53 protein-coding genes (2 of these 53 only partly in view) are annotated in these 57,671 nt (G+C 59.7%); 34 read left to right on the top strand and 19 right to left on the bottom strand.

What is annotated here, in order from left to right; all coding sequences use genetic code 11:
* The 3 genes from AC1DPR_RS09190 to fhuB all read left to right on the top strand — a co-directional run.
* Window positions 1–1,245, top strand: the 3' portion of a protein-coding gene (locus AC1DPR_RS09190) for a TonB-dependent siderophore receptor (RefSeq protein WP_477816177.1). 915 nt of this gene lie to the left of the window's left edge; the window shows 1,245 of its 2,160 coding nt (coding positions 916–2,160); its start codon lies beyond the left edge, outside the window; its stop codon occupies window positions 1,243–1,245.
* Between the two features lie 61 nt (window positions 1,246–1,306).
* Complete coding sequence (locus AC1DPR_RS09185) at window positions 1,307–2,194, top strand: ABC transporter substrate-binding protein (protein ID WP_477816176.1); 888 nt, start codon at window positions 1,307–1,309, stop codon at window positions 2,192–2,194.
* Window positions 2,121–4,184, top strand: coding sequence for a Fe(3+)-hydroxamate ABC transporter permease FhuB (gene fhuB, locus AC1DPR_RS09180; RefSeq protein WP_477816175.1), 2,064 nt, complete (start codon window positions 2,121–2,123; stop codon window positions 4,182–4,184). Before AC1DPR_RS09185 ends, fhuB begins: the two co-directional genes overlap by 74 nt.
* A gap of 132 nt (window positions 4,185–4,316) precedes the next feature.
* Here fhuB and AC1DPR_RS09175 read toward each other — a convergent pair whose 3' ends face one another.
* From AC1DPR_RS09175 to AC1DPR_RS09165, 3 genes are all read right to left on the bottom strand, one after another.
* Window positions 4,317–4,601, bottom strand: coding sequence for a DUF1236 domain-containing protein (locus tag AC1DPR_RS09175; protein ID WP_018856096.1), 285 nt, complete (start codon window positions 4,599–4,601; stop codon window positions 4,317–4,319).
* Window positions 4,602–4,677: 76 nt separating this feature from the next.
* Entirely contained in the window at window positions 4,678–5,985 is a 1,308-nt protein-coding gene (locus tag AC1DPR_RS09170; protein ID WP_018856095.1) for a hemolysin family protein, read from the bottom strand.
* A 286-nt stretch (window positions 5,986–6,271) separates the two neighbouring features.
* A complete protein-coding gene (locus AC1DPR_RS09165) occupies window positions 6,272–6,862 on the bottom strand; it encodes a DedA family protein (protein ID WP_018856093.1) in 591 nt (196 codons plus the stop codon).
* Between the two features lie 222 nt (window positions 6,863–7,084).
* Between AC1DPR_RS09165 and AC1DPR_RS09160 the strand changes: the two genes are divergently transcribed.
* The 6 genes from AC1DPR_RS09160 (at window position 7,085) to AC1DPR_RS09135 (ending at window position 14,801) form a co-directional block, all read left to right on the top strand.
* Window positions 7,085–10,156, top strand: coding sequence for an AAA family ATPase (locus tag AC1DPR_RS09160; RefSeq protein WP_477816174.1), 3,072 nt, complete (start codon window positions 7,085–7,087; stop codon window positions 10,154–10,156).
* Window positions 10,140–11,354 carry a YcaO-like family protein gene (locus AC1DPR_RS09155; RefSeq protein WP_477816173.1) on the top strand — a complete coding sequence of 405 codons (1,215 nt, stop codon included), beginning with the start codon at window positions 10,140–10,142 and terminating at the stop codon, window positions 11,352–11,354. The genes AC1DPR_RS09160 and AC1DPR_RS09155 overlap by 17 nt, the downstream gene beginning before the upstream one ends.
* Before the next feature lie 9 nt (window positions 11,355–11,363).
* Window positions 11,364–12,119 carry a TfuA-like protein gene (locus AC1DPR_RS09150; RefSeq protein WP_477816172.1) on the top strand — a complete coding sequence of 252 codons (756 nt, stop codon included), beginning with the start codon at window positions 11,364–11,366 and terminating at the stop codon, window positions 12,117–12,119.
* A gap of 40 nt (window positions 12,120–12,159) precedes the next feature.
* On the top strand, window positions 12,160–13,338 hold the full coding sequence (locus tag AC1DPR_RS09145) for a gluzincin family metallopeptidase (RefSeq protein ID WP_018856089.1): 1,179 nt from the start codon (window positions 12,160–12,162) through the stop codon (window positions 13,336–13,338).
* Window positions 13,339–13,360: 22 nt separating this feature from the next.
* On the top strand, window positions 13,361–13,903 hold the full coding sequence (locus tag AC1DPR_RS09140) for a hypothetical protein (protein ID WP_018856088.1): 543 nt from the start codon (window positions 13,361–13,363) through the stop codon (window positions 13,901–13,903).
* 112 nt (window positions 13,904–14,015) lie between these two features.
* Window positions 14,016–14,801 carry a pyrroline-5-carboxylate reductase gene (locus AC1DPR_RS09135; RefSeq protein WP_477816171.1) on the top strand — a complete coding sequence of 262 codons (786 nt, stop codon included), beginning with the start codon at window positions 14,016–14,018 and terminating at the stop codon, window positions 14,799–14,801.
* Window positions 14,802–14,806: 5 nt separating this feature from the next.
* Here the strand turns inward: AC1DPR_RS09135 and AC1DPR_RS09130 are convergent, their stop codons facing one another.
* Complete coding sequence (locus AC1DPR_RS09130) at window positions 14,807–15,355, bottom strand: cupin domain-containing protein (RefSeq protein WP_018856086.1); 549 nt, start codon at window positions 15,353–15,355, stop codon at window positions 14,807–14,809.
* A gap of 142 nt (window positions 15,356–15,497) precedes the next feature.
* Here AC1DPR_RS09130 and aptA point away from each other — a divergent pair, with 142 nt between their 5' ends.
* From aptA to AC1DPR_RS09115, 3 genes are all read left to right on the top strand, one after another.
* Window positions 15,498–16,832: an omega-aminotransferase AptA gene (gene aptA / locus AC1DPR_RS09125; RefSeq protein ID WP_477816170.1), complete on the top strand. Its 1,335-nt coding sequence runs from the start codon at window positions 15,498–15,500 to the stop codon at window positions 16,830–16,832.
* Between the two features lie 187 nt (window positions 16,833–17,019).
* Window positions 17,020–17,697, top strand: a complete 678-nt coding sequence (locus AC1DPR_RS09120) for a dimethylsulfonioproprionate lyase family protein (protein ID WP_062369055.1) — start codon at window positions 17,020–17,022, stop codon at window positions 17,695–17,697.
* A 117-nt stretch (window positions 17,698–17,814) separates the two neighbouring features.
* Window positions 17,815–19,611 (top strand): PAS domain S-box protein, encoded by a 1,797-nt coding sequence (locus AC1DPR_RS09115; protein WP_477816169.1) that lies wholly within the window; start codon window positions 17,815–17,817, stop codon window positions 19,609–19,611.
* A 29-nt stretch (window positions 19,612–19,640) separates the two neighbouring features.
* Here the strand turns inward: AC1DPR_RS09115 and AC1DPR_RS09110 are convergent, their stop codons facing one another.
* Window positions 19,641–20,348 carry a L,D-transpeptidase gene (locus AC1DPR_RS09110; protein WP_477816230.1) on the bottom strand — a complete coding sequence of 236 codons (708 nt, stop codon included), beginning with the start codon at window positions 20,346–20,348 and terminating at the stop codon, window positions 19,641–19,643.
* Between the two features lie 214 nt (window positions 20,349–20,562).
* Window positions 20,563–20,847 (bottom strand): acylphosphatase, encoded by a 285-nt coding sequence (locus AC1DPR_RS09105; RefSeq protein ID WP_477816168.1) that lies wholly within the window; start codon window positions 20,845–20,847, stop codon window positions 20,563–20,565.
* Window positions 20,848–21,441: 594 nt separating this feature from the next.
* On the opposite strand from AC1DPR_RS09105, the gene AC1DPR_RS09100 reads away from it, so the two are divergent.
* The gene (locus AC1DPR_RS09100; protein WP_477816167.1) at window positions 21,442–22,113 is read left to right on the top strand and encodes a spermine/spermidine synthase domain-containing protein; all 672 of its coding nucleotides are present in this window, start codon (window positions 21,442–21,444) and stop codon (window positions 22,111–22,113) included.
* A 1-nt stretch (window position 22,114) separates the two neighbouring features.
* Here the strand turns inward: AC1DPR_RS09100 and AC1DPR_RS09095 are convergent, their stop codons facing one another.
* The 3 genes from AC1DPR_RS09095 to AC1DPR_RS09085 are packed head-to-tail and all read right to left on the bottom strand — an operon-like array spanning window position 22,115 to window position 25,193.
* Window positions 22,115–22,909 (bottom strand): HpcH/HpaI aldolase family protein, encoded by a 795-nt coding sequence (locus AC1DPR_RS09095; RefSeq protein WP_477816166.1) that lies wholly within the window; start codon window positions 22,907–22,909, stop codon window positions 22,115–22,117.
* Window positions 22,910–22,928: 19 nt separating this feature from the next.
* Entirely contained in the window at window positions 22,929–23,792 is an 864-nt protein-coding gene (locus AC1DPR_RS09090) for a sugar phosphate isomerase/epimerase family protein (RefSeq protein WP_477816165.1), read from the bottom strand.
* Window positions 23,793–23,822: 30 nt separating this feature from the next.
* Window positions 23,823–25,193 (bottom strand): amidase, encoded by a 1,371-nt coding sequence (locus AC1DPR_RS09085; protein WP_477816164.1) that lies wholly within the window; start codon window positions 25,191–25,193, stop codon window positions 23,823–23,825.
* Between the two features lie 225 nt (window positions 25,194–25,418).
* Here AC1DPR_RS09085 and AC1DPR_RS09080 point away from each other — a divergent pair, with 225 nt between their 5' ends.
* Together AC1DPR_RS09080 and AC1DPR_RS09075 are read left to right on the top strand one after the other, a co-directional pair.
* Complete coding sequence (locus AC1DPR_RS09080; protein WP_018856075.1) at window positions 25,419–25,727, top strand: hypothetical protein; 309 nt, start codon at window positions 25,419–25,421, stop codon at window positions 25,725–25,727.
* A 70-nt stretch (window positions 25,728–25,797) separates the two neighbouring features.
* Window positions 25,798–26,235, top strand: a complete 438-nt coding sequence (locus AC1DPR_RS09075; RefSeq protein WP_018856074.1) for a DUF1810 domain-containing protein — start codon at window positions 25,798–25,800, stop codon at window positions 26,233–26,235.
* Window positions 26,236–26,242: 7 nt separating this feature from the next.
* Here AC1DPR_RS09075 and AC1DPR_RS09070 read toward each other — a convergent pair whose 3' ends face one another.
* A complete protein-coding gene (locus tag AC1DPR_RS09070; RefSeq protein WP_025661584.1) occupies window positions 26,243–26,431 on the bottom strand; it encodes a hypothetical protein in 189 nt (62 codons plus the stop codon).
* Window positions 26,432–26,499: 68 nt separating this feature from the next.
* Window positions 26,500–27,123 carry a TetR/AcrR family transcriptional regulator gene (locus tag AC1DPR_RS09065; RefSeq protein ID WP_026371638.1) on the bottom strand — a complete coding sequence of 208 codons (624 nt, stop codon included), beginning with the start codon at window positions 27,121–27,123 and terminating at the stop codon, window positions 26,500–26,502.
* A gap of 128 nt (window positions 27,124–27,251) precedes the next feature.
* Here AC1DPR_RS09065 and AC1DPR_RS09060 point away from each other — a divergent pair, with 128 nt between their 5' ends.
* Window positions 27,252–27,461, top strand: coding sequence for a hypothetical protein (locus AC1DPR_RS09060; RefSeq protein WP_018856071.1), 210 nt, complete (start codon window positions 27,252–27,254; stop codon window positions 27,459–27,461).
* Window positions 27,462–27,537: 76 nt separating this feature from the next.
* On the opposite strand, the gene AC1DPR_RS09055 is transcribed toward AC1DPR_RS09060, so the two are convergent.
* Entirely contained in the window at window positions 27,538–28,410 is an 873-nt protein-coding gene (locus AC1DPR_RS09055) for a sigma-70 family RNA polymerase sigma factor (RefSeq protein WP_477816163.1), read from the bottom strand.
* A gap of 109 nt (window positions 28,411–28,519) precedes the next feature.
* Between AC1DPR_RS09055 and AC1DPR_RS09050 the strand changes: the two genes are divergently transcribed.
* Window positions 28,520–28,978: a carboxymuconolactone decarboxylase family protein gene (locus AC1DPR_RS09050; protein WP_026371637.1), complete on the top strand. Its 459-nt coding sequence runs from the start codon at window positions 28,520–28,522 to the stop codon at window positions 28,976–28,978.
* 62 nt (window positions 28,979–29,040) lie between these two features.
* On the opposite strand, the gene rhaI is transcribed toward AC1DPR_RS09050, so the two are convergent.
* Window positions 29,041–30,333 (bottom strand): L-rhamnose catabolism isomerase, encoded by a 1,293-nt coding sequence (gene rhaI, locus AC1DPR_RS09045; protein WP_477816162.1) that lies wholly within the window; start codon window positions 30,331–30,333, stop codon window positions 29,041–29,043.
* Window positions 30,334–30,395: 62 nt separating this feature from the next.
* On the bottom strand, window positions 30,396–32,492 hold the full coding sequence (locus AC1DPR_RS09040; protein WP_477816161.1) for a bifunctional rhamnulose-1-phosphate aldolase/short-chain dehydrogenase: 2,097 nt from the start codon (window positions 32,490–32,492) through the stop codon (window positions 30,396–30,398).
* A gap of 200 nt (window positions 32,493–32,692) precedes the next feature.
* On the opposite strand from AC1DPR_RS09040, the gene AC1DPR_RS09035 reads away from it, so the two are divergent.
* The 11 genes from AC1DPR_RS09035 to AC1DPR_RS08985 all read left to right on the top strand — a co-directional run bounded on the left by AC1DPR_RS09035 (window position 32,693) and on the right by AC1DPR_RS08985 (window position 46,526).
* Complete coding sequence (locus tag AC1DPR_RS09035; RefSeq protein WP_018856066.1) at window positions 32,693–33,502, top strand: DeoR/GlpR family DNA-binding transcription regulator; 810 nt, start codon at window positions 32,693–32,695, stop codon at window positions 33,500–33,502.
* Between the two features lie 50 nt (window positions 33,503–33,552).
* Window positions 33,553–34,548: a rhamnose ABC transporter substrate-binding protein gene (gene rhaS / locus AC1DPR_RS09030; protein WP_025661576.1), complete on the top strand. Its 996-nt coding sequence runs from the start codon at window positions 33,553–33,555 to the stop codon at window positions 34,546–34,548.
* A 73-nt stretch (window positions 34,549–34,621) separates the two neighbouring features.
* Window positions 34,622–36,157, top strand: coding sequence for a sugar ABC transporter ATP-binding protein (locus tag AC1DPR_RS09025; protein WP_477816160.1), 1,536 nt, complete (start codon window positions 34,622–34,624; stop codon window positions 36,155–36,157).
* 10 nt (window positions 36,158–36,167) lie between these two features.
* Window positions 36,168–37,169 (top strand): ABC transporter permease, encoded by a 1,002-nt coding sequence (locus tag AC1DPR_RS09020; RefSeq protein ID WP_026371636.1) that lies wholly within the window; start codon window positions 36,168–36,170, stop codon window positions 37,167–37,169.
* Entirely contained in the window at window positions 37,166–38,179 is a 1,014-nt protein-coding gene (locus AC1DPR_RS09015; RefSeq protein WP_018856062.1) for an ABC transporter permease, read from the top strand. The genes AC1DPR_RS09020 and AC1DPR_RS09015 overlap by 4 nt, the downstream gene beginning before the upstream one ends.
* Window positions 38,176–38,496 carry an L-rhamnose mutarotase gene (gene rhaM / locus AC1DPR_RS09010; RefSeq protein WP_477816159.1) on the top strand — a complete coding sequence of 107 codons (321 nt, stop codon included), beginning with the start codon at window positions 38,176–38,178 and terminating at the stop codon, window positions 38,494–38,496. Before AC1DPR_RS09015 ends, rhaM begins: the two co-directional genes overlap by 4 nt.
* Entirely contained in the window at window positions 38,493–39,869 is a 1,377-nt protein-coding gene (locus AC1DPR_RS09005; RefSeq protein ID WP_477816158.1) for an FGGY-family carbohydrate kinase, read from the top strand. Before rhaM ends, AC1DPR_RS09005 begins: the two co-directional genes overlap by 4 nt.
* A gap of 79 nt (window positions 39,870–39,948) precedes the next feature.
* Window positions 39,949–40,716, top strand: coding sequence for a fumarylacetoacetate hydrolase family protein (locus AC1DPR_RS09000; protein WP_477816157.1), 768 nt, complete (start codon window positions 39,949–39,951; stop codon window positions 40,714–40,716).
* Window positions 40,717–41,429: 713 nt separating this feature from the next.
* A complete protein-coding gene (locus AC1DPR_RS08995) occupies window positions 41,430–44,843 on the top strand; it encodes a TM0106 family RecB-like putative nuclease (RefSeq protein ID WP_477816156.1) in 3,414 nt (1,137 codons plus the stop codon).
* 409 nt (window positions 44,844–45,252) lie between these two features.
* Complete coding sequence (locus AC1DPR_RS08990) at window positions 45,253–45,945, top strand: hypothetical protein (protein ID WP_477816155.1); 693 nt, start codon at window positions 45,253–45,255, stop codon at window positions 45,943–45,945.
* 20 nt (window positions 45,946–45,965) lie between these two features.
* A complete protein-coding gene (locus AC1DPR_RS08985; RefSeq protein WP_477816154.1) occupies window positions 45,966–46,526 on the top strand; it encodes a hypothetical protein in 561 nt (186 codons plus the stop codon).
* Window positions 46,527–47,047: 521 nt separating this feature from the next.
* Here the strand turns inward: AC1DPR_RS08985 and AC1DPR_RS08980 are convergent.
* From AC1DPR_RS08980 to AC1DPR_RS08965, 4 genes are all read right to left on the bottom strand, one after another.
* Complete coding sequence (locus AC1DPR_RS08980; protein WP_477816153.1) at window positions 47,048–47,965, bottom strand: MBL fold metallo-hydrolase; 918 nt, start codon at window positions 47,963–47,965, stop codon at window positions 47,048–47,050.
* Window positions 47,966–48,518: 553 nt separating this feature from the next.
* Window positions 48,519–49,286, bottom strand: a complete 768-nt coding sequence (locus AC1DPR_RS08975) for an SDR family oxidoreductase (RefSeq protein WP_477816152.1) — start codon at window positions 49,284–49,286, stop codon at window positions 48,519–48,521.
* Window positions 49,287–49,484: 198 nt separating this feature from the next.
* Window positions 49,485–50,939 (bottom strand): GntP family permease, encoded by a 1,455-nt coding sequence (locus AC1DPR_RS08970; protein WP_477816151.1) that lies wholly within the window; start codon window positions 50,937–50,939, stop codon window positions 49,485–49,487.
* A 23-nt stretch (window positions 50,940–50,962) separates the two neighbouring features.
* The gene (locus AC1DPR_RS08965) at window positions 50,963–52,048 is read right to left on the bottom strand and encodes a patatin-like phospholipase family protein (RefSeq protein ID WP_477816150.1); all 1,086 of its coding nucleotides are present in this window, start codon (window positions 52,046–52,048) and stop codon (window positions 50,963–50,965) included.
* Window positions 52,049–52,272: 224 nt separating this feature from the next.
* On the opposite strand from AC1DPR_RS08965, the gene AC1DPR_RS08960 reads away from it, so the two are divergent.
* The 4 genes from AC1DPR_RS08960 (at window position 52,273) to AC1DPR_RS08945 (ending at window position 54,663) form a co-directional block, all read left to right on the top strand.
* Window positions 52,273–52,779 (top strand): hypothetical protein, encoded by a 507-nt coding sequence (locus tag AC1DPR_RS08960; protein ID WP_062369021.1) that lies wholly within the window; start codon window positions 52,273–52,275, stop codon window positions 52,777–52,779.
* 96 nt (window positions 52,780–52,875) lie between these two features.
* Window positions 52,876–53,790, top strand: coding sequence for a DnaJ C-terminal domain-containing protein (locus AC1DPR_RS08955; RefSeq protein WP_025660666.1), 915 nt, complete (start codon window positions 52,876–52,878; stop codon window positions 53,788–53,790).
* Between the two features lie 2 nt (window positions 53,791–53,792).
* Window positions 53,793–54,125 (top strand): chaperone modulator CbpM, encoded by a 333-nt coding sequence (locus tag AC1DPR_RS08950; RefSeq protein WP_018856034.1) that lies wholly within the window; start codon window positions 53,793–53,795, stop codon window positions 54,123–54,125.
* Window positions 54,126–54,177: 52 nt separating this feature from the next.
* On the top strand, window positions 54,178–54,663 hold the full coding sequence (locus AC1DPR_RS08945) for a cupin domain-containing protein (RefSeq protein WP_018856033.1): 486 nt from the start codon (window positions 54,178–54,180) through the stop codon (window positions 54,661–54,663).
* 6 nt (window positions 54,664–54,669) lie between these two features.
* On the opposite strand, the gene AC1DPR_RS08940 is transcribed toward AC1DPR_RS08945, so the two are convergent.
* Window positions 54,670–55,875 (bottom strand): ROK family transcriptional regulator, encoded by a 1,206-nt coding sequence (locus tag AC1DPR_RS08940; protein WP_477816149.1) that lies wholly within the window; start codon window positions 55,873–55,875, stop codon window positions 54,670–54,672.
* 223 nt (window positions 55,876–56,098) lie between these two features.
* Between AC1DPR_RS08940 and AC1DPR_RS08935 the strand changes: the two genes are divergently transcribed.
* Both AC1DPR_RS08935 and AC1DPR_RS08930 read left to right on the top strand, forming a co-directional pair.
* The gene (locus AC1DPR_RS08935; RefSeq protein ID WP_018856031.1) at window positions 56,099–57,334 is read left to right on the top strand and encodes an extracellular solute-binding protein; all 1,236 of its coding nucleotides are present in this window, start codon (window positions 56,099–56,101) and stop codon (window positions 57,332–57,334) included.
* Between the two features lie 75 nt (window positions 57,335–57,409).
* Window positions 57,410–57,671, top strand: partial view of a carbohydrate ABC transporter permease gene (locus AC1DPR_RS08930; protein ID WP_018856030.1) — the beginning only. It continues 623 nt past the right edge of the window; only the first 262 of its 885 coding nucleotides appear in the window; its start codon is at window positions 57,410–57,412; the stop codon falls past the right edge of the window.

The raw sequence follows: 57,671 nt of genomic DNA, 5'->3' as shown, positions 1-57,671 counted from the left end.
TACGAGTTTGAACACGAGTTCGACAGCGGCATCAAGTTCTCATCGAATGCCCGCTATGGCCACCTCCAGAAATACGAGGTGGGACCCTACGCCTATGGCTATGTCAATACAACGGACCCTCTCGATCCGGGCTATTTCCAGCTCAATCGTCTCGGCTTCGAAGGGCATTCCGAGGTCGACACGTTCGCAATCGACAACCATCTGGAAGGCGACTTTCAGACTGGCGCCCTCGATCACGAGGTCATGGTCGGCCTCGACTACAAGTACTATCAGCTCGACAACGTGCAGGCATCGACGCTCGCCACGTCCATTGACCCGGTCAACCCCGTCTATGGTGCCCCGCAGCCGATCAACCGGATTTACAGCAACCAGCTGATCACCCAGCAACAGCTCGGCATCTACGCCCAGGACCAGATCCGCTTCGACGACGGCTGGCTCGTTACGCTCAACGGGCGCTACGATTTCGTCAAAACCGACACCGACAACCGCCCGACGGCCTACAGTTCGACCTATAGCAGCTATAGCTACGACAACTCGGCGGCCAGCGGTCGCATCGGCATCGCCTACGAATTCGACAATGGTCTCACGCCTTACGCCAGCGTGGGCACCTTCTTCAATCCAACGGTCGCTCCGAGCGCCACCCCGAACAATGAACCGGAAGAAGGCGAGCAGTACGAAATTGGCCTGAAGTACGACCCGACCTTTATCGACGGCACATTCACGGCCTCGCTCTTCCAGTTGAACCGTCGCAACGTCGTCGTGACTGACCCGGCGACTTTCCTTGCCAATCAGATCGGCAAAGTCGAATCCCGCGGTATCGAGCTGGAGGCCAAGGTCAACCTCAACGACAATTGGAAGCTTCTCGGCTCGTTCTCCTACACCGATCTCGAAGTGAAGGAGGACATTGTCGCAGCCTATGTTGGCAAGAAGCCCTATCTAGTACCCGATATGACCGCCGGACTGTGGGTCGACTATACCGTAACGCAGGGCGCATTGGAGGGTGTCAGCGTCGGAGGCGGCGTGCGTTACCAGGGCGAAAGCTGGGCAGATCGGCTGAACACGTTGAAGGTTCCTGATGCAACCGTGTTTGACGCGGCGATCCGCTACAAGAAGGAAGGCTGGGAAGGCTCCGTCAACGTCACCAACCTCTTCGACAAGGAATATGTGAAGGGCTGCGGCGGCGAATTCACCTGCGGCTACGGCGACGCGCGCACCGTATGGTTCAAGTTGAGCAAGACCTGGTAACCCGTTGTTCTAATGATTGCTTTCAGGGAGGCATGGCTTCGGCCTCCCTTACTGACTGGAGATGAAATTGAGCGCAGCACGGCTCACACGCAGGACCTTTCTGGCCGGAGCAGCCACGCTTGTCGGGGGCGTAGCGCAAGGTCAGCCGTTCCAGCCGAGGGTTGCCACGCTCGACTGGGCGCTCCTGGAAACGCTGCTTGCGATCGGCGCCAATGTGGTCGCGGCAACGGAACTGCGCCAGTTCCGACAGGTCGCCGTAACGCCTGAAGTGCCTGATACGGTGGTTGACCTCGGACTTCGCGGGACGCCGAACCTGGAGGTCCTGCGCTTCGCGCGCCCCGACGTGATCTTCAATTCCAACTTCTACGCCTGGGCCGATGCGCTGATGAGCCGTATCGCCACGGTCGAAAGCCACGCGATTTACATGCCGGGAAAGAGCCCGTACAGGCTGGCCGAACAGGCAACGCTCGCGATCGGAGAGCGTCTGGCGCTCCCGGCGGCCGGAAAACTGGTGGAAGGTGTTGCGGCAAAACTCGATCGCTACAAGTCTCAATTCGCCGCCAACGGCGATGGACGTTCCGTCCTGCCGATCAATCTCGGCGATGCCCGCCACTACCGGGTGTTCGGTTCCGACAGCATGTTCGGCGAGGTATTGCAGCGCGTCGGCATTGCCAATGCCTGGGCCGGTGCCACAAGCTACTCCGCTACGGCACCTGTCGGCATCGAGACCTTGGCATCCACGCCGGACGCATGGATCATCCTCATTCCGCCGCATCCGCAAGACGCGTTCGAAGCCCTCACGGGAAGTGCATTCTGGAAGGCTCTTCCGGCCGTGCGGGAGAACCGCGTCCTGACCTTCGGTTCGGTCAACCCCTATGGCGCGCTTCCAGCCGCAAGTCGCTTCGCTGACTTTCTCGCCGAAGGATTTTCCCGTGTCCGAAACGGCTAGCCTTTCCATACCGCATATATATTCACGCAAAGCGATCATCCCGGCCTTGGCGCTTGCCTTTGCATGCGTTGCAGCTTTTGCCCTGCTTTTGATCTTGCGCCCTCAGGTGCCTGGCGATCCCGAGCAAGCCAAGGCGCTTGATGCCATCCTTTTCTGGAGCAGCCTCATGCCGCGGGCTGCGATCGCGCTGGTGTCGGGCGCAGCACTCGGCCTTGCAGGCGCACTTCTGCAGCGCATTCTGCGCAACCCGATAGCCGACGCCTCGACGCTCGGTATCGCTTCTGGCGCACAACTGGCGCTGACGCTTGGTTTGAGCTTCTCGCCCATCCTGGCCGGCGTCTCGCGCGAACTTGTCGCCTTCGCCGGTGGCCTTTGCGCCGTTGGCCTTGTGCTCGCCTTGAGCTGGCGCCGCGGTCTCGATCCGGTCACCGTTGCAATCTGCGGCATGATCGTCAGCATGGTTGCAGCCTCGCTCAGTGTCACGCTGATACTGGCGCGGGGTGAGTATGCAATGTCGATCCATATCTGGGGCGCCGGTGCCCTCAACCAGCAGGATTGGGCCGGCGTGGCTTCGCTTGCACCCCAGCTTGCTGCTGGCATGCTCGCCGCTCTGCTTCTCTTCAGGCCGCTCAATGTGCTTGCCTTGGACGATGCCAGCGCCAAGGGTCTCGGCGTTTCGCTGCACGCCGTACGGTTCGCGGTCCTGATGATTGCCGTATGGCTTTCGGCCTCCGTTACGGCCACAGTCGGCATCATCGGTTTCCTCGGACTTGCCGCACCCGCGATTGCGCGGCTCTGCGGCGCTCGCACGACGCGTCAGGTGATGACGACCGCGCCCCTTGCCGGTGCTGCTGTGCTGTTTCTGACGGATTGTCTGACGCAGTTGCTTGGTCCCGGCTTTTCCGACCTTGCGCCGACAGGAGCTGCTACCGCCCTCATCGGTGGCCCTCTACTGTTGTTTTTGCTCCCGCGCGTGCACGGGCGGGCGGTGCCCACGTCAACGTCGAACGGGACCGCGCGACGTCTGTCGCGACGGGCATTGGCGCTTCTGCTCCTCGGCGTCGCCCTTCTGGTTGTCTTCCTGGCTGTTCTTGTCGTTGGACCGACCGATGGAGGCTGGCAAATTGCCGTCGGCTCGCTACTCTCAGATCTTTTGCCGTTCAGGCTGCCGCGGATTGTCGTGGCCGCCGGAACAGGCGCAATGCTCGGCGCGGCCGGCTTCGTCATGCAGCGCGTGACCGGCAACCCGCTCGCAAGCCCCGAAGTGCTCGGTGTCTCTTCCGGTGCCGGGGCTGGACTGACGGTGACGCTGTTCGTATTCGCCTTCCCTTCTCCGGCGATCATGATCGCCGGCATGTCGCTTGGCGCACTCGTCTCGTTCCTGGCCATGATCGCTATTGCGCGGCGCGCTGGCCTATCAGCGGACGTGCTGCTGCTTTCAGGCGTCGCCATCAGCGCTTTTTGCCTTGCAATCATCAGCGTGGTGCTTTCGCAAGGAGACATGCGAAGCTACATGCTTCTGACCTGGATTTCGGGCTCGACCAACCGTGCCGGCACGTTCGAAGCCTGGACCGCGATCATCTCACTGGCTGTTCTGGCAGCACCGCTCTTCCTGATGACGCGCTGGTTCGCCATCCTGCCGCTTGGCGCGGGGCTGGCGCGCAGTGTCGGACTTCGTGTCACATCGACACGGCTTCTGCTTGCCGCACTTGCCGCGACAATGACGGCGATCTCTTCCTTCCTCATTGGACCGCTGAGCCTGACCGGCCTGATCGCGCCCCACTTGTCGCGGCTGATCGGCTTTCACCGGAGCCGCGACCATCTGCTCGCAGCCATGCTGATCGGCGCCGGTCTGCTGGTACTGGCCGACTGGTTATCCCGCGTCATTATATACCCCTACCAGGTGCCCGTTGGCCTGTTCGCCGCGCTGATCGGAGGGCCATATCTTCTTTGGCTTCTCGGTCGAAAGGAACCGCTTGCCTCATTCTAAGTCGCTGCGGCGGTCCAACTGTGCCAAGAAGATCACTTGCACTCGGTCACACCGACCAAGGTTACATTCCGTTACAGCAAGCCGATGCACCGGGTGCAAGCGCGATATCAACCGTCCTCGCCAACCGATTGATTACCTGATGACTTCGATCACGCGATGGGTATGCGGATCAACGATCACACGTCGCTTGTTGACCACGGTGTAACCGTATGCATCGCTGCTGGGGATGGTGTGGATTTCTACCGAAGACGGCAATTCCGTCCCGACGACGATGTCGCCATCATAAACGACTGACGGAACCTCTTGTTCGGTTATGTAGGTCCTCACCTCGCCAGGCACGGTCACGACCGTTGTCTGAGCCGAAGCGGGACCGGCCAACAAAAGTCCTGTGATTGCCGCTGTCATGAGAGCTTTCATATCTACCTCCATGTGTGAAAAGGGGAACTCCCCTTTCACGTGAAGGTTCCCTCACGAAGAGCAGAGCCGATCGGCATTATTGAAGCGTTCGGCTGGCGTCTCCTGGGGGCACTTCGGCGGTCAGGAGGAGCTTGTCGATCCTGCGCCCGTCAAGATCGACGACCTCGAATCGCCAGCCGTTCATGACAAAGCTTTCGCCCACTTCCGGCAGGTGCTTCATCTCCTCAAGTACGAGTCCGGCAACCGTCTGATATTCCCGGTCGTTCTCGACCTGGAAGCTCATGAAGTCGGCAAACTCGTCGATCGGCGTCCAGCCGGATACCAGATAGCTGCCGTCATGGCGGCGAACGATGGCCTTCTCTCCAAACGCGTCCTCCTGAACGGCGCCCAAGATTGCTTCCAGAATGTCGCCAGAGGTAATCACGCCTTCGAAGTGGCCGTATTCGTCATAGACCAGCACCATATGGCAGGGTGAGCGACGAATGGCCTGGATGACATCAAGCGAGCCCGACAAGTCCGACACAATCGGCACTTCCTTGGTGAGCGTGGCGACGTCGGCATAGCCGGACGAGGCAATTGCGTCGTAGAAGTCCTTGGTCAAAAGCACCCCGATGATCTCATCGGAGCTGTTTCTTCGCACCGGCAATCGCGCCTGAACGCTCCCGCGGAGCTGATCTCGGATCTCATCGAAACCGTCCTCGACGTCGATCACCTCGACATCCCGGCGAGGCGTCATCAAGGCTCTGGCACTTCGGTCCGCCAGCCTCATGACACCGGAAATCATCGCCGACTCTTCCGTCTCAATCACACCGGCGCTCTGCGCTTCTGCCAGGACGGTCTTGATTTCCTCGTCGGTGACCATATCGGCGGACTTGCCCGATTGACCAAGAACACGAAGGATCATGCGACCGGAAGCGTCGAGGAACCAGACGAGTGGGGCGGCCAGGCGAGACAGGAACATCATTGCCGGGGCGACTTTGCTTGCCACTGTCTCCGGCGCGCGAAGCGCGATCTGCTTCGGCACCAGCTCACCGACAATCAGCGACAGGTATGTGATTGCGACAACGACCGAGCCGACCCCAAGCGCATCGGCAGCGGCCGGTGAAAGGCCGTGCGTGCCGAGCCAGCCGGCCAGTCTCGCACCAAGCGTCGCACCTGAGAACGCACCGGACAGCACGCCTACGAGGGTAATGCCGATCTGCACGGTCGACAGGAACCGCCCTGGCTCCTCGCCCAGTCGGATGGCAATGGCGGCCCCACGGCTTCCCTGGTCGGCCAGCACTTTGAGGCGTGCGGGACGCGAGGATACGACCGCGAGCTCCGACATGGCAAGGACGCCATTCAAGATGGTGAGAATGGCAACAATTGAAATTTCGAGAAGCAAAAAAGGAACCCTGTAATTTTAGAAACTACGGGAAACATAGGCATTCTCCCACAGAACACCAGCTGCAAGCCACTCGTAATGATGGTTTCTTCGCTTATTCCGGGATCGCTGGATTGGAGAATCCCCGATCGCCGGTCCGCAGGTGCGCAAAAGGTGGTTCGTTGGCCACAGAAACCTGAGGCCACCAAGGCTGGCTTTCATCTGTGGTATGAAGCATCGAAAACAGATCCGACGCCGAGACACGGTCCACGCGGCTCGACGAAGCCGAGCGTTTCGGCTGAGACCATCACCCGCGTCTCCAAGTGCCCGAGCGCGCGGAGCGTCGCGCCATTTCGCGCCTGACCGCATAAGCACTGACCCCGACGAGGATTGCAGCCAAAGCCAGCGCGATTAACACGTGAAGATGAAGTTCCAGCCGGCCGATCAATATCTCAACGGCGTGTCCGGCCAGGAATCCAATCGCCGTTATCGCGACGCCCCAGATCAGCGCTGCGATCGCATTGAGTATAATGAACTTCCGCGTCGAGACGTTCGAGACGCCGATTGCAACAGGGCTGATCGTTCGCATGCCGTAGATGAAGCGAAAGGCGAGGATAAAGCCTGTCGGATGCGCTTCGAGGAGCTTCGTCACTCTCGCGATCGGTCCCGATTCCAGCAGCTTTTGAACATAGGACCACTTGGTGGCGTAGCGACCTGACAAGAAGAAGAACTGGTCTGCAGCAAAGGATCCGAGACACGCGGCCAGAGCGACCTGCCAGTATGGAACAAGCTGCCGATGAGCGAGGACACCACCCAGAAACGCTGCCGTTTCCCCTTCGACACCGGCCCCGATAAAAACGGCCAAGACGCCGTATTCGCCAATCAGCCTCTCCAGCAATGCCTAGCCTCCGGCCGCCCAACAACCCGCAATCTGCCCTGAATTGCGTCGTGCAGCAACGTCTGCAGGCGTATGCTAGGCGTGAAGAGCGCCAAGCTGCCATTTCCCCGGTTTGTTGCGAAAGTAGTTGCCCTGAGTACAACGACACACTCACGCAACACGCCAAGAATGTGTTAGCCTCGTCAGCAGGCGGCTTTGGCCTAGCGGCTTGGGGGAAGCGCGATGCAGGACAAAGATCCGAATGGCGCCAGAAAACCACCGGCCGGAAACGTCCGGAGGAAGCCAGAGGCCGTATCCAGCGCGATCGAGCGGCGCATCGTTACGGCGCTTTGCTACGATCTGGTCGATTCAACGGAACTCTTCCACCGCATGGATCTCGAAGATTATCGCGAGTTGATATCCGCGTTTCAGGCAGCCGCCAACAAATCAATCGTCGCCCAATCGGGCGTACTTCGGGTGGAGACTGGTGATGGCGGGCTCGCCTTGTTTCCGATTGATATCGGAGCGCGGGATGCCGCTTCCCTTGCTATCCGTGCGGGCTTGCAAATCATCGAGACCTGCAGGCGCGTCGGGGAGACGGCCGGTCGTTCGGATCTGCAAGTTCGTGTCGGCATTGCCACCTCCGTTGCCCTTGTTCAGGAGCCTCAGAAGCAAAGCTGGACCCATGAGCCTGTTGTCGGAGTGGCACTTGCGCTCGCCACCCGTCTTGAGACCGTCGCTGCTCCCAATACAGTCTTCGTGTCTGACGAAACCAGCAGGCTGGCGGGCCGCTCGCATGCGTTCTCCTTCGAGGGCATCTGGAACCTCAAGGGGTTCGAGGCACCGGAACGAGCATGGCGCGCACTCGGTCATAAGAATGAAGTGGACAGGTTCTATGCCTTCGGGAGGCTCGGCAATCCTTTCGTGGGCCGCATAGAGGAGCTCAGCACGCTATCGAAAGCGTGGAAAAGCGTCGTTGCCGGAAACGGACAGACTGTCATTATCGAGGGGGACGCCGGCATTGGAAAATCACGCCTTCTGCATGAGTTCCGCAGACTGACCCGTGCAGAGCGATCGAAATCCTTCTTCTTCCAATGCGTGCCCGGCGGCTTTCACTCGACGCTGCATCCTTTGGCCAACAGCCTTACCGGCATGCCCGAGACGGGTGGACAGACGAAATTGACGGCATCCGCAGTCGCCAGCCGGTTTCGCCGCCACGGCATACGGGACAATGACATCGTCGAGCTCTTCTCCTATCTGCTCGGAGCCGAGGGGCGCAGCGAAAACCTCGCCGGCAGCAATCCCAGACTGATCCGGGAGAGAGCGCGACAAGCAATCCCGAAGGCGATGCAGGCACTCTGTGAAAACGGTCCCCTTCTCTTTGTCGTCGAGGATGTTCACTGGATAGATCCGACTTCTCGAGAGTTCTTGATTGAGGCGGCCCGCGCCATCCTGGGGCTACCGATCCTCCTGATTGCGACCACACGCCCTGAGGCGACCATGGAATGGCCCGAGGACGCCCGTCCATCGCGACTGCCTCTGAACCCTCTCGATGCAGACCAGACGAGGCTTGCAATCGAGCGCAACTGGCCACAGCACAGAGTGGCGGAGTTTGAAGACCTGGTCGAGGTAACCGAACGGATCTCGGGCGGCGTGCCGCTTTTCATCGAGCAGATATGCCAATGGATGTCCGAGACCACGATTACGGGTGTCACGATCCCGGAAAGCGGATCGTCGGCACATATCTCGACATTTGAAGAGATCCTCGAAGCACGGCTCGGCAATCTCGGCCCAATTAGAGACGTGGCACGCGCCGGAGCCGTTGCCGGCTCCCGCTTTACCTTGTCGCTCCTTCAGACTCTGCTTCCCGACTATGACAGGAAAGCGCTGGCAAACGCGGCGGATACACTGTGTAACACCGGCTTCGTAACGCATGTGCGAGCCGGCGGAGCCGTTACCTATGGCTTTCGCCATTCACTGATCCAGGAGACGATATACAAACTGCTGTTGCGGCGACAAAGCCAGGCGCTTCATCGCCGCCTCTTCGACGCACTGACCGAAGACCCCACGATCGCACCGTGGATCGATGGCGGTGCGCGTGCCGAGCATGCGGAACGTGCGGGTCTCAAGGAGACCGCCGTGGAACTGTTCATTACGGCCGGTCAGGAGGCCGCGCGTCGGTCGGCCCTGGTCGAAGCTCGCCATCATCTCGAGCATGGCCTCTCAATCTGCGACGAGCTCGGCATGAACGAGCGGGTTGATCGGCTGCGGCTATCGGCCGTCATTGCATTGGGACCAGTGCTTACCGGGACAATCGGCCTGAATTCGCCGCCAGCGCGAAAGCTTTACGAAGATGGGGTGGAAATCGCCAATCGACAACCGCTGGAAGAGAAGTCGCGATGGTTTCCAATCTACTGGGGCTGGTGGCTGACGGGTTCCGATTTTTTGACGATGCACGAACGCGCCATGGAGGTTCAGGTCATGCTGGCAGGCATCCGGGACCCGGAGGTACGCCTGCAGATGAACCATTGCATCTGGGCGATCGACTTCAACCTCGGACGTCACAGGGAAACGCAGAATGCTGTGCGGGAAGGCCTGGCTCTCTACGACACACAAAGGGCGACCGAAGCGCGAACCATCTACGGTGGGCACGATGCCTGTGCCTGTGGCCTGGGCCAACTGGCCCACTCGCTGTGGCTGACAGGCCAAACGCATGAATCAGACCGCGTACTGAAAGAGATGATCCAGTTCGTGAATGGCATTTCCCACCTGCCGAGCAAAGCACACTCTCTCGACGTGGAGGCTGTCGCGGCATTCTATCGCAATGATTACAAACGCTTGACAGCCATCTCGGAAGAGATGTCTGAATTTTCCAGACAGCATGAAATGCAATCCTTGGCCGGACTTTCGCTCCTTTTCGGCGGATGGGCCGAAGCACATCTTGGAAACGTCGCAGGCGGTTATGAGAGGTTCTGCAAGGGATTTGACCTTTTGGGAGAGCTCGGCACGGTCGTCGACCTACCGATCTATCTCTCGATGCAGGCTGCAATGCTCGGCCTTGACGGTAAGGTCGATCGCGCCATCGAGGTCGCCAGCCAGGCGATCGTCAAAGCAAGGGAAACAGGTCACGCCTATTGGCTCGCGGAGTTGTTCCGCGTTCGGGCCATGCTGCGCGCCCGCTCCGGCGCGATGCGCGAGCTCGTCATGGAAGATTTGCATCTTGCTGCAGAGATGGCCCAAACCCAGGGGGCGGCCGCACTCCAGGACAGAATAAGGCAGTCGCTCGAGGAGCTTGGCCTTGTTGTCGACCGATGAACCCAACGGCGCCATTTCAGGGGGCGACCTCCTGGACGAGTTTGCGGCAGAGGTCACCGCCAACCGGGGGGCATCGTTGGGCCGGGCCGAGGTCGATCCGCCAGGTGAGTACCTGCGAAGGCTCCTGCCAATCTGCCGGCATGCAGGAATAACACGCGTCGCAGACCTCACCGGCCTTGACCGGTTGGGGCTTCCCACGGTCCAGGCAATCCGTCCAGCAGCCCTTTCCGAGGTGACCTCGCTTGGCCGCGGCCGATCCATGGCTCTTGCTGCCATCGGCGCGATCATGGAGACACTTGAGCGCCATTACGCCGAGTTGGTTCCCGCCACCAGCGCCGTCCTTGGAAGCGCCGATGAGCTCGCCATCCCGGAGGGCCTCTTCGATCGTCAGCTTGACGACCACGCAACATCGGCCTGGCGGTCGAAACCAACCCTCTGGATCATGGGCCATGACCTTTGCCTCCGACACAGCCAAATGGTTCCTCTTGAACTCGTGCACACACGCTATACGGATCCGCCCCCGGATTTCGACGGGCTCTTCCTGCGCACCACCACCGGGCTTGCCTGCCATTCAACCTGGCATCAAGCGACTGCGCATGCGCTCTTCGAGTGTATAGAACGCGACGCAATTGCCCGGGCGTTCGACAGGCACGGCTTCTTCGACAGATACCGGCTTTCCCCCGAGAGCCTCGGTCCCGCCGTTAATCACCTGACCGGTCTTCTTGCGGAACACAATATATCGGCCGGGTTCTGGCATGCCCCCTCCCCGACTGGCGTTAGCGTCGTCTGGTGCCAGACGATCGAGCTCGGTGGCGGCCATCCCGTGCTCGCATTGCCGACGGAAGGTTATTCGGCTGGGAAAGACCTCGCCGAGGCGGCAGAAAATGCCTTGTGCGAGGCGCTGGCGGCCCGTGCCGGAGCCATCTCAGGCGCCCGCGACGATCAGACGACGCGACACTATCACAAGCGCGTCGACAGCATTGTTGCAAAGGCCCGGCAGCTCATACTCAATCCAGTTTCTTTCACGCAAATCGTTGAGGCCCCTCCTATTTCGAGCCTCCAGGATCTCCTCGACCGCGTCGAAGACACCGAGCTTGGACCCGTTCTTGCGGTTCCGTTGGGTTCGCATCCAGACGGGCCCGTTCGTTGCGTCAGGATGCTGATGCCCCGAGCCCGCCCGTTCAACGTCGTGCGCTAGGAGGTCAAAATGAGTGTGGCAGATCTAACGGGACCGATACTGGTTTTTCTGGGGCCGACACTGCGACTGCCTGAGGCTCAGGCTGCACTTGACGCCGTTTACCTGCAGCCGGTGGCACAGGGCGACATCCTGCTTGCCGCCCATGCATTTCGTCCAAGAGCGATGGTCATCATCGACGGGCAGTTCGAAGACCGCCCATCGGTCCGGCACAAGGAGATTTTATGGGCGCTGGCGCAAGGGATCGTCGTGATCGGAGCAGCAAGCATGGGAGCGCTTCGGGCTGCGGAGTTGGGTCCATACGGCATGATCGGCGTCGGATTGATCTTCCGGTGGTACAGGCGCTGGGTGCTGACCCCAGACGATGCCGTCGCCGTTCAGTCGGGGCCGGCCGAATTGGGGTTCCCGCCGGTGACAGATGCATTGATCGATCTGCAAAGAACGTTTTCCCATCTGATGCGGCTCGGCCATATAAGCGCCGCTCAACGCGACCGCCTTACCGCAACTGCCCGGCGAATGAATTTTCGCGATCGATCCATTGATAAGATACTTCGCGCAGAGGGGTGGCCGCGAGAAGAAATCGGCCGATTGCGTCATCAAATCGTCCGACAGAAGGGTATTGACGCACTAGCGGCACTTAAATTCGCGCCAGATTTGTCTGAGAGATTTTCCGGCCGGCGCCCAGCTGAAGCCTGGGTTGCAACGAATACTTTCATTCGCGATCTCGAAGCAACCAATATTGACACTGATCTAATTAATATTTACTAAATAAACGTAAAGTTGTTTCTACATATGGGGCGAGACCAACATGGATTTGCACCCGCATGTTATGACGGCCTCTACCGAGGCCGGCACGGGAACTCGATTCTGGATTTTTCCTCAGCCTCCGTTCATCCCAGGCTATGAGCAGCCAGATCGCGTCTGGCTGTCGATTCTACCCAACGAGATTTTCCCTGGGCCGAGCGACGCCCGCATGTATGTGGCTGATCCGCTCTACAGTAAGCAGCCCTACGGCTATTCGCGCCTGCCACCCTTTAACGGCATCAGCCGTCCACCAGTGCATGCGGGCCCTGACGGCCATTTCGACAGCCTAGATCCGCTATCGCGACCTTATCTCGGCGTTCATGCCTATGCCTGCATCCATCGTGTGCTCGAAATCTGGCAGAGTTACCTCGGTCATCGGGTTCAGTGGTTTTTCGATGCCACCTTTCCGAGACTGGAGATCATTCCCTTGGTCGAGTGGGACAACGCCCAGGCAGGCTATGGCTTCCTGGAACTTGGACGCTCGGATGTCGGTGGAACACCAAGACCTTACGCGCTGAATTTCGATGCGATCGCCCATGAGGTCGGCCACCTGATCATCTTCTCGGAAATAGGCGTTCCGGTCGGAGCCTCCCGCGAGAGCGAGTTCTTTCCCTTCTCTGAGGGCTTTTCCGACTGTGTATCGCTGATCTCTTTTCTCTCCTTCGATTCCGCCATCGACCGGTTGCTGCGAAGGACAAAGGGAGATCTGCTGCTCTACAACGAGCTCAATCGCTTCGCCGAAACCAGCCCGGAAACCCAGATTCGCCTCGCGACCAACTTCAGGCGCATGTCGGAAGTCACACGCGACCCGCACGACCGCGCGCTGCCTTTCGTCGGCGCCGTCTTCGACACTATCGTTGAACTCTACCATCGCAATCTCGTGGCCAACGGTTCTGCCGAACGGCGGCTTCTCGAGGTGGATCTGCGCCATCTGACACTTGACGAGTTTGATCACTTCCGCGAACTGACGGCGCAATCTTTTCGCACAAGACCCCTTTATTTTCAGCTGGCTTTGGAGAAGGCGAGGGACGACGTCGGACGTGCGCTCGCCATTTCACTGAAGAGCCTCGACGCTCGGACTTTGACATTCAACCAGGCCGCAGGGTCGATCCTTGATGCCGCCGATGGTGCAGTGGCGGAAGCTTTCAGGGCAAGTTTTGCATGGCGTGAAATCACCTATTGAGGCAACCCGAAAGGAGAGGACCATGAGCGATTGCTGCAGAAATCCAAACGTCGGAACGTCCGGCCCTTACGACCCGAGCGAGGTGCGACTATATGGACGCCCAGCGACAGACAGCGTCAAAGTCGATGCCAAAGACGCCGAAAAGGCGAAAGCGGGTGTGAACATTTCGCTGCGGCATGATCATGAGGCAATCTGCCTGCCGATAGCACTGGGGCTGCCGTGGGTCGACTTTGGTGACCCCTGCAAAGGCTATCTCAAGAGCATTGGCGTTATCTACGGCTACGCCTACGAAGGGCACTGCTACAAGATGCCAAAACCGCTGATCATGCTGCTTCCGGAGAAGCCAAAACCCATTGCGTATGACGATTGTGGCTGTGATTGCGGTTACTCGCCGGCCCTTGGCTACCTCGTCTGGCAGCTGGACAAAAGGCAGAGTGTCGTTACCCTCGATGTCAGGACGGACGACCTCAAGACGCTCGTACTCGATGAAAACATGCCCGGAAACAGATCGCCGCAAGCCTATTCACATTCCATGTCGCTGGCACCCATGCGGGCGCGGGAGTAACCACGACATCGGTTCTCCGAGCAGCCCGCCTGCCTTGTCACCTGGCTCGCGGAACGCTATTGCGCTGTGCGGGCAGTGTCCGGCCTGACCACGCAACAGGGGGAGAAGTGGCGTGCAGACAGAGAAAATCGGCTTCATCGGAACCGGGGCCATCAGCGACGCCATGGTCAGAGGCCTGCTGGCCGAGCCTGCCGCCGTCGCACGGGTGACCATTTCGCCTCGCAACGCCGAGATCGCCCAGCGACTGGCTGCCGACTTTGCGGAAGTCTCGGTTGCCGCCGACAATCAGGGCGTCATCGACGCAAGCGACGTGGTTGTCCTTGCCGTGCGCCCGCAAATTGCGAAGGAGGTTCTCGGCGGACTGACGTTCCGAAAGGGTCAATCCGTTCTCAGCGTCATTGCAGCGACCGATCGCAAGACACTTCTTGAATGGATCGGGGCTGATGTTCACCTCGTCCAGGCCATTCCACTGCCTTTTGTCGCCGACCGCGAAGGCGTGACGGCCGTTTTTCCGCCGGATTCTCGCATTGCGGCGCTCTTTTCCGTTATGGGTACCGCGGTCGAATGCGAGACCAAGGAGGAGTACGACCTCTTGGCGGCGGCCAGCTCCCTGATGTCGACCGTCCTCGGAATCATGGACATTTCGGCCGCGTGGCTGGAAGAACGTGGCCTCACCAAAGGCAAGGGACGCGCCTATATCGCGCCGCTGTTTACCAATCTCACGCAGACTGCGCAGCGCTCGAAAACCGTTCCGCTTAAAGAACTCAGCAGCGAGTTTGCGACGAAGGGCGGCCTCAACGAACAGGTGCTGTCCGACTTCGAGAAAAACGGCGGGCGCGATGCACTGATCCTGGCGCTTGACCGCGTCCTGGCGCGAATACAGGGCGCCAAAGCCTGAACGGTCTAGAATGTCGGCGGTGTGCAGGCGCTGATGACCTCGCATGCAATCGGCCCGACGCATCGGAACCGGTGCGGTCGCCGGCTTTCGAAATAATAGGCATCGCCCGGCCCAAGGATCCGCCGCTCGTCGTCAACAGTCACTTCGAGCCGTCCGGAAAGAACGATACCGCCCTCTTCCCCCTCGTGAACGAGGGGGACCTTGCCGGTGTCGGAGCCCGGCTGGTAGCACTCCTTCAGGATCTGCAGGCTGCGCCCGAACAGGCTTTCTCCAACCTGACGATAGGAGATAGGCCCCTTGCCGATCTCGACGAGCTCCTCTGCCGCGTAGAATGCCTTTCGCGGCCGCTCCGGTTCGAAGGCAAAAAACTCCGCCAGACCGATGGGGATGCCGTCAAGAATACGCTTCAGTGCCCCGACGGAAGGGTTGGAGGAGTTCGACTCGATCAACGAGATCGTTGAATTCGTGACACCGGCCCGCTTTGCCAGTTCGCGTTGAGAGAAATTATGCATCATCCTCAGATGACGAAGGCGGTTGCCGATATCGACGGACATAGGGCGCGTTTCACCTGTTGCGAATATCGAACATATTCAACGCATAGCCATAGATTTCAAGCGTTTACATGAACAAAGAAAAGGACTTGTCCATCGGCGCAAATCACCCAACATGTCGCCACGCACAATGGAGACTATAGCGGTGGACCAGATCAGCATTTCCAACCGGCCTTCCCTCGATAATTTCTGGATGCCGTTTACGGCAAACCGCCAATTCAAGACCGCACCCCGGCTGCTCGCCTCAGCCGAAGGCATGTATTACACGGATATTGATGGAAACAAGGTGCTGGACGGCACGGCTGGCCTCTGGTGCGTCAATGCCGGCCACGGTCGCCAGCGCATCGCGGATGCCGTTGCTCGCCAGCTGCAGACGATGGACTTTGCCCCGACCTTTCAGATGGGCCATCCCGTCGCCTTCGACTTTGCCGAAAGGCTCGCAAGGATCGCGCCGGGTGGCTTAAGCGCAAAACTCGATCGCGTGTTCTTCACCGGCTCCGGCTCGGAATCGGTCGATACGGCGTTGAAGATTGCGATCGCCTACCAGCGCGCCATCGGCCAGGGCACCCGCACCCGCATCATCGGTCGCGAGAAGGGATATCACGGCGTCGGCTTCGGCGGCATCTCGGTCGGCGGTCTCGTCAACAACCGCCGCGTCTTCCCGCAGATACCGGCCGACCATATGCGCCATACCCTCGACATCGAGCGAAATGGTTTCTCCAAGGGGCTCCCGCAACATGGGGTCGAGCTGGCCGACGATCTGGAGCGGCTGGTTGCGCTGCATGGCGCAGAAACGATCGCCGCCGTCATCGTCGAGCCGATGTCTGGATCCGCTGGCGTCATCCTGCCGCCGAAGGGGTATCTGGAGCGTCTGCGCGCTATTGCCGACAAGCATGGCATCCTCCTGATCTTCGACGAGGTCATCACCGGCTTTGGCCGGCTTGGGACACCATTTGCGACCGACTATTTCGGTGTTGTTCCCGATCTTGTCACCACCGCCAAGGGTCTGACGAACGGCGCCATTCCGATGGGAGCGGTCTTTGCGCGCCGTAAAGTGTACGACGCCTTGATGGTGGGGCCCGAGAGCCAGATCGAACTCTTCCACGGCTATACCTATTCCGGTCACCCGGTTGCCAGTGCTGCCGGCATTGCCACATTGGAGATCTACGAGGAGGAAGGCCTGCTGACCCGTGCCGCCTCCTTGACCGACACCTGGCAGGAGGCTCTTCACTCCTTGAAGGGACTGAGGCATGTCGTCGACATCCGCAACCTCGGGCTCGTCGGCGCAATCGAACTTGCATCCCGCGACGGCGCGCCTGGTGCGCGCGCCTATGACGTCTTCGTCGACTGCTTCCAGAAGGGGCTGTTGATCCGTGTCACGGGCGATACGATCGCGCTTTCCCCGCCGCTGATCATTGAGAGCGGCGAAATCGGAAATATCGTCTCGATTCTGGGAGATGCCCTGAAACGAGCAGAATAGGACCGGCTCGGCGCGTTTCTGTTTGGCGGTCAACCGCCGAGCAGAAACGCAAGGCATTGGGGTGAGGATTCCTGCCAAGCGCATGCGGCCGCGGTCAACATGTTCGGAAATGGTGCTTCGAACGGTTTGCTTTTTGATCCGGCCGGGATAAGGATCGCCTCATGTGATCAAGGAGCGTTCCATACCGATGTCGAAACCCCGGTTGAGAAGGGAAGCAGATCTCCTTCTGCATCGTGGGACCAGGGCTGCCAGTGGCGACTATCCAGTGAGCCGCGCCCGCAGGCCTGTCGCCGTGCAACGCCTGATCGGCGCGCTGGGAAACATCATGCTGTCCGACGCTGCTCCATTCATGGAGAAATTTGTCGCGGGGAAGGTATTCCACCTGCTCCAGGAACCGGGCGCCATCGCAAACAAACCGGCCACCTCGCTGCCCCTGGCTCCGCAATTGCAGTTTGCGCTGCGCAATTTGGCTTTGACGGGTGAGCCTTTCGCAGAGGTCGCTGCGGCCATCAACGACGTCGCCAAGAGCCTCGAATGGGTTGCGAGCAAAACCGGCCCGTTTGCCAGCATCAACATAGAACATACGCATGCGCATGCGGTCGTGGCCGGCATATCCGGCGTGGAAGAGCGGAGCGACGTGGCTCTCGGCCTCACGATCATGGCGCCTTACAGCCGTTTCCCTGACCACATACAGTATCGCTCCCGGGTTTTTCTGGCGCTATCCGATTGCGAGTTCTCCTGCGATGACAAGGGCTGGCAGCGCGGTTCCATCGGTTCGATTTTTTTCAACGAAGCGGGGCACAATGTCGCGATGCGGTGCACCGCACGTCCGCTTCTRGCCGCCTGGTGCCATGTCGAACGATAACTGACTGCCCTCTTGCATTGCCTCTTGACGTCTGCGCGCCAAACCTTTGAATTACAAGGGCACTCTAGAGAGGACAAACCCCTGCGCAGCAGCGACACATATTCCGGATCCGGCGAGATGGCCGGTCGCATTTACGACCGCGACTGGGAAGCAAGCGGCATCGGCCCCTTTTCCTCGTGGCCGGCCGGATTGAAATCGGCCGTCGACATCATGCTGCCCGCCAAGGCGCAGATCGTCATATTCTGGGGCCGGGATTTCATCGCTCTCTATAATGACGCCTATGCCCCTACAATCGGGCGCAAGCATCCTAAGGCGCTCGGCCGTCCCGCCCGCGAGCACTGGAGCGAATTGTGGAGCGATCTGGAACCGCTCCTTCGACGTGTTCTTGATCACGGAGAGACAGTGGTTGCCAAGGACCGCCCATTCTATATCGAGCGACACGGCTATCCTGAGACTGTTCACTTCGACATCTCCTATTCACCGATCAGGGACGAAGCGGGAAAGGTCGGCGGCGTCTTCTGCATCGTCAGCGAGACCACTGAACGCGTCAGGTTCGAGACCGCGTTGCGGGAGAGCGAGGAGCGGTTTCGTGCCATATTCTCACAAACGGCCGCAGGCATAGGCCAGTCTGATCTCGCGGGCCGTCTGCTCTTGGTCAACAGCCGTTTCTGCGACATCGTCGGATACACGGAAGCCGAGCTTCTGAAGATGCGAGTGCAGGACATCACCTTTCCCAAGGATCTGGACAACTATGTCCAATCGTTCAGGAGGATGGTGGAAACCGGCGAAAGCTTCGACATTGAGAAACGCTACGTTCGCAAGGATGGCAGCCTCGTATGGGTAGCGAGTTCCGTCTCGCCTCTTCGCGACAAGAATGGAGAGATACGGCAAACCGCAGCGGTTGTCGTCGATATCACCGAACGCAAGCGGGCCCAGGAGGTTGAACGCCGCCTTGCCGCGATCATTGCTTCGTCCGACGATGCCATTCTCGGCACCGACCTGAACATGAGGATCACGAGCTGGAATATCGGAGCGGAGAAGCTCTATGGCTATTCAGCTGAGGAAGCGATCGGCCGCTCGGTCATCATTCTGGTTCCCGATGACAGGATTGAAGAGGAGCCTGCGATCATCAGGCAGGTCAGTGCCGGCCGGAAGGTAGAGCCCTATGAGACCAAGCGCCGCCGCAAGGATGGCGGGCTTGTCGACGTCCTGCTCAGCGTTTCGCCTATTTTCGACGCCTATGGCAGGATTGTCGGGGCCTCAAAAATAGCGCACGACATCAGCGCCCGAAAGGAGGCCGAGCGGCTCCAGACAGTTCTTGTGGGCGAACTGAACCATCGTGTGAAGAACGTACTCGCGACCGTGATGGCGATTGCGCGACAGACGCTCGGACGCGAGGAGGCAACCCGGGCCGGCGTGGACGCTTTCGAGGCCAGACTGGCCTCGATGGCCAAGGCACATGATCTCCTGACACACGGCAACTGGGAGCAGGCCGAACTGGAAGCCGTCATCAAGCAGTCTCTGTCTCACTATCAGCGTGACAGGTTTTTGATCTCGGGCCCGAGCATCCAACTGGCGCCGCGGGCGGTTGTGTCAATCTCGCTGGCTCTGCATGAATTGGCGACGAATGCAGCCAAGTATGGTGCCTTGTCCGCACCGGAAGGCCACGTTACGATTGAATGGTCGCTTGGCGGCGATAACAGGCTGAGGTTGCGCTGGCAGGAAATGGGGGGGCCGGCCGTTACTCCTCCATCGCGAAAAGGCTTCGGCTCGCGCCTGATCGAAAACCTGCTGGCGGCCGAGTTGAAGGGTGACGTAACGATCAGCTACGACCCAGCCGGCGTCATCTGCGAGGTCGACGCCGCTGTCGGCGCCGGATGGGATCATGATCGTTCGAGCGATCCAGCGCCGTAGTGGCGAACACCGCCTGCGTCAGGCGGTGTTCACTTCACAAGCAGTGGCGCCTTGCCTCTCACACGTTCGTAGAGGTCGATGACGTCCTGATTGAACATCCGTACGCAGCCAGACGAGGCGTTCTTGCCGATCGTTTGCCATTCCGGAGAGCCGTGGATGCGATAGAGCGTGTCCTGGCCGTCCTGAAAGATGTATAGCGCGCGTGCCCCGAGGGGATTGTTCACGCCGGGCTGCATGCCTTGCTTCCACTGTTCGAGTTTCGGATTGCGACTGATCATCGACGGTGTCGGTGTCCATGTCGGATACTTTCGCTTCCACTGAATGATTGCACGCCCCTTCCATGCCCGGCCCTGGGCACCGAGGCTCACACCGTAGCGAATGGCTCGTCCATCCTTCAGCACCAGGTAGAGAAACTTTTTCTCCGTCTCGACCACGATGGTGCCCGGCGGCTCGTCCGTCGCATAATCGACTTCCTGGCGCAAATAGTCGGGATGGACCGCTGTGTAATTTATCGCCGGCCAGCGAAACTCTCCCTCGTCGACTTCGGCATAAGCGAGGGAGTAGTCCGGCTTCTCGGAAGCCCGCTCCACGGGCTGGATCGCAGGCTGCGGCTCTGGTTCGGGCGCAATCGTCTCAATGGAGGGAGCCGGGGCAGTTGCGACAATTCGTTCTGAGGGAAGTTGCGTACAAGCAGCAAGAAGTGAGGCACCGGCCGCTGCCAACAGCGGTCGGATCATGGAGGTGGCATGCAATTTCAAAGATTCCGATTCATGTTTCAGTCAGGCAAGACATGTCTACTCGCTCATACCATGGCTGAAATGTGTTTTCGGTCATCAGAAATGCAGGACGAGGTCGCGTTACGGCGAGACTGTTGAAAGAGGACAACAATTGGCTGTTGCCCATAGCCGCGTTCCGGTTCTGCGAGGAGCTCGCGGTTTCTCCCAATCCGCGCTATGCCGTAATCCGAAATCCGGAGGGGACGCTCTCAGGGGATACCGGTTCGGCCTCGACAGCTTGCACCGACGCGCCGGGGGGGCCTTTCCAAAATTCCTTCAGCATCGCCGAGACAGCCGTCTCCGGCCCCGCAATAAGCGCCGTCACGGATCCATCGGTCTCGTTGCGCACCCAGCCCGCAAGGCCGAACTCCTCAGCCCGGACCCGTGTCCACACGCGAAAACTGACGCCCTGGACCAGACCGGATATCCGCACCCGAACGGCTTTGGAATTCTCGCCCATGCTTGCCTCCGTTGGTCCGCGCCTTCTAAGCAATCTGGCGCACGAGGAGAGAATTCAAGCACTGCCGGCGCAGCCGCTTGCGCCGGCTGTTAAGCATCATTTGCTATTGCGCGATTTTCAACGCCATCACTGCTTGTTCCGCTGGACTGAATCGAATGACGCGCTACATTGGTAAGTGCTTCAACTTGAAGGGATCTCGATCATGCGCAGGCTTATCGCAGTGACTTCAGTGCTCCTCCTCAGTTTCACCGGTTCAGCCTTTGCGCAAGCAAATATGGGGATGGACAGCAGCGGCCGCCTCGACGGGTCGCCGCCGCTTGGAACCTCGCCCGATACTGAAGGAACAGGTGGAGGCGGGTTCTCGATACCGATCGACTTTGGCACCACGACGACGAGCACCAACTCCATACAGTGGACCGGTTGCCCCGAGGGCCAGCACCGAGTGGTTCGGGGTGGAACCAACACCCTTACCAATCAGGCGTGCCGGAACAACAATTGATCAATCACTTCGAAAACGTCCCCCGCGTGCCGCTGGCGGTTCGCGGGGAAGTTCTTTTGTGCTAGGGGAACCGCGCAACGCGAGGCACGACAGACATGCTCCCCTGGGTCCAACTAGATTCCGCGCCCATCCCCGGAGAAAGCGGCGAATTGCGCCTCAAGCAACGAGGCAGCGAATTTTCGATCATGCTGGGCTCTAACGAGCTGATGAACAGCCGCCTGAGCGGCTCGGAGGAGGCGCTCGCAACACTTTCCCGTGATAAGATCGCGGGACGTCCTCGCCCGAACATGCTGATCGGTGGTCTCGGAATGGGCTTCACGCTGCGTGCCGCCCTCTCGGCCCTGCCGGCGGATGCATCCGTCACGGTTGCAGAGCTGGTGCCGGCGGTGGTGCAATGGGCACGCGGTCCGATGTCGGCGGTTTTTCAAGGGTGTCTCGACGATCCGCGTGTCGCCATCCATCAAGGCGATGTTGGCGTACTGATCCGGCAAAGCAAGGCGAAATTCGACGCCATCCTGCTTGACGTCGACAATGGGCCGGACGGCCTGACGCGTCGTTCCAACGACAGCCTCTACGATTTCGCTGGCCTGCGTTCCGCACGCGATGCCTTGCGACCCGGAGGTGTTCTTGCCGTCTGGTCATCCGGGCCGGATGCCGGTTTCACCCGTCGGCTTCGTGACTGCGGCTTTGCCGTCGAGGCCGTCAATACGCGCGCCAACGGAAAACGCGGAGGCGCGCGTCATGTCATCTGGCTGGCGGTCAAGTAGTTCAGCTTGACTGAACGCGTCGCGCGGCGGCAATCGCGCTGGCGGCGCCCGACCGTAGCTGTTGCGTGTCGGCCCCGGCAACGACGAGATCGAAGCCCATCTTCAACAATTCTCCGGCCCGCTCGCCGTTGCTGCCGAAGACACAGCCGAATTTGCCGTGAGCACGGCAACGGGCGATGAGGTGCTTGAGAACGCCGTCGACCTCCGCCGTGTCAGGTGCCAGCTTCGTTCCATTCGACAGGGCAATCGAGAGATCGGACGGGCCGACGAAAATACCGTCAATTCCCTCAACACGCATGATTTCATCCGCAGCATCAAGGGCTGCACGCGTCTCGATCATGGCAATGGCCACGGTCTCTTCATTCGCGGTCGCGAGATACTCAGCGGCCGAAAGTCCCGTGTGGTTGATCGCCAGCGTCGGCCCCCAGCTGCGCTCGCCGGCCGGCGGATACTTGGTGGCCTTGGCGAAGGCCTCGGCGTCAGACACCGAATTGATCATCGGCGCAATGATGCCCGAGGCTCCCGCGTCGAGAAGACGCGAGGCTGATGCGAAATCACCGACCGGAATTCGGGCGAGCACCGGCTTGCCGGCAAGCCGCCCCTGGCCAATGCCAACGGCTGCCGATCCGATATCCCAGACGCCATGCTGCATATCCAGCACGATGGCATCGAAGGCCTCTTGCGCCAGATGATTGACGAAAAGCGGATCGGGAATGCCGATCCACGCGGAAATCAATCCGCCCCCACCGCTTCTGATCCGCCTTGCGAAGCCGTCGATCGTCGTTGCGCCAGTCATGCCATGCTCCTTTCGCGGTTTAGCCAGCCGCGCGCTGCTTTTCCTGATGGAAGTCCTCGATGAATGCCTTTTCAAGCAGGATGCCGTCCCACTCATCGGCAAAGAATGGTGAATCGTAGATCAAGGTATATGGTCCGCCGTAACCTGCCGTCCGGCACGCTTCCAGGCACTTGCGGTAGTCGGCGCTATCAAGCCCCGCTTCATTGAAATTGGCCTTGGCGTGGCAGAGTTCCGCACGGCGCATGATGTCGGAAAGGCCTGCGTATTTTTCAGGCGCAGCCCAGTTTCCGAGGTCGCCATTCAGGCCGACTTTGCCCTGCAGTGTATCGAGCAGCCAATTGGTTTCCTTCGGCGAAGGCAGAAGGTCGAACCAATTCTCCGTGACAATGCGAACGCCGCTGTTCTCGGCCTGCTTTCCAAGCCAACCGAGATGGCCCGCGGCCCGCTCAAGGTTTTTTGCGGTCGGCATCTGCTTGCCGGCGATCACACGCATGTTCCTGGCGCCAAGCGCTTCCGCGACGCCAATCCAGCCGGCAATCCACTGAATGTCGCGTTCCGCGGTCTCTGGATGGCTGGGATCGCCATCTTCGACGAGGAGTGTCTGAAGCAGGATGCCGGCGTCCTGAAGCGCTGAGCGCATCTCCGCGAGATAGGCCGCTTCGATGCTTGGCAGATGGAACGAGCATATCTCAAGCCGTCCGATACCATGTTTGGCAAGTTGCCCGGGAATGTCGGTCAGCGCGGAACGCCCCGGCCCATATGGCTCCTTGGGTGCCGCACTTTTTTCCGGATCGGGGCTGTAGGGATAGACGGCCCCCAGGAGCCGATGCAGCGACCACGTCGAAACTGCAAAACGTCCATTCTGCAAATTGCTTTCAGTCATGTTCTCCTCCCGGGAGCAATGCCTACGATCTCACGTAAATTCTCCGCGGATAACTGTCTCCGCCGAAAGCGCCGCGCCAAGGAGCGCTTCGTCCCGCTTGCCCACGGCAGAAAGCAGGAAGCCGACCGGCATGTCGGCATCTCCCGTCCCGCAGGGGATCGATACGCCGCACCAATCGAGGAAGTTGCCGAAAAGCGTATTGCGCAAGGTCTTCCCGTTGGTTGCGAAAAACAAATCGTCGTCGGCCTCCAATGGCGCGATCGGCGGCGCCACATGGGCGACCGACGGAAACGCAACGAAGCTGTCACCGACAAGGCGGTCGACATCGGCGATCAACCGCTCGCGGGCTTCAAGGATCGCCAGATAGGCCGCAAGCGTGGTCTTCTCGCCCAGTCGAGTGCGCACGACCACGCGGCGATCCATGTCGTCAGCCGCAGGCCCAGCCAATCGCTCGCGGTGAAGCACATAGGCTTCGGCCGTGACCAGGGCACCATATCGAGCCATCAGCGCCAATATCTCATCAAAAGCCGGAATCTTGATCCGGCTGATCGATGCACCCTCCGCCTCCAGCCAATCGACCGCCGTCTCGAAAGTTGCGACCACGCCAGCTTCAGCACCATCGAAAACGATATTGTCAGGGATAACGATGTCCAACTCCTTGAGTGGGCGAGCGGCTATTGACGGCGCTGACGCGCCTCGCATTCCCGCGTCGATCCACACCGCATCCTGAACGGTCCTGCAGAGCGGACCAAGCGAATCCAGGCTCTTTGCCAGCGGGAAGACGCCTGCCATCGGATAGCGACCGCGCGTTGCCTTGTATCCGACGATACCGTTGAGGGCAGCCGGGATGCGCACCGAACCTCCCGTGTCCGTCCCCATCGCCACCGGCACGAGGCCAGCTGCCACCACAACGCCAGCGCCGGAAGATGAGCCACCCGGAATGCGCGGAACATCATTGCTGCGCGGATTGCGCGGCGTGCCGTAGTGTGGATTGAGGCCGAGCCCGGAGAAGGCGAACTCGCTCATGTTCGTGCAGCCAATCGAGACCATGCCCGCCTGTTTCAGCGTTGCCACGACAGCCGCGTCCGCCTGCGCAGCCGGCTCTCTGGCCAGTACTGTCGACCCGGCCGTCGTTGTCCGCCCCTTGATGTCAAACAGGTCCTTCCAGGCGATCGGTATGCCGTCCAGCATTCCGTACGAGCGACCCTCTCTCATTCGCTTCGATGAGGCCTTCGCCTCTTCCGTTGCGCGATCCTTGAAGATTGCCGTAAAGGCCGCCTGGTCGGCATAGGCCTCGATGCCGTCGATAACAGCTTCCGTCACTTCGATGGGATCGACCGCTGTTGTTTGAATGAGACTGGAAAGCTGCGCGATGGACATCGCGCCAAATGATTTGGTCATGGGGGCATCCGCAATCTGACTGATCATCCGAACTAAGCTGAATTTTGTCGAGGAGCCAAGCCCTCAAAGTTCCAAATCAAACCGATTGGTTCGATTTTATGAACACTGCGTTTGTGTATCCGGTCTTCAATCGAGGTCCAAAAGAACACACATGCGTATTCGTGCTGTTCGCCGGCGAGAGGACGATCATGTGTCGGTGCACGCATCAGTGTAGGAGTTAACAAAATGACAAACAGCGAGAGTTGGAACGCGGCGCGTGGCGACGTGGCACACCACCACGCAACAGATGACGAGTTGAATGGCATGGGTGAACGCGAATACGCCGAGCATGTTGGTGCACATAAACCTTCAATATCAGAACGCTTCATCGTTCTTGCGGCCTTTGCCCTTCTAGGCATTGCAGGACTGACGGTCCATTTCACGGCCCCCATGGCATCGGGCCTCGACACGGCAGCTGTCGGGTCAATCTCGGATTCATTGCCCTCGGTCGATTATTGCCGGGAGCACAGCCCATACCCGGACAGGTCCTGCTGAGGACCTGTCGAGTTCCGGGCATGGACAACCCTCCCCCATGATATAATTATGCGCAAGGGGAGGATCGTCGATGCCCGATGAGATTGATTATGATCTGGATCGCTTTGTTCATGCGCAGAATGGTGCCTACGAGCGAGCGCTTTCGGAATTGAGAGCCGGACACAAGCGATCCCACTGGATGTGGTTCATATTTCCCCAGATTGCCGGGCTCGGCTCATCATCCATGGCAGAGAAATACGCCATCCGCTCGGCGGAAGAGGCCACCGCCTATCTCGCGGACCCCGTCCTCGGTAGCAGACTATTGCGCTGTGTCGATGCCGTCCTTTCGATCGAGGGCAAATCCGCCCATGAGATCCTTGGGTCTCCTGATGATCTCAAGCTGCGGTCGTCCATGACCCTCTTTGCGGCGATCAGCGATCACGGGTCGGCTTTCCACAAAGTCGTTGATCGGCTCTATCGCGGCGAGTTCGACGATCGCACCATTCAGCTTCTGGACGCCAGTAGCTAGAGCACGTTCAGGGCGCGCGCGAGCGCTCCAGCGTATCGATCTCGCTTGAAATTTCGCTGAGCTTCTCTCGCAGCTCTTGATCGGTGCCATCATCGATCTCTTCGTCACCGAAGCAATCGCGCGCCTCATAGAGCTCGAGCTTTGCCTCGAGCTCGGCTCGTTTTGCATACAGACGATGAAGATAGAGATAGTCCATGCCTTTACTTCCCGCATCTTCCGAAACGGGCATAAAGGCATATGGTTCCCGCCGATCGGCGGGTGCCATCACGCAAAGGCGGCGATGGCAGCGTTGCAGGCCTTGGAGAAATGATTGCAACATGTGTCGTTGCCCATGGCTTGCCGCGTAACACGAGCCCCCTCCAGAAGGAGCGTCAGTGTATCGGCCAGCAGCTTCGGTTCGCGCGCATCGGCTGCTCGACAGAGCGCTTCGAGCCGGTCGCGTTGCTCAGCCTTGTGGCGCTCGATCACGCTATAGGCGGGATGCCCCTCACCTTTCAGCTCAATGGCTGCATTGGCGAGATCACAGCCGACGTGCTCGCCGCAAAGGCTTTGCGTTCGCGCTTCGATCCATGCCCTGAGCTGCGCCTTCGGGTCGCCGGGATGGGTTGTCTCGAGATCGCGCCAGATTGTTTCGGCTCTTTCCGAAGCGCGGCGCAGCGTCTCGCAGACCAGCTCGTCCTTGGAGCCGAAATGCCGGTAGAGCGTCATCTTGTTGGTCAGCGCCGCATCTGCAATCGCATCCACACCGATGCCACGGATGCCGTGCTCGCGAAAAAGCTCGGCAGCGGTGGAGACGATGCGCTCCCGTGGCGGGATTTTCTCGTCAGTATTTGCGGGAGACAGCAGGCTCAATGATTCTGATTTTTTTGCGGACAAGGTCCTTGACATCCATGTGACCGATCGGTAACAAATGCATTGTTACTTACCGGTAACACCACTCTCTGCGGAAGTCAACGTGGTTGATTTGATCGCAACAGGGTGAAACACGGGCTACCGCCCACGAAAGGAGGCAAACCATGAGCAAGACCAGAGAAGACCTGACCATTACCGAAGCCCTTCACGACCCCCTAATCGCCATGGTGCTCCGTGCCGACGGCGTGAAACTTGACGATTTCAAGCGTCTGCTTGAGACGGCCGCCAGGAAGCGCGAACAGCGGACCTCTCCAGTGGGCAAGTTTCTGAACGTGATCCCAAACAACCCGGCTGCCATGTGCAGCTATTGCTGAAGTTTCGGGCGCTTCCCTGCCCCTGTGAGAGTCGTCGCTGGCCAAGCGACGGCTCTTTTCGTTTGAACTGTTATTTTTAGAGCAAGTCGTATTTCAAGCTGGCGAGATAGTCGGGGTTGGCGACGGCATCGATCCCGGCGATCTTCTCGCCATCGAAGGTCAGAAGCAGGACGACGCGCAGGTGTCCCCCCACGACCACCACCAGCCCTAACTCTCCATCGATCATCGCCGGCTGCGCCGCCTGAGCCCGACCCCTGAACGTCTCTGCCACCGCATCCGCGCCGAAAAGCTCGCGAACCGAAGGGTTGTACCGCATCGCCGCAGTGTCCGGGGTGAACACGACCTGCGGATCGAGGATTGACAGCAACGCCCTGATGTCACCGAGGCGCGACGCCGCAAGGAATGCGTGGACGATCTGCTTCTTGCGCGCTGCGTCCGCCTCCGGCACATCGGTCTTGCCTTGAACCCGACGGCGAGCACGGCTTGCCAGTTGTCGCGTTGCCGCCGAAGAGCGATGAATGATTGGCGCAATGTCGTCGAAGGGGAGATCGAACATATCGTGCAGCACGAAGGCAACGCGCTCGGCCGGCGCCAATGTTTCGAGGATAACGAGTAGCGCCATGCCGACGGAGTCGGCAAAAGCCACTTCCCGCTCCGGATCAACGGTCTTGGACGTGTCGGCCAGGCGTTCATGGACGGGTAGATCGAACGGCTCTTCCCGGCGTGTCTTTCTCGACCGCAGCATGTCGAGGCAGATGCGCGCCACAACCGTCGTGAGCCAGCCGCTGATATTGTCGATCGCGTCAGCATCAGAGCGGCCGAGCCGCAGCCAGGCCTCCTGAACAGCGTCGTCGGCCTCGGCGCGGGAGCCCAGCATGCGATAGGCGACGGCGCCCAGATGCGCCCGATTCGCCTCAAATTCTCCCGCCAGCCAATTTTTCTCATCCATTGTCACATTCCTCCACGGTGTTCCGTCAACTCCATGACGAACAAAAGCCGGCCGATGTGACAGCACGTCCGGCGGCGTCAGTTTGGAAAACACACCATGGAGAAACGTGATGCAAGCAAGAATGGGAAATCCGGCGATCGTCATTCCCGACGCAATGCAGGCGCTGCATGCCCTCGGGACGATACCCGCCAAAACAGGTCTGTCGCCAATCCTATTGGAACTCGTCAATCTACGCGCCAGCCAGATCAATGGTTGCAGCGTCTGCATCGACGGACATCCACGGATCGCCAAGAAGGCTGGCGAGACGGACGAGCGCCTGTTTGCCGTCAGCGCCTGGCGTGACACGCCCTATTTCACGCCGGCCGAACGCGCAGCCCTTGCGCTGACGGAGGCGGTCACCCGCGTCAGCGATCGCGCCGACCCAGTGCCTGACGACATCTGGGATGAAGCCACGCGGCATTTCGACGGCAAGAGCCTGGCAGCCCTTGTCATCGCCATCGCCAACATCAACGTCTGGAACCGGCTGAACATCGCCACCCGTCAGATTGCCGGTGAATGGAAGCCGTAAACGGAATCGGGCCGCTGTCTCGTCGACAGCGGCCCGATAAAACGGCCTAGGGAGGCTAAGGGTCAGATGATGCCGCCGCCGCCGGCAATCGAGGCCGGGCGTTCGGCGGCAATCTTCCCGCGGTAGCCGCTCGCGCGGTATGTCGCCACTGGATCGACCGCACCACCAGAACGGCGACGCGCTTCTGCAAGGATCGGCTCGACGTCCGTACGGTAGCCGCGCTTCAGCGTTTCGGTCGCCATCAGCGCGTCGTTTTCATCCTGGTAGCCAGCCAACGCCTTGCGATCGACGATCAGCGCCTGCGCGTAGGCGCGGCGGATTTCGTTGGCGCTGTTGATCAGGCTTTCGATCGGATCGGTCACGTTGTGCGATTGGTCGATCATGTGGGCCGGATTGAAGTCGTTGACGCCGCGCTGCTCTGCCTCGACCAGCTCGTTGAAGACGAGGAAGAGGCGATAGGGTTCGATCGCACCGGCATCGAGGTCGTCGTCACCATACTTCGAGTCATTGAAGTGGAAGCCGCCGAGTTTGCCGAACTGAATCAGGCGGGCAACGATCATTTCGATGTTGGTGTTCGGTGCATGGTGACCAAGGTCGACCAGGCACTGTGCCTTCGGGCCGAGCGTCTGGGCGATGAGGTAGTTGGTGCCCCAGTCCTGCACGACTGTGGAATAGAAGGCCGGCTCATACATCTTGTGCTCGGAAAAGAGCTTCCAATCGTCAGGCAGAGCCTTGTAGATATCGGCCATCGAGGCGAGATAGCGTTCGAATGCTTTGGTGAAATTGCTCTGGCCGGGGAAGTTCGAGCCGTCGCCAACCCAGACCGTCAATGCTTTCGAGCCGATCGCCTTGCCGATCTCGATACATTCAATGTTGTGCTCAACCGCCTGCGCACGTGTTGCAGCGTCGGTGTGGCTGAGCGAACCGAATTTGTAGGAATGCTTCTGGCCCGGCGCATCGGAGAAGGTGTTCGAATTCATCGCGTCGAAACCGAGGCCGAGCTGATCGCCCTTTGCCTTCAGTTCCTTGGCATCTGTCTTGTCCCACGGAATGTGCAGGGAGACGTTCGGCGTGGCGCGCGTCAGCTCGTTGATGACGGAGCAGTCGTCGAGCTTGTCGAAGATGCCGCGCGGTTCGCCGGTGCCGGGGAATCGGGCAAAGCGGGTGCCGCCGGTGCCAACGCCCCAGGACGGAACAGCGACGAAGAACTCGGATACGCGGCGCGTGATGTTTTCAATGTCGATGCCGCGGCGCGACAGATTGGCGCCGAGCGCTTCATAGTCGGATTTGAGCGCTGCTGCGCGCTTGTCGTTTTCCTGCGCAATCAGGTCCTGCGCGATTTTTGACTCGGCCATGGGTTCCTCCCCGGACATGTGGATGAAAGGCGGCGGGCATTTGCCCGCCGCAGCAGTTGGACTTAGCGCGGGAAGCTCTGAGCGTTGCCGGCATCCACGTTGATGATGTTGCCGGTTGATTTCGCCGAGAGATCCGACGCCAGGAAGTAGATGGCTTCGGCGATGTCCTCGGGGAAGACATTGAGCTTCAGCATGGAACGCTTGCGGTAATGCTCCTCGAGCTCGTTGATCTCGATCTTGGACGATGCCGCCCGCTGTTCACGCCACTCTCCGCTCCAGATCTTCGAACCACGCAGCACGGCGTCCGGATTGACGGTGTTTACGCGAATACCGGCTTCTGCGCCTTCGAGCGCCAGGCAACGGGCAAGATGGATCTCGGCAGCCTTGGCCGTGCAATAGGCAGCAGCATTCGGCGACGATGCCAGACCGTTCTTGGAGGCGACGAACACGACGTTGCCGCCGAGATCCTGCTTGCGGAACAGGCGGAACGCCTCGCGCGACACGAGGAAGTAGCCGGTCGCCAGGATGTCGATGTTCTTGTTCCACATCGAAAGCTCAGTGCTTTCGATCGGGGCGGACGAAGCGATACCAGCATTCGACACAAGGATATCGACGCCACCGAACTCAACACAGGCTTCCGCGAAGGACGAGATCACGCCGTCCTCCTTGGTTACATCAAGCTTGACGCCGCGCACGGCGTCGGCGCCGAATTGCTTAGCGAAATCGGCCTTCGTGTTGTCGAGCGCTTCCTGGTCGATATCGGCCAGGACCACGCAGGCCCCCTCGCCGATCAGGCGGGCAGCGGTCGCACGGCCGATGCCGCCGGCACCGCCGGTGACGAAGGCAACCTTGCCTGCAAGGCTCTTCGGCTTCGGCATGCGCTGAAGCTTGGCTTCTTCGAGCAGCCAGTACTCGATATCGAAGGCTTCCTGCTCAGGCAGGCCCTGATATTCGGAAACGGTCGAGGCACCGCGCATGACGTTGATGGCGTTGACGTAGAACTCGCTGGCGATACGGGCTGTCGCCTTGTCGCGGGCAAAGGACAGCATGCCGACGCCGGGAACGAGGAAGATGACCGGGTTCGCATCGCGCATGGCGGGCGAATTGTCATGCTTGCAGTCGTTGTAGTAGCGCGCGTAGTCGGCACGGTAATCTTCGAGCGCCTTGTCGAGACCGGCAACGATCGCGTCCACATCGGGCTTTGCCGGATCGAAGTCGACGATCAGCGGGCGGATCTTGGTGCGCAGGAAATGATCAGGGCAGCTGGTGCCGAGCGCGCCAAGCGGCTGCAGATTCTTAGAATTGACGAATTCGAGAACCGCATCCTGATCGTCGAAATGGCCGAGCTTGCGCTCTGCCTTGCCGATGCGACCGCGGATTTCAGGCATCAGGCGAGCCGCAATGGCACGGCGCTGCTCGACCGGCAGGCTCAGGGTGGCAGCACCGCCGAAGATCGTCTTGCCCTCGGTCTTTTCCGCAAACCAGACGATCGCCTTGTTGATGATGTCGAGCGTCAGCTCGTAGCAGGCCTTGGCATCGTTTGCCCAGGTGAAGAGACCGTGGCTTTCGAGCACGACGCCCTTGGCATTCGGATTTGCCTTGACGAAGGCTTCGAGGTCGAGGCCGAGCTGGAAGCCCGGGCGGCGCCACGGCAGCCAACCGATTTCGTCGCCGAAGATCTGCTTCGTCAATTCCTTGGAGTTCCTGGAGGCAGCGATTGCGATGATCGCGTCCGGATGCATGTGATCGACATGGGTGAAGGGCACGAAACCGTGCAGCGGCGTGTCGATCGAGGCCGCACGGCTGTTGAGGTTATAGGTGCAGTGCGGGAGGAAGCCGACCATGCGGTCTTCGTCTTCGACGCCCTTATAGATGCCCTTCAGGGAAACGAGCTTGTCCTGATAAAGAGTGGCGAAGCCGTCAAGCTTGATGGTCCCGACGTCGCCGCCCGAACCCTTGACCCAGAGAACCTTGACCTTCTCGCCGGTCAGCGGATCGGTCTCCATGACCTTGGCAGAGGTGTTCCCGCCGCCATAGTTGGTGATGCGCTTGTCGGCACCCAGCAAATTCGAGCGATAGAGCAGCTTTCCAGGCTCATCGAGGCCTGCCGCGTATGAATCGTCCCAACGGTTATCAAGAAGCCGGACGGTTGCCGCCATGTCATCCTCCCATGTAAAATTTCTTGGACGCGCGAACGAACTCGACGCTCCTTTGCGGTCACGGTATCGCTCATCAAAACGGACATTGTCAATCGAAAACGATCAAAATCGATTATGCTGCAGCGCAATATGAAATTTTATGATCGTTTTTGATTGACACATTCTCACAACTGCGAAATAAGCAAGCTAGGAGGAACCCCATGCACGAACGCGAACGCCATCGCATCATATTGAGCGCCGTTCAGGAAAAGTCGGTCGTTACGATTCAGGATATTTCCGAATTGACCGAGGCTTCCGAGGCGACGATCCGGCGTGACATCGCGGCCCTTCATGTGCAGGGAAAGATCCGGCGTGTACGCGGTGGCGCAGAGGCCGTGCATCCGCCGCAACTCGGCAATCTGGCCGGGCGGCCCTTCAGGGTTTCGGAATCAGTCAACATCGATAAAAAGCGCTCAATAGCGCGCGCTGCCGTTGATCTCTGCGATCAGGGCGATGCGATCATCATCAATGGTGGGACCACCACGTTTCAGATGGTGCACTTCATGGCCGCCCATCGCATGCAGGTGATGACCAACTCGTTTGCGATTGCCGAGCATCTGGTCAAGCACTCGAAGAACACGGTAACGGTCCCCGGCGGGGTGATCTACCGCGAGCAGAGCCTGATCCTGTCGCCATTCGACAATGATGCGATCCGCAATTTCTACGCTCGCCGCTTCTTCATCGGCGCGCAGGGCGTCGGTCCGCTCGGCATCATGGAATCCGACGCGCAGATCATTCAAAGCGAACAGAAGCTGATGCACCAGGCCGACGAACTCGTTGTCATGGTCGATTCCAGCAAATTTCACCGCCGGTCGAGCCTCATTTTGTGCCCGCTCGACCGTGTTTCGACGATCATTACGGACGACGGTGTTCCCGAGGACTCCGTCCGGATGATCGAGGATGCGGGCATCAAGCTCGTCATTGCGAGCACGATCTCGCAAGTGAAGGAGGATTCCTCGTCGGTTGCCTGAGGGGCCCCGTCAGGATGTAGTTAAGTCTTATCAACGTGGGAGGATAAAGCATGAAATTCGCAAAATCACTCGCCGTCGGCGTCGCCTTTGCGGTGGCCCTGATGGCAGGCGCAGCAAGCGCCAAGGACGTCAAGATCGGCCTGGTCGTGAAGTCTCTCGGCAACGGCTTCTTCGAAGCCGCCAACAAGGGCGCACAGGAAGCGGCAAAGGAACTCGGCGGCGTGGAAGTCATCTACACCGGCCCGACCTCGACGACGGCAGAGGGCCAGATCGAAGTCATCAACTCTTTGATCGCCCAGGGCGTTGATGCCATCGCCATCTCCGCCAACGACCCGGACGCTGTCGTACCGGCCCTGAAGAAGGCCAAGCAGCGCGGCATCAAGGTCATCTCCTGGGATTCCGGCGTCAACAAGGACGGCCGCATCCTGCAGCTGAACCCGTCGTCCAACGAGCTGATCGGCAAGATGTGCCTGACGCTCGCCAAGGACCACCTGGAAGGCGGCAAGGGTGACTTCGCAATCCTGTCGGCAACGACCACCTCGACCAACCAGAACATCTGGATCGACCAGATGAAGAAGCAGCTCAAGGACTTCCCGGGCCTCAACCTCGTCACGACAGTTTACGGCGACGATCTGTCTGACAAGTCCTATCGCGAAGCCGAGGGCCTGCTGAAGTCGAACCCGAACGTCAAGGTCATCGTCGCTCCGACGACGGTCGGCGTACTGGCCGCTTCCAAGGTTGTCGAAGACAAGGGTCTTGTCGGCAAGGTCTACGTGACCGGCCTCGGCCTGCCGTCTGAAATGGCTGGCGCGATCAAGTCTGGTGCAACGAAGGAATTCGCCATCTGGAACCCGATCGACCTCGGTTACTCTGCCACGCAGATCGCCTACCACCTCGTAAAGGGTGACGCGACCGGCAAGCCGGGCACCGAAATCGAAGCTGGCCGCATGGGCAAGATCAAGATCGACGACAAGGGCGAAGCCGCCATGTCCGATCCGTTCGTGTACAACGCTTCGAACATCGACCAGTTCTCGAAGGTTTTCTAAGCCTCGCTCATCCAAGCAAAAACCCGGCGGTTCGCGCCGCCGGGACTTTTCATTTGAACACTGGTAAACGCTGATGAACACTGCCCTTCAACAATCCGTCGCGGGTTTCAAGACGGACGAGGCGCCCGCGATCCTCGAGATGCGCGGCATTTCGCAGATCTTCCCCGGCGTGAAGGCGCTCGATAACGTCAGCATCGCGCTCTACCCCGGCAAGGTTACCGCCCTGATCGGTGAAAACGGCGCCGGCAAATCCACACTCGTCAAGATCCTGACCGGCATCTACCGGCCGAACGAAGGCGAGATCATCGTCGACGGCAAGCCGACCACCTTCGCCAATGCGCAGGCCGCCATCGACGTCGGCGTCACCGCCATTCACCAGGAAACCGTACTCTTCGACGAGTTGACGGTTGCTGAAAACATCTTCCTCGGCCACGCGCCGCGCACGAAGTTCCGCACGATCGACTGGAAACTGATGAACAGTCGGTCGAAGGAATTGCTCCATTCGCTTGAAAGCAACATCGATCCGACGATCCGTCTCAAGGATCTCTCAATTGCTCAGCGTCACCTTGTCGCAATTGCTCGCGCACTTTCCATCGAAGCGCGCATCGTCATCATGGACGAACCTACCGCAGCACTGTCGCGCAAGGAAATCGATGACCTCTTCCGCATCGTCGAGGGCCTGAAGGCACAGGGCAAGGCGATCCTCTTCATCAGCCACAAGTTCGACGAGCTTTATGAGATCGCCGACAATTACGTCGTTTTCCGCGACGGTCGCGCTGTTGGCCACGGCCAACTCAAGCAGACGCCGCAGGACGATATCGTCCGTCTCATGGTCGGTCGCGATGTCGAAAATGCATTTCCCAAGGTTGAAGTGGCCATCGGAGGTCCGGTGCTCGAGGTCGAGAAATACTGTCACCAGACAGAGTTTCGCGACATTTCGTTCACGCTTCGAAAGGGCGAGATCCTTGGTGTCTACGGCCTGATCGGCGCCGGTCGCTCCGAGCTCTGCCAGTCGCTGTTCGGTATCACCAAACCCGCATCGGGCACGCTGAAGCTTGGGGGCCAGGCGCTGACAATCCACTCGCCACTCGATGCGATCCGCGCCGGCATCGTCTACGTACCGGAAGAACGCGGTCGCCACGGCCTGGCGCTGCCCATGCCGATTTACCAGAACATGACGCTGCCGTCGCTCGGGCGCACATCGCGCAAGGGTTTCCTGAAGGCCGCCAATGAATTTGCCTTGGCACGCAAATATGCCGAGCGCCTGGACCTTCGTGCAGCAGCGCTCTCGGTTCCCGTCGGGACGCTGTCGGGTGGCAACCAACAGAAGGTGGTCATCGGCAAGTGGCTGGCAACATTGCCGAAGGTGATCATCCTCGACGAGCCGACAAAGGGCATCGACATCGGTTCGAAGGCGGCCGTGCACGGTTTCATCAGCGAGCTTGCCGCCGAGGGACTGTCGATCATCATGATCTCGTCAGAACTGCCGGAAATCATTGGAATGTCCGATCGAGTCCTCGTCATGAAGGAAGGCCTCATGGCCGGCCTCTTCGAGCGCAAGGATCTGACGCCGGAAACGCTGGTTCGCGCCGCGACCGGTAATGCTTGAGGTAATCGGAATGTCGAGACTCCTGAAAAAACGCGAAACCCTGCTGTTCATCATTATCGCGATCATGGTTGCGACCTTCTCGACGAGAGCCCAGGATTTCGCGACACCCGGCAACCTTGCTGCCATCTTCAACGACACGTCGATCCTGATCATCCTTGCGCTCGCTCAGATGACCGTCATCCTGACGAAGTCGATCGACCTGTCGGTTGCTGCAAACCTTGCCTTCACCGGCATGGCCATTGCGATGATGAACGCCGCCTATCCCGATCTGCCGCTGATCGTCTTGATCCTCGCCGCGATCCTGATCGGCGCCTTTCTCGGCGCGATCAACGGCTTCCTTGTCTGGGCGCTGGAAATTCCGCCAATCGTTGTCACGCTTGGCACACTCACCATCTATCGCGGCATGGCTTTCGTCCTGTCAGGCGGCGAATGGGTCAACGCGCACCAGATGACGCCGACCTTTCTCAACGTGCCGCGCACCGTCGTCCTCGGCATGCCGATCCTGAGCTGGGCCGCGATCATCATCGTCGCGCTGATCTACATGCTGTTGAAACACACCCAGTTTGGCCGCTCTGCCTATGCTGCCGGCGGCAATCCGACGGCTGCGGTCTACGCCGGCATCGATGTCGGCTGGACGAAATTCCTTGCCTTTGTTCTGTCGGGAGCGCTCGCCGGGCTTGCCAGCTATCTCTGGGTCTCGCGTTATGCGGTCGCCTATGTCGATATTGCCAACGGCTTCGAACTCGACAGCGTTGCAGCCTGTGTTATCGGCGGCATCTCGATTGCCGGTGGCGTCGGCTCGGTGATCGGTACCGTGCTTGGCGCCCTGTTCCTCGGTGTCATCAAGAATGCCCTTCCCGTCATCGGCATCTCGCCGTTCACGCAGATGGCGATTTCCGGCACCGTCATCATCCTTGCCGTCGTCTTCAACGCAAGGCGCGAGCGCAATCGTGGCCGCATCATCCTGCGTGACAAGGCCGCAGCAGAGACACCAGCAGAGGTGGCAGCATGAGCACCGTCGTTTCCGCCCCGAGCGAAAAGCGCGTCATCCCGGACCGCCTCGGCACGCCGTTCAAGCGCATCATGTCGAGCTGGGAGGTCCTCCTCTTCGGCGTTGCTGTCTTGATCTTCATCTTCAACTCGCTGGCATCCCCCTACTTCCTCGACGCCTGGAACCTTTCGGACGCGACCTTCAATTTCACTGAAAAGGCGATGATCGCATTTGCCATGGCGCTGCTCGTCATTGCCGGCGAGATCGACCTGTCGGTTGCCGCCATTATCGCACTTGCTTCGACCGCCATGGGAGCGGCAGCGCAAGTCGGTGTCGGGGCACCCGGCCTCGTTCTCATCGGCATCGGCGTTGGCCTGCTCTGCGGCATGTTCAACGGGTTTCTCGTTTCCGTCATGAAGCTGCCGTCGATCGTCGTGACGATCGGCACGATGAGCCTGTTTCGCGGCATCTCCTACATCGTCCTGGGCGATCAGGCCTATGGAGGCTATCCGGACGATTTCGCCTTCTTCGGCCAGGGCTATGTCTTCTGGGTCTTCTCCTTCGAGTTCGTGCTCTTCATTGTGCTCGCAATCGCCTTTGCGATCCTGCTGCATGCCACGAATTTCGGCCGTCAGGTCTATACGATCGGCAATAACGACTTCGCCGCCCGGTTCTCCGGCATCCCGGTCGAGCGCGTGAAATTCATCCTGTTCATATTGACGGGCGTGATGAGCGGCGTCGCCTCCGTCTGCCTGACCTCACGCCTCGGCTCCACCCGCCCCTCGATCGCTCAGGGCTGGGAGCTCGAAGTCGTTACCATGGTCGTACTCGGCGGCGTCTCGATCCTCGGTGGCTCCGGCAAGATTGGCGGCGTCGTCATTGCCGCCTTCGTCATGGGCCTTGTCACCTTCGGCCTCGGCCTCTTGAATGTGCCCGGCATCGTCATGTCGATCTTCATCGGCCTGCTGCTGATCATCACCATCGCGATCCCGATCGTCGCCCGCCGTCTCAAAGCCATGAGTTCTAAATGAAGTTGGAAAAACACGCCTTCAAGATGACGCTGAACCCCGGCATGGAAGCCGAGTACAGGAAGCGGCATGACGAAATCTGGCCGGAGCTGGTCGACCTGCTGCACAAATCCGGCGCCAGCGACTACTCGATCCATCTCGACCGCGAAACGAACACGCTATTCGGTGTGCTGACACGCCCCGCTGACCACACGATGGCAAGCCTGCCCGACCACCCGGTCATGAGGAAGTGGTGGGCGCACATGGCCGACATCATGGCAACCAACCCGGATAATTCCCCCGTCCAGAGCGACCTCGTCACCGTCTTCCATATGCCATGACGCCGAATTACAGCCGCATCGCCGTTCTCGACATCGGCAAGACCAATGCCAAGGTCGTGGTCCTGGACAGCGCGACCGGCGCCGAAATCGCCGTGGCGAGAACTCCGAACACGGTTCTCAAGGGTGGACTTTATCCGCACTACGATATCGATACGCTGTGGTCCTTCACGTTGGATGCCCTTCGCTCCTTCGCCAGGGAGCCGGGTTTCGACGCCATCTCGATCACGACGCATGGAGCCTCGACTGCGCTTCTCGACAGGACGAGCAATCTGGCCATGCCGGTGCTCGACTACGAGCACGAATATCCCGAAGACATCAGCGACGCATATGCGCGACTGCGCCCACCCTTCGAAGAAACCTTTTCGCCGCACCAAACGATGGGCCTGAACATCGGCGCGCAGCTGCATTACCAGAAGACTGCCTTCCCTGATGATTTTGCCAAGGTGGCAACGATCCTCACCTACCCGCAATACTGGACAGCACGGCTGACCGGTGTCGTGTCGAACGAGGTGACCTCACTCGGTTGCCACACCGACCTCTGGAACCCGCGCGACGGCCGCTATTCCTCGCTGGTCGATACTCTCGGCATCCGTGACCTGATGGCGCCGATCCGTTCGGCCTTCGATCCGCTCGGACCGGTCCTGCCTGATATTGCCGACGCGATCGGCCTCACCCGCAAAATCCCGGTCTATTGTGGCATTCACGATTCCAACGCGTCGCTTCTGCCACATCTGCTTGACCGCCCAGCGCCTTTCGCAGTTGTCTCGACGGGCACATGGGTGATCAATTTCGGGGTCGGCGGCGATCTCGATCATCTCGATCCCAAGCGCGACACACTCGCCAATGTCGATGCCTATGGCCGGGCCGTTCCCTCGTCCCGCTTCATGGGCGGACGCGAATATGAAACGATCTCGGGCGAAATCGGACAGGTTGACAAGGAAAAAGTCGCCTCGGCGCTCGAGCAGGCGATAGCAAAGCGCCTGATGCTGCTTGCGAATGTTGCGCCGGGCTCCGGCCCATTCCCCGGCAAAAGCGCGCGTTGGGTCAACGCCCAAGACGTGACACCCGAAGAGCGCTACGCCGCGCTCTGTCTCTATCTCGCCATGATGAACCAGGCCTGCCTCGATCTGATCGGCGCGCGGGGCCCGGTCATCGTGGAAGGACCATTTGCGCTCAACGATACGTATCTGACGCTGCTTGCGGCTCTAACCAACCGCGATGTCATCGCCGTCCCCGGATCGACCGGAACGAGCCAGGGCGCCGCTCTGCTGACCGGCATCAAGCCACCTGCCGGCGCCGAGCGCCATGTCACGCGAAGCCCTGTCTCCGGGCTCGACGCCTACCGTCGATCTTGGCATGCAGCGATGGCATAGCAGTCTTTCCATCAAGACCCCTCGCTCCATCTAAGCGTTAGCTATAGGCTCGCGACTCAAAGCAAAAGGAGGAGACCTCATGGCAGATTCGGCCGCCGCACCCTTTGATCCGCGCGCACTCGCAGCAAAACTACACGGTCTGCGCCGTTCACGAAACCAGGCACCGACCGCGGGGTTTTCCCTGCCTGCCGATCTCCGGCACGCGATGGACGCGCAGAATTTTCTCGCCGCCGATGAGGCGATCGAAAGCAACGCCTGGAAGGTGACGGTCTCGCCCGACGGGCAGGCGGTAACCGCGCCACTGCACCCTTATGTGCAGGCTGACTCAGGGGCGCAAATTCCGTGGCAGAGGGGCACCAAATTCGAGGCAGAGATCGCCGTTCGCCTCGGCCGTGACCTGCCGATCCGCCGGGAGGGCAGCTACAGCCGAGCCGACATCGTCGACGCGATCGACGCCGTTCATCTCGGCGCCGAACTTCTGGCCAGCGCCGTTGAGGAGAGCAGCAAGATCTCGTTCCTTCTGTTTCTGGCCGATCGACTGGGAAACAGCGGCTATGTGCTCGGTCCGCGCGTGCCAAAGTCGGCGGTCGACACGGCAAGCGGAACGGCACTTAAGGTGACGTTCAACGGCCAGCCGCTCTATGATGCGCCCGCCCAGCATCCCAAGGGGGATGTCCTGACGTGGCTCCTGGACTACGCAAATGATGGGATGCGGCCAAACACATCGCTCAAGGCTGGCGCGCTCGTCACGACGGGCACGCTCTGTGGCGCGATCGAACTTGTCACACCAGGCGAAATCGAAATTGCCTTTGGGGGATCTGCCTATTTGCGACTGGCCCTCGTCTAACTGCATTCAAAGTGTTCTCAGGCTGATGTTGCCACACCAAATCAATCGCTTCAGAATGCGATGCTATCGGATACAACATTTGAAAACGGGACGTGGTCAGTCGTAGATCACCAGCTTGGCAGGCCAATCGGTGACCGGGACGGATCAGCCGGCAGAACTAGGCTGGAGGCTCAGGCTTTGGCTGATTTTCGCAATGGAATATCGGCCTCTCCCCCCCAAAGGAGCAGATTTCCTCGCGGCTTCAGAAGATACGCAACGCTTGGGCACTCACTGGAAAGCGGCAGACGCGATAAGCGGTCAGCGTACTCTTGGCGATCGCAGATGTTCGAGGAACGGTCAATCATTCGCGGGCCTGTATCATGGTCAAGCGCGTTCGGTGCGGTCACAAGGCGATCTCCCAACGTACAAGGATGAGGCCGACGGCGCGGTCGTCACCGCGACGGGTTGTCCAGCAGAGGTTTGGTCAAGCAGCGTCAAGTTGACGCCGTCCGAAGCACTGCAGCTAATAACTCGGCTGAGGAGGCGGCTCACCGAAAATAAGAGAGCTGCTCGCAGGGAAATACCGAAACTACACTTATCAATAAACTAAGCGATAAATCTCCTGCGGCACAGTAGGCCAATGCCATCCTATCGTTTCCATCCGCGCATCGACCTCAACGAACTTCGCTTTCAATAAGCTCGCTGCGAAGGCTTCTCTCGCGTAAGATGAGCAAATGAAGACGCTTCTCAACCAAATTCAACTTTCGGCGTCGGATCTCGTCGGCCATCTCAACTGCGAGCATCTCACGTCCCTCGACCTCCAGGTCATGTCCGGCGCGGTTTCAAAGCCGGTGCAGTGGGATCCACTTCTAGACATCCTGAGGGAGCGCGGTTTTAGGCACGAGGCAGCCTTTGTTGATCACCTCACCTCAAGCGGTCTCTCTGTCGAAAAGATCGACGGCGTCGGCATCGAGGACGTCTGGGTGGCACAGACCCTCGCTGCCATGCGCCGAGGCCCCGATATCATAGTGCAGGCCGCTCTTCACGATGGTCGCTGGGCTGGTCGCGCTGACATTCTGAGACGCGTCGAGCGGCCAAGCGATCTCGGACAGTGGTCTTATGAAGTTATGGATACCAAGCTGGCCCGGGAGACTCGGGGCGGCACCGTACTGCAGCTCTGTCTGTACTCGGACCTGTTGGCATCCACCCAGGGACTGCAACCCCATGCGGCCTATGTTGTCGCGCCATGGTCTGACTTCGAGCCGCAGCGCTTTCGCCTGGACGACTATGGAACCTATTATCGAAAAGCGAAGCGGGCGGCGGAAGCGGCGACGCTGGCTGAACCGGCAGAGACCTACCCTCACCCGACGTCACATTGCGACATCTGTCGCTGGTACGATGCCTGCGACAAACGCCGACGCAATGACGATCACCTCTCCTTCGTCGCTGGTATTTCCCGGAACCAGATAGCGGAATTCGCTGAGCACGATATCAGGACGCTCGACCAGCTCGCCCACATGCCGCTACCCATGTCTTGGAAGCCAGAGCGTGGGGCGGTGCAGTCGTTCACAAGGGTTCGGGAGCAAGCGCGGATACAGGCGGAATCAAGGCAATCGGGAGAGCCTCGGTTTGAGCTGATTGAAGTCCAACCAGGTCTCGGGTTGTCCGCGTTGCCCGAACCCAATCCCGGCGACGTGTTCTTCGATCTCGAAGGTGACCCCTTTGTTGGCGAACATGGATTGGAATACCTGTTCGGGTATCAATACTGGGGCGCTGATGGCAAAGCAGAGTATGTATGTGATTGGGCATTCGATCGAGAGGCCGAGAAGGCGGCGTTCSAGCGCTTCATCGATTTCATCGTCGAGAGAAGGGAGACCTATCCTGGCCTCCACATATACCACTTCGCTCCTTATGAACCGGCTGCCTTGAAGAGGTTGATGGGGCGCTACGCCTCCCGTGAAGAGGAGATCGATCAGCTTCTCCGGAATCTCGTCTTCGTGGATCTCTACAGCGTCATTCGAAACGCATTGCGTGCGAGTGTCGAGAGCTACTCCATCAAACGGCTTGAACAGTTTTATCGATATGAGCGCACGATAGCTCTACGGGACGCAAACGTGGCATTGGCGTCGCTCCAAGCCGGGCTGGAGCTTGAAGACATCTCATCAATTACGCAGGGCGAAAAGGATATCGTTCGAGGCTACAATGAGGATGACTGCGTCTCTACCAGGTATCTCAGGGACTGGCTGGAAGAGCGGCGCGACGAGCTTGTCGCGACCGGCGTCAGTGTTCCTCGTAGACCGCTCATGGACGAAGCCCCCAGCGAAAAAGTATCCACCCGCCAACGGCGCGTCGCCGAACTGTCCGAACGCCTTTTGACCGGCATCTCGGTTGATCCCGAACAGCGTTCGCCACAAGAGCAGGCGCAATGGATTCTCGCAAACATCCTCGATTGGCATCGTCGTGAAGACAAGGCGTCTTACTGGGAAAAATTCCGGCTCAGGGATCTCAGTGTTGATGAGCTACTGGACGAGCGCGCGGCGATTTCCGGACTTTCCTTTGTTGAGGAGGTCGCCGGAGGCAAAGGTAAGATCCCGGTTCACCGTTACACGTTCCCGCCTCAGGATACCGACGTTCGCGCAGAAAAGTCGCTTTTTCAGCCCGGCGGCGCTCCGCTCGGGACCGCTCTTGACATCGCCAGCGACCAATTCACGATAGACATCAAGAAGAGAGCGGATACCACCACTGTCCATCCCCAAGCTGTGTTTGTCCATGAGCATATCCCTGCCGACGAGCAGGCCGAGGCGCTTCTGCGGTTGGGCGAGTATGTGGCTGATGAGGGCATAACGGGTGAAGGCCGATATCAGGCAGCTCGGGAACTGCTGCTCCGCCTGCCACCGTGTATCGGTGGCGAACCTCTGCAAAACGAAGGGGAAAGCACTCTCGATGCGGCGATCCGCATAGCGGCCAAGATGGAAAGAGGCGTCCTGCCGATCCAAGGTCCGCCAGGCACGGGCAAGTCGCACACAGGTGCGCGAATGATCTGTCAGTTCGTTGCTGACGGAAAGAAGGTCGGAATTACGGCCAACAGCCACAAGGTGATCCGCAACCTCCTCGACAAGGCGATGGAAGCCGCGCAAGAGATGGCCATCGATATTCGTTGCGTCCAGAAGCCCGAGGCTGGCAACACCGAGGCGAGTACCGCGCATCTCCTCTTTGCGAAAAGAAACGAAGATCTACTGGATGTGATGAAGTTGGGGCAACGAGACGTTGCCGGGGCAACCAGCTTCCTTTGGGCTCGCCCGGACGCGGAAGACGTGCTGGACGTTCTATTCGTTGACGAAGCCGCCCAAATGTCCCTTGCCAATGTGCTCGCGGTGTCCCACGCAGCCAAACGATTGGTGTTGCTCGGCGATCCACAACAACTCGACCAGCCCACCCAAGGCACCCATCCCGATGGGGTCGGTGTTTCGTCCCTCGAGCATGTTCTCGGAGAACGGCAGACTATTGATCGCGATCAAGGGCTTTTTCTCGCCGAGACCTGGCGGATGCAACCAGACGTCTGTGATTTCATTTCCGAGCTTTTCTATGAAGGGAAACTGGCCCCGATCGTTTCATGCGGCCAGCAAGAAATCCTCTCCGAAGGGCCGATAAAGGGATCGGGCTTGAGATACCTGCCTGTCGAGCACTCGGGCAACGCCAGCTCATCGATCGAAGAAGCCAATGCCGTAGCGTCTTTAGTATCCCGGATCCTCGAGTGCGGACCAACGTGGTTGGACCGCAAGAGCCAGGTGGCATCGCTTTCCATCGACGATATTGTAATCATTACGCCATACAATGCTCAGGTCCTCGAAATCCAGAAACGACTGCCCACTGCCAGAGTGGGAACGGTCGACAAGTTCCAGGGCCAGGAAGCGCCAATTGCGATCTATACCATGGCAACTTCGAGCTATGCCGAAGCCCCCCGGGGCATGGAGTTCCTCTATAGCGCCAACCGTTTCAACGTCGCTATCTCGCGGGCGAAGTGCTTAGCGATCCTGGTCGCCTCCCCGGCAATCTTCGATGCCGACTGCAAGACGCCGAGACAGATGCAGTTGGCCAACGCTTTCTGCAGGTATTTAGAACTGGCCGAAGTGGTCGGCAGCCAGTGAGACTCTCCGCTTCCCAGCCAAAAACAGCGCTTATTCGTCGGCACCCCCTGAAGACGCCCGTGCAAGGATGAAGTGCTGGCCGGCCTAGGGCTTCGCACGGGACACGTCGCTACGTCTGGGCACCTATTTTTGATAGCTTAGCGCCCATCTCGTGGGCATGTCCTCGCGAGAGGGCGGTCCCACACGAAATCCGAATAGCCGAATGCTCTCGTTCCGTGGCTGTTGCGCCATAGCTGTTGGCTGCCCAATTCGCATACCTCGAATTTAAGATCACCACCCCTATTCTGCCGCCCTTCTTACCTGCTGTGCCGGTAGCTACGTGCGTCAGCGTGTTGGCATGTAGCAGCAAGTAATTGGCGTCCAGCGGCAACCTGAGGTTCTGGATGCTTCTTATATGCGGGTTGTCGTGATGGCCACGGCAATTCGAGCGAGACCGCCCGACGATGAGGTGGCCGCGGAAAAGGAAATCACAATGCGAGAGTTAACCGCAATCGCAATCGCGGCGGCGAGTTTTCTCGCTGCTGTGCCGGCGAATAGTGCCGATTATCGGAAGGTCGACTTCGATACCGTCGCAATATCCGGTCCTATCGAGTTTGGTGACGAAACCAAGTTCAGGACCGCTGTCAGCGAGGTCAAGAGAACCCAACTCACGGATGCAGGCGTGATTTTGCTCGTCGATACACCCGGCGGCAACGTATACGCTGCGCGCCAGATTGCGGCAGGGATACTATCGGCCCGGATCAAAGGCATACCCACGACAGTAGTGGTCCGTGCGGGATCGGTCTGTGCGTCATCCTGCGTGGTGATGTTCGCAGCCGCCACTACACGCATCGTCGAGGTCGGCGGCACTAAGGATGGCAAGAGGATACCCTCGGGGGCCCTCTACGTTCACACTCTGGCGATCGATGGCAATGAGACGGAAGCCACGATGGCCGCATCCGTCGAGCTTGCGCGGGTCATGAAGGAAGTAGGGACTCCTGATCCTGTCCTCGCCAAGTTGCTACTGACCGGGAGCCGCGACGGAAAGCGGCTGGACGCGAGAGATTTGAAGAGTTGGGACAACACAGTCCTCGTTCCCTTCCATGGTTCCGAACTGCGATGATCACCAAAGGAGCTACGAACTTGATCAGGACCTTGCTTACCGCAGCTATCGCAGTCGGAAGTTGCGTTAGTGCTGCCAGTGCCCAAGACATTGTTCTTTGTGGATTCGTTTCCAAGAAGACCGGCGAGGCTATCGGGTATAACCTGGCCGTCGAGCCCGGCAACCCGAGAGCGGTCGAAACCGCCTTCTACAAGGGCAACGAGGAAATCCGCCATCTAAACGGTGGACAGCCGTACTGGTATATCTCGACGTCCCCTAACGGTGGCCGGAACTACACCTATGGTCCCGATCCCCGTTACGTCATATCGGTTGCCCCCGGCTCACCTCAGCGCGTTAGCCTTCAAGCTGGCCGATTTGATAGCTGGAACGCGGGCCTCTTCGTCAACAATAGGCTGATATCCAAGCCCTATGGATTCTGCATGGTGCCGGTGGCGGTAGAGCCCAGCGTCCCGTCGGTTGAGCAACTGCCTGACCTGTCCGCCCAGCAGCCAAGCATGCCTCAGCAGCTGGCGAACGAGCCTTTGCAAGCAACCAGCGACGCCAGCGGCGATCTCGGTGCGGCCTTCGATGCCAACCAATGAGACCTGTCCCATCGGCCCCATGCGGTCCCGCGACTGCATCCATTCGGTCGACCACGAATACGTCCGGGCGGATTTCCGCGTTGATCTTGAGAACGTCGCTGGCCTTGCTTCCCGTCGCCGCCACCGTGAAATCCTCGTTCAGTTTAAATAGATCCACCAAACCTGCCAGCATTAATGGATGATCATCGACCAACGCGATAGAAACCGATTCCATACGGACGTCCCCAGGCCATTCGTTCCCTCGAGTTCATTATGGAGCCATTTTGCCAAAACTGTCCATGTAGTGAAAACGGAGTAGCCCTCTTGAAGCCGCGGCAGATGTATCCCTCGTAAGGCGAGAGGCGCGGTGCGGTACCGGCTAGCGGCCGGCGCATTTCATTTGGGACATTTTTGCTGCCTTCGACTGCTGCAGCGACCAGGCCCATCAAGAGCCCAGTCGGTTTTTTCCAGTGCAGGTTCGACCGTTTACGCATGGGCGCTCGGTCGACGAGGCGCCTACGCGGAATGGTCGCCCCAGGCGGTCAGTAGTCCCAGAAGGCCGGGACCCAGCGGAAAGCATCGCCATCAACCGCCACATGGCCGACGGACGGGAACGGCAGGTGCGTGGCAACGAGCTGTGCGCCGGTCTCCGCCAGCTCCCGCAAAAGTCGGACCCGGACGCGGGCCGCCTCTTCTGGGTCGTGTTCGAAACCGTTATACCAGTCGGGGTGTTCGAACCCGACCGCAAACACGGCGTCGCCGGCAAACATCAGCCGATCACCGCCGGACGCCACGCGAACCACGCAATGCCCGGGGGTGTGGCCGCCGGTACGTGTGGCGACCACGCCCGGCGCCACCTCTTGCTCCTCATCGAACAGCCGCAGATGGCTGCGGTATTCTTCGGTGAACCGCTTGGCCGCCGCCCGAAGCGCGTCCGGGAACCCCGGCGGCATCGAGACGCGGGAGAAATCGGGCGCCTCCCAGAATTTGACCTCGGCGGCCGCCACGTGGATCCGCAGGTCCGGCCGCAGCCGTTCCTTCACCCCGTCGACGAGCAGCCCGCCAACGTGGTCCATGTGCATGTGGGTCAGCACGATGTCGGTGACGGATCCAAGATCGATGCCAGCCGCCTCCAGTCGCTTGGCCAACTGCCCTGCCCGCGGCAAGTTCAAGTCCGGGTCCAATCCCAGTCCAGCGTCGATGAGTATGGTCTGCCCGCCACTACGCACAAGAACCGCATTCAGCGACCAGTCGAAAGCGTCCTGCGGCAGGAACATATCGTCGAGCCAGCCAGCTCGGACGGCAGGGTCGGCGTTATGTCCCAACATCGCGGTTGGGAGCGGCAGTACCCCATCGCTGATAACCAGCACGTCAATCTCGCCGACCCGCACCGCGTAGCGCGACGGGACCAACTCTTCGGACCGTGCTCTGGCGGGTTGTGAGGGGTTGTTCTGGGTCATGTTCGCCTCCTCCCGCCCAATCCTGCGGCTCTCTGCTTCTGCCTGTGACATGGTGTGCTCCTGTTTTTGCGTGATCGAGACATGTCGGTCCCGAGCCCGTAGCGGACGCTAGGTCGAAGCGTATTGGCGGTCGAGCTACACCTGAGGACAGGGCAGCCTGTGCATGGGGAGGACGGTTGCGAAGATTTGGTGGTGAACATTGTGGTCTGAAGGCGTAGGTGCCCTTGCCTGCCGAAGGGTGCAAGGCACACCACCCAGCGGCCACGAGCCACGGCCTGGCACGTCGAAGGACGGCACGCTACAATTGAATTTCACTATTCCGCGGCCAGACAAACCGCGCGCGAACACTCGGCAAGGCATACGACCCGGAACCGTATTTGCGGACGTGCAGAATGGGCCGGTTGGACCCGCCCGGTGAATTTGTCCGACCCATTGAGGCTCTGAAATCCGAGGGCCGCCGCTCCGCTGTATTTCTCGTACTCGCTGCCACTGGGCAGACGCGCCTCATAGCGTTGAACCTGATTTGAGCGGGCTGCAACGGCGATAGGCATCACTAGAGGCAGGTCGTGATGCCACCGTCGACATAGAGAGTGTGTCCGTTGACAAAGGATGATCCTTTCCCGGACAGGAAGACCGCCGCGCCGATCAGTTCATCCACCTCACCCCAGCGGGCGGCAGGCGTGCGCTTTTGAAGCCATGAGGAGAACTCCTCGTTATCAACGAGAGCCTGATTGAGCGGCGTCTTGAAATAGCCCGGCGCGAGGGCATTCACCTGGATTCCGAACTTGGCCCAGTCGGCGCACATACCGCGGGTCAGGTTTTTCACAGCGCCCTTGGTGGCGGTGTACGGGGCAATGCCCGGACGAGCGAGTTCGCTTTGGACGGAGGCGATGTTGATGATCTTTCCTGCGCCGCGCGTGATCATGTGCCGGGCAACGGCCTGCCCGACATAGAAGATGCTGGAGATGTTGGTTTTCAGCAGCTGCTCCCAGCGATCGGCGGGAAAATCCTCCAGCGACGTGCGAAACTGCATTCCCGCATTGTTGATGAGAATATCGATTGGACCAATGGCGCTCTCGATCTCGTCGATGCCATGTTTGACTGCGTCAGCATCGGTCACATCAAAGGCATTCACAGCAACATCGTAACCGGCCTCCCGCAGAGCCTTCGCGGCCGCCTCAAGCTTTAACGCATCGCGCCCGTTCAGCACGACGGATGCGCCATGCTCGGCAAGCCCCTTGGCCAACGCAAAGCCAATGCCTTGTGACGAGCCGGTTACCAATGCTCGCCTGCCGCTGAGATCGAAAAGCGGAAAACCCATCATGTACTCTCCAGTGTCTCTTGTTCGACATGCGCACCCGCCCGAACCGGCTGAAGCGGAGCTCTGTCTAGTCGGTACAGCCTGTTGTCCTGAGTACACCTTGACGCCCAGAGCCGATAGAGGCACCGGCGTCCGCCCGTCTATCGTCGCGATCGCGTGGATGCAGCCACGCACTCCCGGATGTGGTGTCGCAGCTGGTCAGAACGATCCGACAACAGTTCCGAGCGTGATGACGACGACCAGCGCAACAAGGGCGCTTGCGATGGCGGCCATGGCGAGATCAAGGTAACCATCCTTATGCGAGACACCACAGACAGAAAGGAGCGTCACGACAGCACCGTTGTGCGGCAAGCTGTCCAGCGTACCGGCGCCGATGACCGCAACCCGGTGCATCAGTTCGGGATCAAGACCCGTCTGGTGGGCAATTTCCATGTAGGTCGGCCCCAGGGCATCGAGCGCGATCGTCAGCCCGCCTGACGCCGAACCGGTCAATGCAGCAAGGATATTCGTCGCAATCGCAAGGGAGACCAGTGGCCCTCCCTCGATGCCCAGGACCCAGACCTTCACCGTCTCGAATGCAGGGAGAGCAGCCACGACGGCGCCGAAGCCGACAAGGCTGGCAACGCTCATGATCGGCAGGACAGCCGCGTTGACGCCGGCATCGATGATCGAACGGAGACCAGGAACGCGGTCAAAGTTGGTAACGAGCAGCGCCACGATGCCCGCCGTCAATGCCACAATCACCGACCAGACACCCGCAACCGCTGAAAGTGTGGTTGAGCCCCACGCAGTTTCCGCCAGATAATGCGCGTCGATACGCGGCAAAACGGCGAACGTCATCACCAGATTGGTCGCAACGACGACCACCAGCGGCAGCGCTGCGATCAAAAAGCCTGGTCGCATCGCCGCATGACCGCCGCGCGCAATTTCACCCGGATCGAAGTCATGCGCGACTGCGCCACGCTCCCGCATCCTGTCGTCATTTGAAATGGCATCAGAGGCCGTCAAGCCAGCGTAGCGATAGGTCTCCCCTGCCAGCTTCGCCTTTCGCCGCGCCCTCTGCAGCCACCACATGCCGAAACCAAGCATGACCGCCGAGGCGATGACGCCGAGCCCGGGGGCAGCAAACGGATTGGTGCCAAAAAATGGCATCGGGATCGCATTCTGGATCGCCGGCGTGCCCGGCATGGCAGACATGGTGAAGGTGGATGTTCCAAGGGCGATTGCTGCCGGCATGAGCCGGTGCGGAATGTCGGCCGCCTTGAAGAGAGCATGCCCCATTGGAGCAAGGACGAAGAAAGCGACAAACAGGCTGACGCCGCCATATGTCACGAAGGCGCCAGCAAGCACGACGGCGAATATGGCTCGTCCTGCCCCGAGCGTCTCGGTCATCTTCACGGCAATTGCCTCAACCGAACCACTGGCTTCCATGAGCTTGCCGAAAAGAGCGCCAAGCAGAAAAATCGGGAAGAACTGGGCAATGAAATCCGCCGCGTTGCGCATGAAAGTCTGCGTCCAGCTGGCAAGCAACGGCTGGCCAGCCAACAGTGCGGCAAGCAGGGCACAAAGGGGTGCGAGAAGAAGGATGCTCCAGCCGCGGTAAGCGAGCGCGACGAGAACACCAAGAGCGATAAGGACGCCAACAATATCCATGACGTTGCTTTGCGCTCTGACGTCTATTGCAGGACGGTATCGAGCAGGCTTTCGATGTCAAAGCTCGCCCGCTTTCCAATATCCGTGCCATGGCTGGCGAGAAATTCTTGCGCGGTCTCGCGCCCTTCCTGCCGCAACATCGAAAGAAACTCCCACTCGCCGTTCATCTTGGATGACGCGCTGAGTTCCACCATGCGCGGTGGCGTTGCAATTCGATGGAGACGTATGCTTGACCATTCCTTCGCCCAGGCGATTTCATCCGGCGCAACGCCACTTTCCGAAAGCATCCGCTGGAGTATGGCCATCGCTCGCAATTCCTTCTTCAGGCTGGAGTTAAAGGAGATCTCGTTGATGCGATTGAGAATTTCACGTGCAGTCCTTGGAACTCCCGCGCGCTCTACGGGATTGACCTGAACAAGCAAAATGTCGCGTGCCGCACTCTCCCGGACGACCGGCGTAAGCAGCGGATTTCCCGAAAACCCACCGTCCCAGTAGGGATCACCGTCTATTTCGATCGCCTGGTGCAGCATCGGCAGGCATGCCGAAGCCAGCACGGCGTCGGCACTCAGTTCGTCGTTGCGAAACACCCTCGGCAGCCCGGTTCGCACGTTCGTGGCATTGACAAACAGTTTGATCTCGGAGCGCTTCAAGGCCTCGAAATCCACGCTCTCCTCGAGGATGTCGCGGAGCGGATTGATGTTGGTCGGATTGATCTCATAGGGCGAAAACAAGCGGCTCATAAGGTCGAAGAAGAGATAGGCAGGCGAGTGGTCAAGCGACCAGTTACCGGTCATCACGTCAAACGCCGTTCGCTGAAACGGGCTGAACCGCGCAACGTCGCTGACCCGGGCCCAAAATGCCTCGAGAGCCACCTTCGCGCCCTCTCGACCATCCAGCGCATAGCCATGTGCAAGGACCACCGCGTTCATTGCGCCGGCCGAGGTGCCGGTTATGCTTGAAATCTCCAGCCAGGACTCATCGAAGAGCCGTTCGATCACACCCCAGGTGAATGCGCCGTGCGCGCCACCTCCCTGAAGCGCCAGATCAATTGCGATCGGATCGCGATCGGATCGCGTGGCACGGGCATTGCTGTAAGGTCTTGGCGGCATTTGGACCTCCGAGTTCAGCGTCTCTACCATATGGCGATTATTGCAGTGCAGCAATAGCAGTTCTCAACTGACAAGAATTTCGCTCGATAAGGTCGGACCTCAAGACCAAGAGGAATTCGCTTGCGTTAACCCACCGCGTTGGGACATTTTGGCCGAGTTCCTGCAGTATGAGGAACTTTCAAGCATTCTGAGGCATTCCTGATCATCTCCAAGGGGAGGACGTCATGAAGTGCTGCCGACATGCTGCTGTGGCCGCGCTGTTCTGGCTGGTCACCGGCTTCGCATATGCCGACGAGGCGCCTTTCCTCCAGTCGCTTGCTGGCGATTGGACGGGTGGAGGCATGATGAAACGCACGACCTCCTCGTCCCCGATCAACCTGAGTTGCAATTTCACATCCCAGGCGAGTGGCGAGGCGCTTTCGATGAAGGGGACCTGCCGCGGGATGATCGTTATCACACGACCGGTGTCAGCCAATATCACGGTCACCGGAACACAGTATGCCGGTCGTTACGTCGGTCCGTCCGGTGGCGTATCCGGTCTTCAGGGAAGCCGCCGCGGCGACGCCATCAATCTCGCGGTGCGCTGGTCAAAGGTGATAAACGGTGACCGCAGCGCCAACATGACCATCCAGCGTGTCGATGCCAATGCGATCCGCATTCGAACGGTCGACAAGGATCCGGCATCCGGCCAGCAGGTGGTGACCAGTGAGATCAACCTGCAGCGCGATTAGGTGCCGAGGCCGATACAACCTCTCGTCGGAGCAGCCGCGCAAACCTATATAGATGGCAAAATGCCGGTGATTTCGCCGGCTGAACCGGAGATATGCATGAGCCGCGATCCATACGAGCTTCTCGGCGTGAAGAAGGACGCCACGCAGAAAGACATTCAAAGCGCATTTCGTAAGCTCGCCAAGAAACTTCACCCCGATCTCAATCCCGGCGACAAGAAGGCCGAGGACCGCTTCAAGGAAATTTCCGCTGCCTACGAGCTGCTGAGCGATGAAGAAAAGCGCGGGCGCTTTGACCGCGGCGAGATCGACATGACCGGTGCCGAGCAGGCGCCGCGCCACTACTATCGCGACTATGCCTCTGCAGGAAACGCCGGCAACCCTTATCACAACAGCGCGGGCTATGCCGACTTCGGCGACAGCGACGATATTTTCTCGAGCTTCTTTTCGCGACGAACACGCGGAGGCGATTTCCATGCACAGGGCCAGAACCGGCAGTATTCGATGGAGGTCGATTTCCTCGATGCCGTCAACGGCACGAAGACCCAGATCCGTTTGCCGGACGGGCCGGCGCTCGACCTGCAGATACCGCCTGGCACGCGCGACGGCCAGACGCTCAGACTGCGCGGCAAAGGCGAGGCCGGTATTGGCGGCGGCCGGCCGGGAGATGCGCTTGTCGAAATTCGCGTGCGTCCGCATCGCTTCTATGTTCGTGACGGCGACGACATTCGCTTCGACCTGCCGATTACGCTGCGCGAGGCCGTGCTCGGCGGCAAGGTGCGCGCGCCGACGCCGTCAGGTCCGGTCAACCTCACATTGCCGCCGCACTCCAACACCGGGAAGGTTTTGCGCCTGAAGGGCAAGGGCGTTCCGAAGAAAGACGGCAGTGCTGGAGACATCTACATCTCTCTGAAAATCGTGCTGCCGAACGGACCGGATCAGCAGCTGACCGATTTCATGACCGGCTGGACAGCTGGCGACGAGCAGGATCCGAGAAAGGGCATGGGAGAATAGCCATGGATGATCTTGAATTCCGCCGTTTTCTTAAAATCGACGTGAGGGTGTTAGAGGTGTGGGTCGAGCAGGGATGGCTGCTGCCTCAGACACGTGACGGCACTCGCGATTTTCGCGACACCGATGTCGCGCGGGCGCAGCTTATCCTCGACCTGACGCGTGACATGGGTGTCAACGATGCCGGCGTCGATCTGATCATGGATCTCATCGATCAGATCCATGGACTGCGCGGAACGCTTCGCGAAATGCTCGCCGCCATGGAAGGGCAGGACGAGGAGGTAAAGCGCAGACTGCGCGGCAAGCTCGATGAGCTCTCCGGCATCCACCGCCTTTAGTACATGGCCAGGGAACAGGATGGCAACGACCTGATTGCCGGAAGGAGATGCAATGACCGAGGTTCCGCATGATCACGACCACCATCCGATCGACTGGCGCGAGCATGGCGTGAAGGTCATTCCGGGTAATTCCCTCGATCCCAATACCGCCCAGACCCCAGGGATGAACCGAGCGACGGCGATCAACCATGCGCGTGCCGGGGCGGAGAAAATATGGGCCGGCACCGTGACCATCCATGCGAATGCGAAGACCGGCGCCCATCACCACGGGGATCTCGAGAGCATCATCTATGTGGTGAAAGGGAAGGCACGCATGCGCTGGGGCGACCACCTCGAATTCACGGCAGAGGCCGGTCCCGGTGATTTCATCTACGTGCCGCCTTACGTTCCCCATCAAGAGATCAATGCCAGCCGCGACGAGACGCTCGAATGTGTTCTTGTGCGCTCCGGCCAGGAACCGGTCGTCGTCAATCTCGATATCGAACCGGTCGAACAGCCGGAAGATGTTTTATGGATCGACCCGATCCATCGCGCATGAGCGCTTTTACAGCGAACCCTTGAGAATGGCCGCAAAGCTCGGGTCGAAAGCGCGGCTGATCGGGTCGGCGGCAGCGCCAAGCGCAACGGCCCAGGGATCAGTCATTCCAAGCTGGAAGCGAGGAATGACCCGGCCACGGCGATCGGCGATCGATGGCGGCAGAGGGTGCATCGCCTCGACCAGACGTCGCGCCAGGGCTTCAGGCGCACCGCCGCAGAGAATCACGGTTTGCGGATCGAAGATCGATTCGATCAGATGTACGCTCCAGCGAAGATCCATCACGGCTTCTTCGATCCAGCTCTGTATTCTCGCATCATTCTTCAGCGCCAGTTCGTTCACCATCGCATAGACGCCTGGATCCGCCGGGTCGATCGTCAGGTGCTGGTAGAGCGAGGCGAGCGAGGCACGATGCTCGAGTGGCGTCGGGCTGCCGCTTGCCGAAAGCAGCGCCATGCCGATTTCGCCCGCATTGCCGTTTGCACCGCTGTAGAGTTCCCCGCCGAGGATCAGACCAGCACCGATACCGTAGCCGAGATAGAGACAAACGGCATGGTCGAGCCCATGGGCGGCGCCAACCATCCGCTCAGCCGTTGCGCATGCGGCCGCATCGTTTTGCAGACGAACGCCAAGACCCGTGCCCGCCGCCAGCGTTTCCAATAGCGGAAACTTTTGCCAGGCGGCCATCATCCAGGGATCGTCACCCGTCGCCTCGATCCCGAACGGGCCAGGCATCGCCGCGCCCAGGCCAACGAGCCGCCGCTCCGATTGAGCAACGAGGCCGGCAAGGTCACGGCGAACCTTCTCGATAAGTTCGAGAATTACGGTTGCACCGCGCGACGGCCCGTCGGGAGGCAGGTTCGCCTCGGCCCGCGTGCGTATATTGCCGACAAGGTCGACAGCTATGGCCCGGGTTATGTGACGATCGATCTGCAGCCCGATCGCAAACGCCCCTTCCGGCACCAGACGATAGGGCGTCGACGGCTGTCCCCTGCCCTTGCGAACAGCTTCCTGCGCGGTGACCAGCCCTTCCTGTTCGAGTTCGTCGATGATGTTCGACACGGTCTGTTTGGTGAGCTTGGTGGCGCGCGCCAGGTCTGCTCGCGAGAGTGCTCCATTCACTCTCAGGGCATCCATCATCACCCGCCGGTTATGGGCGCTTGTGCCTTCATGATTGGTGCCTGCTTTTGCCCGTATCGGGCGCGCTTCGTTCATTCCGAATTCCCTCTTGACAGCAGTAGAATATTGAAGAAGAAATAAGTCAAGACAATTGACTTAATAAGGAACCAAAGAGTTCCAGGGAACGCAAAAGGGTCCGAAAGCGGCTCTGACGACGCTCCGAATCCGGCAGCCGGCTAACCGGCGCCTTTTCAACAACCGATGGCGACGACAGCCGCCTTCGGACAAACGGGTGAATGTCAAAAAACTGGAGGCTGGAATGTTGAAATCCCTGAACAAGACGCTGCTTGGCGCAGCACTGATCGGCGCATCTTTCGCGCCGCACGCCTTTGCCGAAACGACGATCAATGCGCTGTTTATGGCACAAGCGGCCTATAGCGAGGCCGACGTCCGTGCCATGACGGATGCATTTTCCAAGGCAAACCCCGACGTCAAGGTCAATCTCGAGTTCGTGCCTTACGAAGGCCTGCACGACAAGACGGTGCTCGCTCAGGGGTCCGGCGGTTACGACGTCGTCCTCTTCGACGTGATCTGGCCTGCCGAATACGCGACCAACAATGTCCTCGTCGACGTCACCGCGCGCATCACCGACGATATGAAGAAGGGTGTCCTTCCTGGTGCATGGACGACCGTTCAGTATGACGGCAAGTACTACGGGATGCCGTGGATCCTCGACACCAAGTATTTGTTCTACAACAAGGAAATCCTCGAAAAGGCCGGCATAAAGTCACCGCCGAAGACCTGGGACGAACTGGCCGAGCAGGCAAAGACGATCAAGGACAAGGGCCTTCTCGCAACGCCGATCGCCTGGAGCTGGTCGCAGGCCGAAGCCGCGATCTGCGATTACACGACGCTCGTCAGCGCCTACAAGGGCGATTTCCTGAAGGACGGCAAGCCGGCCTTCCAGAGTGGCGGCGGTCTCGACGCGCTGAACTATATGGTTTCCAGCTACAAATCCGGCCTGACCAACCCGAACTCCAAGGAATTCCTGGAAGAGGATGTGCGAAAGGTCTTCCAGAACGGCGATGCTGCTTTTGCGCTGAACTGGACCTACATGTACAACATGGCGAACGACCCGAAGGACAGCAAGGTCGCGGGCAAGGTCGGCGTTGTCCCGGCTCCGGGTGTCGCGGGCAAGAGCGAAGCCTCGGCCGTCAACGGCTCGATGGGTCTTGGTGTCACCACGGCCAGCAAGCATCCGGATGAGGCCTGGAAGTACGTCACCTTCATGACCTCGCAGCCGACGCAGAACCAGTATGCCAAGCTCAGCCTGCCGATCTGGGCATCGTCTTATCAGGATCCGGCCGTGACGAAGGGCCAGGAAGAACTGATCGCTGCGGCCAAGGTCGGTCTTGCCGCGATGTATCCGCGCCCGACCACGCCGAAGTATCAGGAGCTTTCCACGGCTCTGCAGCAGGCGATCCAGGAATCCCTGCTCGGCCAGTCTTCGCCGGAGGACGCCCTGAAGTCGGCTGCCGACAACAGCGGTCTCTAAGCGATGTAACCGTCCAGGCGGCCCCGTGCCGCCTGGTTTCCACTTTACCAGTCCGATGAATTGAGAGGGCGCCTCATGTCCGGCACCTGGATGACAACCCGCGCGTGGCTTTTGATGTTGCCGCTGCTTGTCGTGATGATCGCCGTCATCGGATGGCCATTGGTCGACACCGTCGGCCTGTCTTTCACAGACGCCAAGCTTGTCGGCACATCAGGCAATTTCGTCGGCATCGACAACTACGTGAAGATGATCTCCGGTTCGAATTTTCAGCGGACCCTGATCACGACCACCTGGTTCGCGGTCATTTCGGTTGCTGCCGAGATGGTGATCGGCGTGC

It is taken from the genome of Rhizobium sp. 01T417, from assembly GCF_056398905.1.
Note: the sequence above shows the minus strand (reverse complement) of the source record. Positions and strands in the feature narration are given on the sequence as shown.

Coding starts and splice junctions, on each gene's coding strand:
- AC1DPR_RS09185 (WP_477816176.1), top strand. CDS start 1,307: ATGAAATTGAGCGCAGCACGGCTCACACGCAGGACCTTTCTGGCCGGA.
- fhuB (WP_477816175.1), top strand. CDS start 2,121: ATGGCGCGCTTCCAGCCGCAAGTCGCTTCGCTGACTTTCTCGCCGAAG.
- AC1DPR_RS09175 (WP_018856096.1), bottom strand. CDS start 4,601: ATGAAAGCTCTCATGACAGCGGCAATCACAGGACTTTTGTTGGCCGGT.
- AC1DPR_RS09160 (WP_477816174.1), top strand. CDS start 7,085: ATGCAGGACAAAGATCCGAATGGCGCCAGAAAACCACCGGCCGGAAAC.
- AC1DPR_RS09150 (WP_477816172.1), top strand. CDS start 11,364: ATGAGTGTGGCAGATCTAACGGGACCGATACTGGTTTTTCTGGGGCCG.
- AC1DPR_RS09145 (WP_018856089.1), top strand. CDS start 12,160: ATGGATTTGCACCCGCATGTTATGACGGCCTCTACCGAGGCCGGCACG.
- AC1DPR_RS09140 (WP_018856088.1), top strand. CDS start 13,361: ATGAGCGATTGCTGCAGAAATCCAAACGTCGGAACGTCCGGCCCTTAC.
- AC1DPR_RS09130 (WP_018856086.1), bottom strand. CDS start 15,355: ATGTCCGTCGATATCGGCAACCGCCTTCGTCATCTGAGGATGATGCAT.
- AC1DPR_RS09115 (WP_477816169.1), top strand. CDS start 17,815: ATGGCCGGTCGCATTTACGACCGCGACTGGGAAGCAAGCGGCATCGGC.
- AC1DPR_RS09110 (WP_477816230.1), bottom strand. CDS start 20,348: ATGATCCGACCGCTGTTGGCAGCGGCCGGTGCCTCACTTCTTGCTGCT.
- AC1DPR_RS09105 (WP_477816168.1), bottom strand. CDS start 20,847: ATGGGCGAGAATTCCAAAGCCGTTCGGGTGCGGATATCCGGTCTGGTC.
- AC1DPR_RS09100 (WP_477816167.1), top strand. CDS start 21,442: ATGCTCCCCTGGGTCCAACTAGATTCCGCGCCCATCCCCGGAGAAAGC.
- AC1DPR_RS09095 (WP_477816166.1), bottom strand. CDS start 22,909: ATGACTGGCGCAACGACGATCGACGGCTTCGCAAGGCGGATCAGAAGC.
- AC1DPR_RS09090 (WP_477816165.1), bottom strand. CDS start 23,792: ATGACTGAAAGCAATTTGCAGAATGGACGTTTTGCAGTTTCGACGTGG.
- AC1DPR_RS09085 (WP_477816164.1), bottom strand. CDS start 25,193: ATGACCAAATCATTTGGCGCGATGTCCATCGCGCAGCTTTCCAGTCTC.
- AC1DPR_RS09080 (WP_018856075.1), top strand. CDS start 25,419: ATGACAAACAGCGAGAGTTGGAACGCGGCGCGTGGCGACGTGGCACAC.
- AC1DPR_RS09075 (WP_018856074.1), top strand. CDS start 25,798: ATGCCCGATGAGATTGATTATGATCTGGATCGCTTTGTTCATGCGCAG.
- AC1DPR_RS09070 (WP_025661584.1), bottom strand. CDS start 26,431: ATGGACTATCTCTATCTTCATCGTCTGTATGCAAAACGAGCCGAGCTC.
- AC1DPR_RS09065 (WP_026371638.1), bottom strand. CDS start 27,123: ATGTCAAGGACCTTGTCCGCAAAAAAATCAGAATCATTGAGCCTGCTG.
- AC1DPR_RS09060 (WP_018856071.1), top strand. CDS start 27,252: ATGAGCAAGACCAGAGAAGACCTGACCATTACCGAAGCCCTTCACGAC.
- AC1DPR_RS09055 (WP_477816163.1), bottom strand. CDS start 28,410: ATGGATGAGAAAAATTGGCTGGCGGGAGAATTTGAGGCGAATCGGGCG.
- AC1DPR_RS09050 (WP_026371637.1), top strand. CDS start 28,520: ATGCAAGCAAGAATGGGAAATCCGGCGATCGTCATTCCCGACGCAATG.
- rhaI (WP_477816162.1), bottom strand. CDS start 30,333: ATGGCCGAGTCAAAAATCGCGCAGGACCTGATTGCGCAGGAAAACGAC.
- AC1DPR_RS09040 (WP_477816161.1), bottom strand. CDS start 32,492: ATGGCGGCAACCGTCCGGCTTCTTGATAACCGTTGGGACGATTCATAC.
- AC1DPR_RS09035 (WP_018856066.1), top strand. CDS start 32,693: ATGCACGAACGCGAACGCCATCGCATCATATTGAGCGCCGTTCAGGAA.
- rhaS (WP_025661576.1), top strand. CDS start 33,553: ATGAAATTCGCAAAATCACTCGCCGTCGGCGTCGCCTTTGCGGTGGCC.
- AC1DPR_RS09025 (WP_477816160.1), top strand. CDS start 34,622: ATGAACACTGCCCTTCAACAATCCGTCGCGGGTTTCAAGACGGACGAG.
- AC1DPR_RS09020 (WP_026371636.1), top strand. CDS start 36,168: ATGTCGAGACTCCTGAAAAAACGCGAAACCCTGCTGTTCATCATTATC.
- AC1DPR_RS09015 (WP_018856062.1), top strand. CDS start 37,166: ATGAGCACCGTCGTTTCCGCCCCGAGCGAAAAGCGCGTCATCCCGGAC.
- rhaM (WP_477816159.1), top strand. CDS start 38,176: ATGAAGTTGGAAAAACACGCCTTCAAGATGACGCTGAACCCCGGCATG.
- AC1DPR_RS09005 (WP_477816158.1), top strand. CDS start 38,493: ATGACGCCGAATTACAGCCGCATCGCCGTTCTCGACATCGGCAAGACC.
- AC1DPR_RS09000 (WP_477816157.1), top strand. CDS start 39,949: ATGGCAGATTCGGCCGCCGCACCCTTTGATCCGCGCGCACTCGCAGCA.
- AC1DPR_RS08990 (WP_477816155.1), top strand. CDS start 45,253: ATGGCCACGGCAATTCGAGCGAGACCGCCCGACGATGAGGTGGCCGCG.
- AC1DPR_RS08980 (WP_477816153.1), bottom strand. CDS start 47,965: ATGACCCAGAACAACCCCTCACAACCCGCCAGAGCACGGTCCGAAGAG.
- AC1DPR_RS08975 (WP_477816152.1), bottom strand. CDS start 49,286: ATGGGTTTTCCGCTTTTCGATCTCAGCGGCAGGCGAGCATTGGTAACC.
- AC1DPR_RS08970 (WP_477816151.1), bottom strand. CDS start 50,939: ATGGATATTGTTGGCGTCCTTATCGCTCTTGGTGTTCTCGTCGCGCTC.
- AC1DPR_RS08965 (WP_477816150.1), bottom strand. CDS start 52,048: ATGCCGCCAAGACCTTACAGCAATGCCCGTGCCACGCGATCCGATCGC.
- AC1DPR_RS08960 (WP_062369021.1), top strand. CDS start 52,273: ATGAAGTGCTGCCGACATGCTGCTGTGGCCGCGCTGTTCTGGCTGGTC.
- AC1DPR_RS08955 (WP_025660666.1), top strand. CDS start 52,876: ATGAGCCGCGATCCATACGAGCTTCTCGGCGTGAAGAAGGACGCCACG.
- AC1DPR_RS08950 (WP_018856034.1), top strand. CDS start 53,793: ATGGATGATCTTGAATTCCGCCGTTTTCTTAAAATCGACGTGAGGGTG.
- AC1DPR_RS08945 (WP_018856033.1), top strand. CDS start 54,178: ATGACCGAGGTTCCGCATGATCACGACCACCATCCGATCGACTGGCGC.
- AC1DPR_RS08940 (WP_477816149.1), bottom strand. CDS start 55,875: ATGAACGAAGCGCGCCCGATACGGGCAAAAGCAGGCACCAATCATGAA.
- AC1DPR_RS08935 (WP_018856031.1), top strand. CDS start 56,099: ATGTTGAAATCCCTGAACAAGACGCTGCTTGGCGCAGCACTGATCGGC.